The following is a 57671-nucleotide window of genomic DNA, read 5'->3' on the forward strand; positions in this document are numbered from 1 at the left end:
AGGCCATCAGCCGGTCGGCGATATCACGCGCGCCCGCGAGGTTGTGATCGTCCTTCTCCGGCAGCACCGTGCCCAGTGCCGAGACGCCCGTGCGCATCACGTCCATCGGGTGCGCGGCGGCGGGAATCCATTCGAGCACCGCTTTCACGTTCGCGGGCAGGCCGCGCAACGCCTTGAGCTTCGTCTTGTATGCAGCGAGTTCGGCGACGTTCGGCAGCTTGCCGTGCACGAGCAGATACGCAACCTCTTCGAATTCGCAGGCGCCCGCGATGTCGAGGATATCGTAGCCGCGATAGTGCAGGTCGTTGCCCGTCTTGCCGACCGTGCACAGCGCGGTGTTGCCCGCCGTCACGCCCGACAGCGCGACGGATTTCTTCGGCTTGAAGCCGCTTGTCGTTTCGGGTGCAGCCGCTTGCGTCGTATCGCTCATGCCAGGGGTCTCCTTGATGTGCCGCTTGCGTTAGTTGTCTTGCCCGCTTTTCTGCGTGTTCTGGCTGAACAGCGCGTCGAGCTTCTGCTCGTACGCGTGATAGCCGATGCGGTCGTACAGTTCGGCCCGCGTCTGCATCGTCTCGACAACGGCCTTTTGCGTGCCGTCGCGGCGGATTGCCGTGTAAACGTTTTCGGCCGCCTTGTTCATCGCACGGAACGCCGACAGCGGGTACAGCACCAGCGAAACATCCGCGCCGCGCAGCTCGTCGACGGTAAAGAGCGGCGTCGCCCCGAACTCGGTGATGTTAGCGAGAATGGGCACCTTCACGGCCTGTGCGAACTGCTTGTACATGCCGAGTTCCGTCATCGCTTCGGGGAAGATCATGTCGGCGCCCGCTTCGACGCATGCCGCCGCGCGGTCGATGGCCGACTGCAAGCCTTCGACGGCGAGCGCATCCGTGCGCGCCATGATGACGAAGTCAGGATCAGTGCGCGCGTCGACGGCCGCCTTGATGCGGTCGACCATTTCGGCTTGCGACACGATCGCCTTGCCCGGCCGGTGTCCGCAGCGTTTCGCGCCGACCTGGTCTTCGATGTGCATCGCGCCCGCGCCCGCTTTCGTCAGCGCCTTCACCGTGCGCGCGATGTTGAACGCCGACGGGCCGAAGCCCGTATCCACATCGACGAGCAGCGGCAGATCGCAGACATCGGTGATGCGGCGCACGTCGGTCAACACGTCGTCGAGCGTCGAGATGCCGAGATCGGGCAAGCCCAGCGAGCCGGCCGCGACACCGCCGCCGGATACGTAGATCGCCTTGAAGCCCGCGCGTTGCGCGAGCAGCGCGTGATTCGCGTTGATCGCGCCGACGACCTGCAATGGCTTTTCGGCGGCGACGGCTGCGCGAAACGCGGCGCCCGCGGACGGTTGTGCGGTCGTGCTCATGATGCGGACTCCTTCGTCGCGGGCATGTCGTTCGGCCCGAAAAGCGGCGTGGCTTCGGCGGGTACTGCGCGGCCCGTCGAGCGGGCGCGGCGCAGCACCGACCAGTAATAGCGATAGCTCGCGCGATCGTGCAGCGAGTCACGATGGCGCGTCGGGCCCCATTGCGCCGATTGCGCGGCGAGCAGGATTTCCGTCGCCGTCGCGATTTCTTCGTCGCGCGGCGCGAAGGCGGAGACGATCGCGGGAATCTGCGCCGGATGGATGCTCCACATGCGCGTGTAGCCGAATTCGTTGCGCGCGCGCAGCGCGTCGTTTGCGACCACGTCCATGTCGCGAACTTCCGTCGATACGTTGTGCGACGGCACCTTGCCGTGCGCATGGCAAGCCGCCGCAATCTCGAGCTTCGCGCGCCGCACGAGGGGATGATCGAACTGGCCCGGCGAGCGCATCGCGCTGTCGGGAATCGCGCCGTCGTGCGCGGACACGAAGTCCATCAGCCCGAAGCTCAGCGCCTCGACGCCCGGCAGCGCGGCGAGATCGAACACACGTGCCAACGCGCCGTGCGTTTCGATCAGCAAATGGACGGGGACGGGCTTCGCGATGCCGAGCTCGCGCCGCGTGGCCTCGATGAACGCGCACATTTCGGCGACATCGGGCAGGTTGCGGACTTTGGGCAGCGTGATGTAGGCGGGGGCGCGCTTCGCGGCGCGCAGGATGAGGCGCACGTCGTCGCGCCAATGCGCGTGGTTGAAATCGTGAATGCGCACGCCGACGCGGCCGAACCGATCATGCTCGCCGCCGACGAGCGACGCGACAAGCTCGGCATGCTCCGCCTCGCGGCCCACTTGCGCGCCGTCTTCGCAATCGAGCGTGACGTCGAAGACGGGCCCGAGCTGCTGCTGCAACGCGAGCGATTTGAGCATCAGCTTTTCGCTGCCCGCATAGTGATCGCAGGCAGGCAGCACAGCTGGCGGCGCTTCGCCGTCAAACAGGACTTCGGCGGGGGTCAGTGCGCGCATTTCGGCGTCGGGAGCGTGTTTGAAAAATCCGATTCGGGCGCGTTCTGTCCGGATTCAGCCTGCGTCGAAGCGGGTCACGTCGAAACAGGTCGAACAGGCCGATGAATCAAAGCGCGTTCGGATCAGTTGCGGTCTGCTGCATGCCGTCTGCCGCGCAGAGCGTCATGCAAGAGATCGCACGTAAAAAACCGGAACCCGCCGCATTGCAACGGAGTCCCGGTTCGTGTCTGCATCCGGCGATTAGCCGAGCAGGTGCTGAACGCCGTCGCGCTCTTCGAGCAGCTCGTTCAGCGTGTTGTCCATCTTCTCGCGCGAGAACGCGTCGATCGACAGGCCTTCGACACGCTTGTACTCGCCGTTTTCGCACGTCACGGCCACGCCGTAGACGATGTCTTCGGGGATGCCGTACGAGCCGTCCGACGGAATGCCCATCGTCACCCACTTGCCGTTCGTGCCGAGCACCCAGTCACGCACGTGGTCGATTGCCGCGTTGGCCGCCGAAGCCGCCGACGACAGGCCGCGCGCTTCGATGATCGCCGCGCCGCGCTTGCCGACCGTCGGGATGAACGTGTTGCGGTTCCATTCGTCGTCATTGATCAGCTTCGTCAGGTCCTTGCCCTCGGCTGTTGCGACGCGGAAGTCCGGGTACATCGTCGGCGAGTGGTTGCCCCACACGACGAGTTTTTCGATCGACGAAACGGGCTTGCCCGACTTCGCGGCCAGTTGCGACAGCGCGCGGTTGTGGTCGAGGCGCAGCATGGCCGTGAAGTTCTTCTTCGGCAGATCGGGCGCCGACTTCATTGCGATATACGCGTTCGTGTTCGCCGGGTTGCCGACGACCAGCACCTTCACGTCACGGCTTGCGACTTCGTTCAGCGCCTTGCCCTGCACCGTGAAGATTTCGGCGTTCGCCGACAGCAGGTCTTTGCGCTCCATGCCTTTCGAACGCGGACGCGCGCCGACCAGCAGAGCGACGTCGGCATCCTTGAACGCGACCTTGGGATCGTCAGTCACCACGACACCCGCGAGCAGCGGGAACGCGCAGTCTTCGAGTTCCATCACGACGCCTTTGACGGCGGCTTGCGCTTGCGGCAGGTCCAGCAACTGCAGGATGACCGGCTGGTCCTTGCCGAGCATGTCGCCATTGGCGATGCGGAACAGCAGGGAGTAACCGATTTGACCTGCGGCGCCAGTGACGGCAACGCGCTTTGCGGGCTTAGCCATTGAGAAATCTCCAGGACGATGCGTTGAACGCTAGGGAAAACGCCATTCTATATGCGCGTTACGCGAAGCGTGGTTTAAGCACGGCAAATTCGCTGCGCGAGCCTTGCGGGCGCTCACGAGAAGGCCAGAAGGCGCGCCGCCGGCGAAACCGCCATGCCGGATAATCGGTGCTGCCGAGCATGGGGAACGGGAGATGCTGACGAGGCTCGCCCCGCGGCGATGCCGGACGTGGCCGCTGCATGGCGCGGGCTCCTGCAAACAGCGCGTTTCGGCGGGCATTGACGGCGCATGCCGGGCAATGCAGGGCGAAGCGAAACCTGGATGCAGGGCGGCCTTCGGTGCATCACGCTGCTGACACAAAGCGCTGTCAAAAATGCGTGGCACTACCCGCAAACCCTTGCTCGACAAGGAGTGTAGGATTCGGGACGCACAAAGTCAACAGTATCTTATGTCTTATATAAGACATGATTATTGCGGCAAAAAATCTGGACGGCATGACGCGCTTTGTGTTGAAATGCGCGCATGAATTCGAACCAGGCCAGCACAGCAAACCCTCCCGGCGCGTCCGGCGCAGGTGACGCCGCGCCTGTCTCCACGCCGGCTCCATCGCCGACCTTCAGTCCTCTTTATCAGCAGATCAAGGCGCTCATCACGCAGAGTCTCGAATCGGGTGAATGGAAGCCCGGCGAGATCATTCCAAGTGAAGTCGAGCTGGCTGCGCGTTACAAGGTCAGCCAGGGCACCGTGCGCAAGGCGATCGACGAACTCGCCGCGGACAACCTGCTGGTGCGCCGCCAGGGCAAGGGCACCTTTGTTGCTACGCACAACGAAGACCGCGCCCAGTTCCGCTTTCTGCGCCTTCTCGCCGACGACGGCGCCGAGCATCCGCATATCAGCCGGCTGCTCGAATGCCGGCGTCTGCGCGCGTCGGCGGAAATCGCGCGGCAACTGGATCTGAAGCCGGCCGATCCCGTCGTGCTGATCAAGCGCCTCCTGACCTTCGACGGCGAAGACACCGTGCTCGACGAGATCTGGCTGCCGGGCGGCGTGTTCCGCGGGCTGACGCTCGAGCGCCTGTCGGAGTACAAGGGGCCGCTCTATGCGATGTTCGAAACGGAGTTCGGCACGCGGATGATCCGCGCATCGGAGAAGATTCGCGCCGTTGCCGCGGACCCGGCCGTTGCAGATCTGCTGCATGTGCCGACGGGATTTCCGCTGTTATCCGTGGAGCGCGTGTCCTATACCTATGGGGATCGTCCCGTCGAAGTTCGACGAGGATGGTATGTCACAACCGGGTATTACTATCAGAACGACTTGAGTTGAGCGAAGCAGCTTTGCCGTGGGCTTGCGGCGAGGCTTGCCTGTGCCTTTATGTGCGCGTGGCGTAACGCTGTCTTGTGCGGGGTTTCGCTGCAGCGCGAAATAAAAAGGCGCTAAAATTGCGGATTAGTGTGACTACATAGTAGGGGTCTAGCATGGCTGAAGCCGTAAAAAAACCGAGGCCGGAATTCCGGAACATCGGTATCGGGCAGATATTGACGGCATATCGTCTCCCTCTCGCGGGACGCGTGTCGATTCTCCATCGCGTAAGCGGTGGACTGCTCTTCATCTTCCTTCCGTTCCTGCTGTACCTCTTCGATCAGAGTCTCACATCTGAACTCAGTTTCGAAGTTTTCAAGGGCTTCCTGTCCAACATCATCGTCAAGCTCATCACGCTCGTTCTCGCGTGGGCCTTCCTGTTCCACTTCTGCGCCGGCGTCCGTCACCTGTTGATGGACATGAACCATGACGCAGTGTCGAAGGAACGCGGCAAGAACACGTCGATCGTCGTGATCGTCGTGTCGTCGCTATTGACGATTGCATTCGCGCTCAAACTGTTCGGAGCATTCTAAAAAAATGTCAGCTAATAACCGTGTTGGCTCGAAGCGCCTCGTCGTCGGCGCTCACTACGGTCTGCGCGACTGGCTCGCACAGCGCATCACGGCCGTCATCATGGCCGTCTACACCATCATTCTGCTGTGCTGGTTCTTCGGCGCGCAGGCATTCTCTTACGACGGCTGGGCCGGCATCTTCGCCACGCAGTGGATGAAGCTGGCCACCTTCGTCACGCTGCTGTCGCTGTTCTATCACGCCTGGGTCGGCATCCGCGATATCTGGATGGACTACATCAAGCCCGTTGGCACGCGCCTTCTGCTTCAAGCGTTGACGATCGTCTGGCTGCTCGCTTGCGCGGGCTACGCTGCGCAGATTCTCTGGAGAGTGTAAAAGAATGGCTGCAATCAAGAATTCTCTGCCGCGTCGCCGCTTCGACGTGGTCATCGTCGGCGCGGGCGGCTCCGGGATGCGCGCCTCGCTGCAACTCGCGCGCGCGGGCCTGTCGGTCTGCGTGCTGTCGAAGGTCTTCCCGACGCGCTCGCACACGGTCGCTGCTCAAGGCGGCATCGGCGCGTCGCTCGGCAACATGAGCGAAGACAACTGGCACTATCACTTCTACGACACGATCAAGGGCTCCGACTGGCTCGGCGACCAGGACGCGATCGAGTTCATGTGCCGCGAAGCGCCGAACGCCGTGTACGAGCTGGAACACTTCGGCATGCCGTTCGACCGCAACGCGGACGGCACGATCTATCAGCGCCCGTTCGGCGGCCACACCGCGAACTACGGCGAAAAGCCCGTGCAGCGCGCTTGTGCAGCGGCTGACCGTACCGGCCACGCGCTGTTGCACACGCTGTATCAGCAGAACGTCGAGGCCAAGACGACGTTCTTCGTCGAATGGATGGCGCTGGACCTGATCCGCGACGCCGACGGCGACGTGCTGGGCGTGACCGCGCTCGAAATGGAAACGGGCGACGTCTACATCCTCGAAGGCAAGACCACGCTGTTCGCCACGGGCGGCGCGGGCCGCATCTTTGCGGCATCGACGAACGCGTTCATCAACACGGGCGACGGCCTCGGCATGGCGGCCCGCTCGGGCATCGCGCTGCAGGACATGGAGTTCTGGCAGTTCCACCCGACGGGCGTCGCGGGCGCGGGCGTGTTGATTACGGAAGGCGTGCGTGGCGAAGGCGGCATTCTGCGCAACTCGAACGGCGAGCGCTTCATGGAGCGCTACGCGCCGACGCTGAAAGACCTGGCGCCGCGCGACTTCGTTTCGCGCTCGATGGACCAGGAAATCAAGGAAGGTCGCGGCGTCGGTCCGAACAAGGACCACGTGCTGCTCGATCTCTCGCACATCGGCGCTGAGACGATCATGAAGCGTCTGCCGTCGATCCGCGAAATCGCACTGAAGTTCGCGAACGTCGACTGCATCAAGGAGCCGATCCCCGTCGTGCCGACCATCCACTATCAGATGGGTGGCATTCCGACGAACATCCACGGCCAGGTCGTGGGTACGTCGACGGGTCACGAAGAGCCCGTCAACGGTTTCTATGCCGTCGGCGAATGCTCGTGCGTGTCGGTCCACGGCGCGAACCGCCTGGGCACGAACTCGCTGCTCGACCTCGTGGTGTTCGGCCGCGCCGCCGGCAACCATATCGTCAAGCACGTGAAGGAAATCAAGGAACACAAGCCGCTGCCCGCCGACGCTGCCGACTTCGCGCTGTCGCGTCTCGCAAAGCTCGAGAACTCCAGCTCGGGCGAATACGCGCAGACCGTCGGCAACGACATCCGCGCGACGATGCAGGCGCACGCAGGCGTGTTCCGCACGTCGAAGCTGCTGGCTGAAGGCGTGGAAAAGATGAAGGAACTGAAGGAACGCGCGGCTCGCGTCCATCTGAAGGACAAGTCGAAGGTGTTCAACACCGCGCGCATCGAAGCGCTCGAAGTGGAGAACATGATCGAAGTGGCGCGCGCGACGATGGTGTCGGCGGAGGCTCGCAAGGAAAGCCGCGGCGCGCACGCGCAGAGCGACTTCGAACATCGCGACGACGAAAACTGGCTGCGCCATACGCTGTGGTTCAGCGAAGGCAATCGCCTCGACTACAAGCCGGTTCACATGCAGCCGCTGACCGTCGAATCGGTGCCGCCGAAGGCACGTACCTTCTAAGCGCGTACCTTCCAAGGCACATCAAAGGATCTGAGAAATGGCCAAGCGTACTTTTGAAATCTATCGCTACGACCCGGACAAGGACGCCGCGCCGCGCATGCAGACGTACGAGATCGAAATCGACTCGCACGAGCGCATGCTGCTGGACGCGCTCGTCAAGCTGAAGGCACTGGACGAAACGCTGTCGTTCCGCCGTTCGTGCCGCGAAGGCGTGTGCGGTTCGGACGCGATGAACATCAACGGCAAGAACGGTCTTGCCTGCCTGACGAACCTGAACGACCTGCCGCAGAAGATCGTGCTGCGTCCGCTGCCGGGCCTGCCCGTCGTGCGCGACCTGATCTGCGACTTCACGCAGTTCTTCAACCAGTATCACTCGATCAAGCCGTACCTGATCAACGATACGCCGCCGCCGGAAAAGGAACGTCTGCAGTCGCCGGAAGAGCGCGACGAGCTCGACGGCCTGTACGAGTGCATCCTGTGCGCCAGCTGCTCGACGTCGTGCCCGAGCTTCTGGTGGAACCCGGACAAGTTCGTCGGCCCGGCGGGTCTGCTGCAAGCCTATCGCTTCATCGCGGACAGCCGCGATCAGGCGACGGGCGAGCGTCTCGACAACCTGGAAGATCCGTACCGTCTGTTCCGTTGCCATACGATCATGAACTGCGTCGACGTGTGCCCGAAGGGCCTCAATCCGACGAAGGCGATCGGCAAGATCAAGGAATTGATGGTTCGCCGCGCTGTCTGAGATGGACGGATCATCGCATCAGTCCGACCCTCTACGCCGCGCGCGTCTCCGCTGGCGCGCGCGGCGCGGCCTGCTGGAAAACGATCTGATCTTCGAACGTTTTTTCAGCCGATATGAGCATGACCTCAGTGATGCGGACGTAGGCGCGCTCACGCGCCTGCTCGAACTGAGCGATAACGACCTGATGGACTTGCTTCTCGCACGCAAGGAACCGGAAGGCGACCTCGCCGACGCCGACGTCGCGCGGGTGCTGGAGATGCTGCGCACTGTGTGAGCGTCACAGGTGCGCAGGTAAGTTTGATCCAGGCGTGCAATTATCGAAACCCTGTTTCCATACTTTCGATTGAGGATGTGCTATGACCCCGTCAGATGTTAAAGCCACGCTATCGTTCAGCGACAACTCGCCGAGCGTTGAAATGCCGATTTACAAGGGTTCGATGGGCCCGGACGTGATCGACATCCGAAAGCTGTACGGTCAAACCGGCAAGTTCACGTATGACCCGGGCTTCATGTCGACGGCGTCGTGCAACTCGGCGATCACCTACATTGACGGCGACAAGGGTGAGCTGCTGTACCGCGGCTTCCCGATCGACAACCTCGCGCAAAACGCCGACTTCCTCGAAACGTGCTACCTGCTGCTGAAGGACGATCTGCCGAACCAGGCGCAGAAGGACGAGTTCGTGAAGACGGTCACGAACCACACGATGGTTCACGAGCAGATGCAGTTCTTCTTCCGCGGTTTCCGCCGCGACGCGCATCCGATGGCGATTCTCGTCGCCGCAGTCGGCGCGCTGTCGGCGTTCTATCACGACTCGCTCGACATCAATAACCCGCGTCACCGTGAAGTCTCCGCGATCCGCATGATCGCGAAGCTGCCGACGCTGGTCGCGATGGCGTACAAGTACTCGATCGGCCAGCCGTTCGTGTATCCGCAGAACAATCTGTCGTACAGCGCGAACTTCATGCGCATGATGTTCTCGAACCCGTGCGAAGAGTACAAGGTCAACGAAGTACTGGTCCGCGCGCTGGACCGCATCCTGATCCTGCACGCAGACCACGAGCAGAACGCGTCGACGTCGACGGTGCGTCTGGCCGGTTCGTCGGGCGCGAATCCGTTCGCGTGTATCGCAGCGGGTATCGCCTGTCTGTGGGGCCCGGCGCACGGCGGCGCGAACGAAGCCGCGCTGAACATGCTGGAAGAGATCGGCTCGGTCGACAACATTCCTGAGTTCATCAAGCAGGTGAAGGACAAGAACTCAGGCGTGAAGCTGATGGGCTTCGGCCACCGCGTGTACAAGAACTACGATCCGCGCGCGAAGCTGATGCGCGAGACGTGCCACGAAGTGCTGAACGAACTGGGCCTGCACGACGACCCGTTGTTCAAGCTCGCGATGGCGCTCGAAAAGATCGCGCTGGAAGACGAGTACTTCGTGTCGCGCAAGCTGTACCCGAACGTCGATTTCTACTCGGGCATCGTGCAGCGCGCGCTGGGCATCCCGACGTCGATGTTCACGTGCATCTTCGCGATGGCGCGTACCGTCGGCTGGATCGCGCAGTGGAACGAAATGATCGCCGATCCCGAGCAGAAGATCGGCCGTCCGCGTCAGCTGTTCATCGGCGAAACGCCGCGTGAAGCAAAGCCGATCGCCAAGCGCTAAGCGACGGGCGCGCTAGCGCCTCGAGCACGCATCGAGCGCATCGAACGCATCGACAGAAACACCCCGACGGTCCGCCGTCGGGGTGTTTTATTTTGTGCGCGCCGTTCGCTTGCGCGTGGCCGTCTGCTCCAGCGACGGCGGGCGCACGTCGAGCGGGGGCTGCGGCGTGCCGGCGGGCGCATGTCCGTGTGTTTCGAAGAACTGGCGCCACGCGCTCGGCGTCATGCCGCGCGTCGCGAGGAACTGCCGGTTGAAATTGGCGAGATTCGGAATGCCTGCTTTCGTCGCGATCACGGAAACGGGCCACGTCGTCGCGGTCAGTTGACGCGACGCGTAGCCGATGCGCACTCGGCTCAGATAGCGCCCCACGCTTTCGCCGACGTGCCGCATGAAATGGCGATGCAGCGAGCGCTCGGAGAGATGCGCGACGGCACACAGATCGGCGATGCGCAGCGGCTCGTCGAAGCGCCTGTCGATGAGATCGAGCACGCGGTTCAGGCGCTCGGCCTCGGAGGCCATCTCATCGGGCTTGCCCGTGTGCGCCGACGGCGACGCAAGCGGCTGCGCACAGGCATCGGCGAGCCGGGCGAGGATGTCGAGCGCGGCGGAAAGACGCGTGCGCGGTTCGGCATCCAGCAGCGCATCGACTTGCCCGCGCATCATGGCCGTCGCGGCCGGGTCGAAATGCAGGCCCGGCGCGGCGCGCCGCAAAAGCTTCGAAAGCGGCGCAAACTCGGGGCAGCAGTCGGCCACGCGCCGCGCCCAGTCGCCGCTGAACCACACGACGATCGCCACCTGCGGACGCGCCGCATCGACGGGCGCTGTCGAGGCCCACGTGTGCGGCATATCGGGCGGCACGAGCACGAGATCGTCGGTGGCGTAGTCGTCGACGTGATCGCCGATAAAGCGGCGGCCCCGGCTGTTCAGCGTCAGCGTCAGCTCGTATTCCGGATGGTGATGCCATTCGAACGGAATCTGCGCGAGCCGCCGGTGATAGACGCGCACCGAGCAGCCGTCGGGAATCGTCACGCGTTCGTATTGCGGCTTCATCGGCGGCTCCTGGCTGTCTTCGCTCACGCGGTATGGCGGCGTTGGCTGCGTGTCCGGATTGTATCGATAAATGGCTGGATTGCATCGCCGATGCCAGTTGAAGATGCCTAATCTGGCGGTACACGATCAGTCCAACGGAGACACACCATGCCACTCATCATCGACAACATACCCGAGGCGATTCGCAGCACGAAACGCGTGCTGCGCGACGCGCTGCCGGACTATGCGAAGGTGTTCCGCGAAGTCGAAGGCGCGATCGCCCGGCAGGTCGAAGCGATCCGCCGCGAGCGTGAGCGCGGCGAGGAGGCGATACCCGTATTCGACTACGCGTCGATTGCGTCGGGCGACGTCGATCCGCGCGTCGTCGCGCGCATCAAGGAACGTGGCGCGTGCGTCGTGCGCCGCGTGTTCGATCCGCAGCAGGCGAGCGAATGGAACGACGAAATCGCGCAATACGTCGCGAGCAACCATCTCGACGACCGGCTCGCGCATCGCGCGGAGGACAAGTACTTCGGCACGCTGGCGTCGAGCAAGCCGCAGATCTATGGCGTGTACTGGTCGAAGCCCCAGACGCTCGCGCGCCAGTCGGAGCAGTTGACGAACACGCGCGTGTTTCTCAACCGGCTGTGGCGCGCGGAAAGCGAAGGCAAGCGCCATTTCGATCCCGATCGCGTGCCCGTCTACGCGGATCGTATCCGCCGGCGGCCGCCGGGCTCGGAATCGCTGGGGTTGTCGCCGCACGTCGACGGCGGCTCCGTCGAACGGTGGCTCGATCCGAATTACCGGAAGGTCTATCGGCACGTGCTGTCGGGCAACTGGCGCGCCTACGATGCCTACGACGCCGCGTTCCGTCCCGATGCCGAAGAGATTCCGTCGCCCGCCGTATGCTCGATGTTCCGCACGTTTCAGGGCTGGACGGCGCTGACGGCGCAAGGCCCGGGCGACGGCACGCTGCAACTGGTCCCGATCGCGAACGCGATGCCGTACGTCCTGCTGCGCGCGCTTCAGGACGACGTCCCCGACGACGAGTTGTGCGGCGCCCAACCGTCGCGCGCGCTGTCGATCAAGCGGGAATGGCACGCGTTGCTGCTCGAAGCCGTCACGCCGATTCCTCACATGCAGCCGGGCGACGCCGTTTTCTGGCACTGCGACGTCGTGCATTCCGTCGAAGACGCGCATCGCGGCAGCGGCTATAGCAACGTGATGTATATCGCGTCGGCGCCGTGGTGCGCGAAGAACGAGGCGTATCTGAAGCGCCAGTTGCCGAGCTTCATGCGTGGCGAGAGCCCGCCCGATTTTCCGTCCGATCACTTCGAAACGGACTTTATCGGACGCGCGACGGAGAGCGACCTGACGCCGCTGGGCCGCGCACAACTCGGGTTCGATCTCTGAGCGCGCCTGCGGCGCGCCGAAACGCGGGATTCGAACGGCGAGGCGCTGGTAGTGCCGATACAGGTATCGGCACTACCAGCCAACTCCATGTTTTTTATCGGTTTTTTCGATGGCTGGTGAGCCCCTGGCGCCAACTGCGTGGCATAATCGACCGGACACGAACTGCCCGTTGTCATTACTACCCCGCATACCATGGCACAGACTCTCTACGACAAATTGTGGAACACGCACGTGATCCACACGGAAGAAGACGGTACGGCAATTCTCTACATCGACCGTCATCTGCTGCATGAAGTGACCAGCCCGCAGGCGTTCGAAGGCCTGAAGATGGCGAAGCGCCCGGTGTGGCGCATCAGCGCTAATCTGGCTGTGTCGGATCACAACGTTCCCACCACGGATCGCAGCCACGGCATCGCCGATCCGGTGTCCAAGCTGCAGGTCGATACGCTCGACGCGAACTGCGATTCCTTCGGCATCACGCAGTTCAAGATGAACGATCTGCGCCAGGGCATCGTGCACATCATCGGGCCGGAGCAGGGCGCGACGCTGCCGGGCATGACGATCGTCTGCGGCGACTCGCACACGTCGACGCACGGCGCGTTCGGCGCGCTGGCGCACGGCATCGGTACGTCGGAAGTCGAGCACGTGCTGGCCACGCAGACGCTTCTGCAGAAGAAGAGCAAGAACATGCTCGTGAAGGTCGAAGGCGCGTTGCCGCGCGGCTGCACCGCGAAGGACATCGTGCTCGCGATCATCGGCAAGATCGGCACGGCAGGCGGCACGGGCTACGCAATCGAATTCGGCGGCTCGACGATTCGCGCGCTGTCGATGGAGGGCCGCATGACCGTCTGCAACATGGCGATCGAAGGGGGCGCGCGCGCCGGCATGGTCGCCGTCGACGATACGACGATCGAATACCTGAAGGGCCGTCCGTTCTCGCCGGAAGGCGTCGAGTGGGATCAGGCCGTCGAGTACTGGAAGCAGTTCAAGTCCGATCCGGACGCGCAATTCGATCGCGTGGTCGAGCTGAACGCCGCCGACATCGTGCCGCAAGTGACGTGGGGCACTTCTCCGGAAATGGTCACGTCCGTCGACGGCCGCGTGCCTGATCCGGAGAAGGAGAAAGACCCGGTGAAGCGCGACGCGATGGAACGCGCTCTGCAGTACATGGCGCTCGAGCCGAATCTGCCCATCGAATCGATCAAGCCGGACAAGATCTTCATCGGTTCGTGCACGAACGCGCGCATCGAAGACCTGCGCGCGGCTGCCTGGGTCGTGAAAAAGCTCGGCCGCCGCGTCGCGTCGAACGTCCGTCTCGCGATGGTCGTGCCCGGCTCGGGTCTCGTGAAGGCGCAAGCCGAGCGCGAAGGACTCGACAAGGTGTTCACCGACGCCGGTTTCGAATGGCGCGAGCCGGGCTGCTCGATGTGTCTCGCGATGAACGCCGACCGGCTCGAGCCGGGCGAGCGTTGCGCGTCCACGTCGAACCGCAACTTCGAAGGCCGTCAGGGCGCGGGCGGACGCACGCACCTCGTGAGCCCCGCGATGGCCGCTGCTGCCGCCATCGAAGGGCATTTCGTCGACATTCGCAAGCTGGGATGACACGCAACATGAACATCGATCGCATCGCACTTCTGCGCCGATTCGCACTCGCGACGCTCGCCGGGCTGCTGCTCGGACTCGCCGGTTGCAACACGGTGCATGGCTTTGGCGAAGACCTGCAGCATCTGGGCGGGTCGATCAGCGACAAGGCGGCAAAGTAAGCGGTTTTTGATTCGCCGGACGCGCCTGCCGCGCACAGCGCGCGCCGTCCGGCTTCGAACAGGCGAAAGCGTCATGGAAAAATTCATCGTACACACCGGCGTCGTGGCGCCGCTCGATCGCGAGAACGTCGACACCGACGCGATCATTCCGAAGCAGTTCCTGAAGTCGATCAAGCGCACGGGCTTCGGTCCGAACGCATTCGACGAATGGCGTTACCTCGATCACGGCGAGCCGGGCCAGGACAACTCGAAGCGTCCGCTGAACCCCGATTTCGTGCTGAACCAGCCGCGCTACCAGGGCGCGTCGATCCTGCTCGCGCGCCAGAACTTCGGCTGCGGCAGCTCGCGTGAGCACGCGCCGTGGGCGCTGCAACAGTACGGCTTCCGCGCGATCATCGCGCCGAGCTTCGCGGACATCTTCTACAACAACTGCTTCAAGAACGGCCTGTTGCCGATCGTTCTGACGGAGCAGCAGGTCGACCATCTGTTCAACGAAACTTTTGCGTTCACCGGCTTCCAGCTGACCGTCGATCTCGACAAGCAGGTCGTGCGCACGACGGACGGCGGCACCGAGTATCCGTTCGAGGTTGCCGCTTTCCGCAAGTACTGTCTGCTGAATGGCTTCGACGACATCGGCCTCACGCTTCGTCACGCGGACAAGATCCGCCAGTTCGAAGCGGAGCGCATCGCGAAGCAGCCGTGGCTGAACCATCGCCTCGTGCGCTGAAGCGCGCGTTTGTGTTCGCGCTCACGCTCACGTGTTGAAGCGCCCGATGAGGGCCTGATAGAAATCAACAAGGAATACGCATGAAGATCGCAGTGTTGCCGGGCGACGGCATCGGCAAGGAAATCGTCAAGGAAGCAGTCAAGGTTCTGAACGTGCTCGGCGAGAAGTTCGAGCTGGAAGAGGCGCCCGTCGGCGGCGCGGGTTACGAAGCGGCGGGCCATCCGCTGCCCGAAGCCACGCTGAAGCTCGCGAAGGAAGCGGACGCGATTCTGTTCGGCGCGGTCGGCGACTGGAAATACGATTCGCTCGAGCGCTCGCTGCGCCCGGAGCAGGCGATTCTCGGCCTGCGCAAGCATCTGCAGCTCTTCGCGAACTTCCGTCCGGCGATCTGCTATCCGCAGCTGACGGGCGCTTCGTCGCTGAAGCCGGAAATCGTCTCGGGCCTCGACATCCTGATCGTGCGCGAACTGAACGGCGACATCTACTTCGGTCAGCCGCGCGGCGTGCGCCAGGCGCCGGACGGTCTGTTCGAAGGCGCGAAGGAAGGCTTCGACACGATGCGCTATGCGGAGCCCGAAATCCGCCGCATCGCGCACGTCGCGTTCCAAGCGGCGCAAAAGCGCGGCAAGAAGCTGACTTCCGTCGACAAGGCGAACGTGCTCGAAACGTCGCAGTTCTGGAAGGACATCATGATCGACGTGTCGAAGGAATACGCGAACGTCGAGCTGTCGCACATGTACGTCGACAACGCGGCGATGCAGCTCGTGAAGGCGCCGAAGTCGTTCGATGTGATCGTCACGGGCAATATGTTCGGCGACATTCTGTCCGATGAGGCCGCGATGCTGACGGGCTCAATCGGCATGCTGCCGTCGGCGTCGCTCGACAAGAACAACAAGGGCCTGTACGAGCCGTCGCACGGTTCGGCGCCGGATATCGCGGGCAAGGGCATCGCGAATCCGCTCGCCACCATCCTCTCGGCCGCGATGATGCTGCGCTATTCGCTGAACAGGGCCGAGCAGGCCGATCGCATCGAAAACGCCGTGAAGAAGGTACTGGAGCAGGGCTATCGCACCGGCGACATCGTCACGCCGGGTTGCCAGCAGGTCGGCACGTCGGCGATGGGCGATGCCGTTGTCGCGGCGCTGTAACGCGCGCTCTTTTACAGGCGAATGCGCGTGAATCGGCCGGTTTCGCGCTGATTCACGCAAAAACGCGGCGTACGCGCCGCAAAAGCGGGTTTTCGTGTAGACTTCAACGATGGCGACGATTCCTCAAATCACCTCGATTTCCACACTGCGCGGCAAAACGGCCCGCGTGGTTGCGCTCGCCATCACCATCAAAACGATTACCCCGAAAACGATCACGAAGCGCTGATCGTCCGTCGTGCCCGCCCATCTTCCCCGCGCGGTCACGCCGGGCAAAGTTGCGGGGAAGTGTCCACTCCAAGGGTAAGTCATGAACGTAGGTCTCGTAGGTTGGCGCGGCATGGTCGGCAGCGTCCTGATGCAGCGTATGCAAGAGGAACGCGATTTCGATCTGATCGAACCGGTGTTTTTCAGCACCAGCAACGCGGGCGGCAATGCGCCGTCGTTCGCCAAGAACGAGACCAAGCTCAAAGATGCGACAAGCATCGACGACCTGAAGAAGTGCGACGCGATCATTTCCTGCCAGGGCGGCGATTACACGAACGAAGTGTTCCCGAAGCTGCGCGCAGCGGGGTGGAACGGCTACTGGATCGACGCGGCGTCGGCGCTGCGCATGAAGGATGACGCCGTCATCATTCTCGATCCCGTCAATCTCGATGTGATCAAGGACGCGCTGGTCAAGGGCCAGAAGAATTTCATCGGCGGCAACTGCACGGTCAGCCTGATGCTGATGGCGCTGGGCGGCCTGTTCCGCGAAAACCTCGTCGACTGGATGACGGCCATGACGTATCAGGCCGCATCGGGCGCGGGCGCGCAGAACATGCGTGAACTGCTGCAACAGATGGGCACGCTGTACGGCGCGGCGAAGGAAGACCTGGCCGATCCGTCGTCGGCGATTCTCGACATCGATCGCCGCGTGCTGTCCGCGATGAACAGCGAACGTATGCCGACCGACCACTTCGGCGTGCCGCTCGCCGGCTCGCTCATTCCGTGGATCGACAAGGATCTCGGCGACGGCATGTCGAAGGAAGAGTGGAAGGGCGGCGCGGAAACCAACAAGATTCTCGGCAAGCCCGCGATGGGCGAGCCGGGCTCGATCCCGGTCGACGGCTTGTGCGTGCGCATCGGCGCAATGCGCTGCCACTCGCAGGCGCTGACCATCAAGCTGAAGAAGGATGTGCCGCTCGACGAAGTGAACGGCATCCTCGCATCGGCGAACGACTGGGTGAAGGTCGTGCCGAACGAGCGCGAAGCGTCGATCCGCGACCTGTCGCCCGCCGTCGTGACGGGCACGCTGACGGTTCCTGTCGGCCGTCTGCGCAAGCTGGCGATGGGCGGCGAATACCTGTCCGCGTTCACGGTCGGCGACCAGTTGCTGTGGGGCGCTGCGGAGCCGCTGCGTCGTATGCTTCGCATTCTGCTCGACAAGTAAAGTAAACTACGCGCGATCAGTTCAACGACGCGTAAAAAACTCCAGAAAGCGTCGCGATTCTCGCGGCGCTTTTTTATTTTGGGCATTACCGAATCTTGTCGCCAACACTCTTCAACATGTGCCGCAAGGCCATGCAAAAAAGGTCCCGATGACGGCCCGATTCCAGACTTTTCCCGCCGCCTTGCGCAGCGGCTCGCATCAGATCGCGGCAGCAGTCGCGATCGTATTCGCTGGCGCGCTTTCGACACCCGGCGCGGCATTTGCGCAGACAGCCGCCGCCACGGGCGCGGCGAGCGCCGTTGCAACGGCCGGCGCGCCGTCCGGTGCGGATGCTGGCGCGACGCAATTCACCGTTCAGCCAGGTCAATCGTTAAACGATGCCGCGATTGCGCTCACGCAGTCGCACGATCGCGCAGTGCTGGCGCGCGCGGCGAAAGCGATCTTCGACGCGAATCCGAACGCATTCATGGGGCACGATCCGAGCCGCTTGCGGCTGGGTGCCGTCCTGAGTCTGCCGCCCGTCGATGCGACGGGCGCGGCAGCCAGCGCGGCTGCGGCGGCGGGGCCGGCGTCCGCGCCGGGCTCGACGGCACAGGCAGCGTCTAACGCTTCCGCGACGACGTCGGCGGCAGGGGCGCAACCATCTGCCGCACCGGCCGATACGGGCGCGAGCGCGTCGGCTGGACCGGCGGCTTCGTCGGCGGCTGCGGCGCCGTCTTTACAGGGCGCCAGTGCGCCGGCAACGACCGAACCGACGTCGGCCGCTGGCTCGCAGGCTCCGGGCGCGGCTGCGCCTTCGGCTGCGCCGGCGAGCGGCACGCATGCGTGGACAGGCTCGATCCAGAGCAGCGCACCGGCCGCCGGCGCGCTGCCCGCGTCGCAGGCGCATCCGCAGGTTTCTAGCTTGCAGCAGTTGCTGGCGCTGAAGAACCGCGTGCTGATGGAATTGCAAAAGCATGGCATCGGCAAGCAGCCGGCGTCGAACGGGAACGCTGCGACCGCGCCTGGTGCGACACAGCCTTCGGGTTCGACGGCTGGCGCCAGCGCGCCCGCCAATGCGACGCCCGCATCGCCGACAGCCGCACCGGCGAAGACGCATCCTGCAAATGGGCCCGCCGGTATTCCGCAGGAGTATCTGGGCGTGGCGGCCGTCGTCGGTGCGGCGCTCGTGGCTTTGCTGGCCGGTCTGACGATGCGCCGCCGCAGCAAGGCCGCGCGCGAAGAGGCAGCGGCAAACGAGGCGTCTGCGTCCACCGATGAAACGCCGCGCGTCGCGCCGGACGCGGCCCGGGTTCTCGATGAAACGCCGCGCATCGTGCCGGACGCGGCCCGCGTCCGCGATGAAACGCCCGCCGCGCCGAAGGCACCGTCGCCGTCGCCCGCCGACACGCATCCGGCAGCGCATGCCGCTCCGACTGCGCCCGTCGCCGAAAGCGAGGCCAGGGCGGGACCTGAAACGTTTGACGCCGCGTCGGCTGAAGCGGGTCTGGCGGCGGCTGCGTCGCTTGGCGCCGACGCATTGCCGCGCGAGTCGCTCGATCCCGCGCGCGAGCAAGCGCGTACCGCCGATGCTGCCGCGCAGGAACAGGTCGCGCGCGAACAGGTTGCGCAGACGATAGATCACGCCGCTGAAACCACGCGCGTCGAGCCGTCGCTCGACGAAGCGCCGATTCACGCGCCCATTGAGCCGGCGGCGCATCAAGCACTCGAAGCATCGGAAGAAGCGCCGGAAACTACGTCCGCGCCGCTCAAGCTGGATCTCGGCGCGGCGCCGGATACGGCGTTTCACGAGCCGATCTTCGAGCCGCCCGCCTCGCCCGCCACGCCGCCGATTCAACTGGGCCACGTCGAACCCGCCGCTCAGCACGAACAACTGATCGAGCCGCTGCCCGACGACGACTCGCTCGCGCTGCCCGACCAGCCGTCGACGCCCGAGCGTTTCCCGTTGGGTGAACCGCCGCCGCTGGGACCCGCCATCGCAGACGAGTTTCCGCGCGACGCGATCCGCGCGCTCGACAGCCTCGACGATTTCGCGTTGCCGCCGCGCGCCGAGCACGCTGAGCCCACGGCTGACTTCGACTTGCCGGACACGCTCGGCGCACACCCTGCGACGCCGCCTGCGTCGCTCACCACGCAGCCCGTCGTGACGCCGGATATCACGGCGCGACAGGCGATGCCGGAGCACGCGCCTGAGCCGCCCGCCGCCGCCGATGAAATCGTCGCGGGCACGGCGGGCGCGGCTGCCGTCGCGGGCTTGGGCGCCGCGCCGTTCGGCGCGCTGAACCTCGATTTCGACCTCGAATTGCCGCCCGGCCCATCCCAGGCCGTGCCCGCATTCACGCCGGAAGAACTCGCGCGGATCGCCCGCAACAAGCTCGACCTGGCCGTCGAATATATCGATCTCGGCGACGTCGTCGGCGCGCGCACGCTGATCAACGAAGTCATCGAATCGAACGATGCCGCGACGCGCGCCGATGCCCGCGCATTGCTGTCGACGCTCGCGCCGCTTTCGTGATGTCTGTCGTGAAGCGTATTGCGCTAGGCATCCAGTACGACGGCGCGGCGTTTTGCGGCTGGCAGTCGCAGCCGCACGGCAAGACGGTGCAGGACGAACTCGAGCGCGCGCTGCGAGAGTTCGCGCTGACGCCACTGCAGACGGTCGTCGCGGGGCGCACGGATACGGGCGTTCACGGGCTCGGGCAGGTCGTGCATTTCGACACGGGGCTGGATCGCGCGGAATTTTCGTGGGTGCGCGGCACGAACGCGTTCTTGCCGAAGACGGTTGCCGTGCAATGGGCGAAGCCGATGTCCGACGCGTTTCACGCGCGCTTTTCCGCTTTCGAGCGCACGTACTACTACGCGCTTTACGTGCATCCCGTGCGCTCGCCGATGCTCGTGGGCCGCGCGGGCTGGATCCACACGCCGCTCGACATCGACGCGATGCGCGAAGCGGCCGCCTGCCTGATCGGCGAGCATGATTTTTCGGCGTTCCGCTCGTCGGAGTGCCAGGCGAAGACGCCCGTCAAGCATCTGTATCAGATCGATATCCGGCCGCAGGGCGACTTCATCCATTTCCGCTTTCGAGCGAACGCGTTTTTGCATCACATGGTGCGTAATCTGATGGGATGTCTCGTGGCCGTGGGCCGCGGACGCTATCCCGCAACGTGGCTCGCCGAAGTGCTCGAAAGCCTCGACCGGAATCAGGCCGCGCCTACGTTCATGCCCGACGGGCTGTATCTTGCGCAAGTGGGCTATCCTGAGGCGTTCGCTGTGCCTGCGCCGCAGGCGGGCAGCGTCCCGTGGAGCACTGTTTGGACCGACTCATGACTTCCGCCAAATCCCCCGATTCGTCCGCTTCCGCCGCTGTTTCCGCTGATAACCCCGCCGAAAGCGTCTCGCCCGCCGACGAAACCGTCCCGCACCGCACGCGCATCAAGCTGTGCGGGCTGGCCAATGCCGCCGACGTCGCGCATGCCGTCGCCCTTGGCGCCGACGCGATCGGCCTCGTGTTCTATCCGCCTAGCCCGCGCGCGCTGAGCGTGGCACAGGCGGTCGAGATGACGCGCGTCGTGCCGCCGTTCGTGTCGGTGGTCGGGCTGTTCGTGAATCCGACGCCGGAGTGGTTCAACGAAGTCACCTGCAACGTGCCGCTGACGATGCTCCAGTTCCACGGCGACGAAACGCCTGAGCAGTGCGAGAAACTGGCGGGCATTGCGGGTTTGCCTTGGTTGCGCGCGCTGCGAATTGCGCCCGATACTCAACCGGCCGATTTGATAAAATCAGCCCTTAACTATTCAGCCGCCAGCGGTCTCATGTTCGACACTCATGTCGAAGGCTATGGCGGCGGCGGGAAGGTCTTCGATTGGTCACTTATTCCAGCAGAGCTCGCGCGTCGGGCCGTTTTGAGTGGTGGGTTGAACACGCAAAACGTCAGTGAAGCGATTCATCGCGTGCGCCCGTACGCGGTCGATGTCTCAAGCGGCATCGAGGTGCCGGGCGCAAAGGGCGTGAAAGATCACGCCCGGATGGCGGCGTTCGTGCGCGCGGTGCGCGAAGCGGACGCCGGATGATTCCCAGGCCGCGCATCGCGCACGCAGCGGCACACTGAGAAGAGTGACGGAATATGTACAACTTACCTGATGAACGTGGCCATTTCGGCCAATATGGCGGCGTGTTCGTCGCCGAGACGCTGATTCACGCGCTCGACGAGCTACGCAAAGCATACGAAAAATACTCGAAAGATCCGGACTTCATCGCTGAATACGAACGCGAACTGAAGTATTTCGTCGGGCGTCCTTCCCCTGTCTATCATGCGCAACGCTGGAGCGAACTGCTCGGCGGCGCACAGGTTTATCTGAAGCGCGAAGACCTGAACCACACGGGCGCGCACAAGGTGAACAACGTGATCGGCCAGGCGCTGCTTGCGAAACGGATGGGCAAGCCGCGCGTGATCGCGGAGACGGGCGCGGGACAGCACGGCGTCGCCACGGCGACGATCGCGGCGCGCTTCGGCATGGAATGCATCGTGTACATGGGCGCCGAGGACGTGCGCCGCCAGGCCGCCAACGTCTACCGGATGAAACTGCTCGGCGCGACCGTCGTGCCCGTCGAATCGGGCTCGCGCACGCTGAAGGACGCGCTCAACGAAGCGATGCGCGACTGGGTCACCAATGTCGAAAACACGTTCTACATCATCGGCACGGTAGCGGGCCCGCATCCGTATCCGATGATGGTGCGCGACTTCCAGCGCGTGATCGGCGACGAATGCAAGGTGCAGATGCCCGAACTGACGGGACGGCAGCCGGATGCCGTGATCGCGTGCGTTGGCGGCGGTTCGAATGCGATGGGGATTTTTTACCCGTACGTTGAAGACACCTCCGTGAAGCTGATCGGCGTGGAAGCGGCCGGCGACGGCATCGATACGGGACGTCACGCGGCGTCGCTGATCGGCGGCAGCCCGGGCGTGCTGCACGGCAACCGCACGTATCTGCTGCAGGACGAGAACGGCCAGATCATCGAGACGCATTCGGTGTCGGCGGGCCTCGACTATCCGGGCGTCGGTCCCGAGCACGCGTGGCTCAAGGACAGCGGCCGCGCGGAGTACGTCGGCATCACCGACGAAGAGGCGCTGAAGGCGTTCCACGACTGCTGCCGCATCGAAGGCATCATTCCCGCGCTGGAGTCGAGCCACGCGCTCGCGTACGCGGCGAAGCTCGCGCCGACGTTGCCGAAGGACAAAATCCTTCTGGTGAACCTGTCGGGCCGGGGCGACAAGGACATGCACACGGTCGCCGAGCGATCGGGCATCCAGTTCTGAGCGCCTCGACGATGCGCGACGAGTTCGAGGAGCCGCAGCCGCCCGCGCTGAACGGCGACGCCGAAGCAGGCGTCGCCGAGGTGCCGCATCAGGCGGACGCTGCAACGTTGCTGCCGCTACCGGCGGGCATCGAGCTTCTGAACCGCGATTTTCTGACCGAGGCAGCGAAGCTACCGGATGGCTCGATCGACCTGATCGTCGCCGATCCGCCGTACGGTCTGGGCAAGGACTATGGCAACGATTCGGACATGCGCACGGGCGAGGATTTTCTCGCCTGGACGTGTGGCTGGCTCGATCTGGCCGTTCCGAAGCTCAAGCCGTCGGGTTCGCTGTACATCTTCTGCACGTGGCAGTACGCGCCGGAAATCTTCGTGTTTCTGAAGAGTCGGCTCACGATGATCAACGAGATCATCTGGGACCGGCGCGTGCCGAGCATGGGCGGTACCACACGCCGCTTTACGTCCGTGCACGACAACATCGGTTATTTCGCGATGTCGAAAGACTATTATTTCGACCTCGATCCCGTCCGCATCCCGTACGATGCCGCCACGAAGAAGGCGCGTTCGCGCAAGTTGTTCGAAGGCAGCAAGTGGCTGGAACTCGGCTACAACCCAAAGGACGTCTGGTCGGTCTCGCGCCTGCATCGGCAGCACGCCGAGCGGGTCGCGCACCCGACGCAGAAGCCGCTCGAAATCGTCGAGCGGATGGTGCTTGCGAGTTGTCCGCCGGGTGGCCGCGTGCTCGACCCGTTTATGGGAAGCGGCACGACGGCCGTCGCTTGCGCACGCCAGAAGCGCGAATTCGTCGGCTATGAGATCAATGAAAGTTACTGCGCGATAGCGCGAGAACGTGTCGGTTTGGCGGCGAATCCGCCCAAACCCGTTTCTCGCGGCAAGGCAATCGTCGCCGATCCGGCGGCCTGAGCCAGATCGCGCAGTCATCGACTTCGAGAAAATTCCATGTCCCGTATCCAATCGACGTTTGCGGCGCTGGCCGCGCAAGGCAAGAAAGGCCTCATCCCGTTCATCACCGCCGGCGACCCGAACCCGGCGCGCACCGTCGAGTTCATGCACGCGCTTGCCAAGGGCGGCGCCGATGTCATCGAGCTCGGCGTGCCGTTCTCCGATCCGATGGCCGACGGTCCCGTGATCCAGCAGTCGTCGGAGCGCGCGTTGGCGAAGGGCGTGTCGCTGAAGCACGTGCTCGCCGATGTAAAGCGCTTTCGCGAAAGCGACGACAAAACGCCTGTCGTGCTGATGGGCTACGCGAACCCGATCGAGCGCATGGGCGCCGACGCGTTCGCAGCGGCTGCGAAGGAAGCGGGCGTCGACGGCGTGCTGGTCGTCGACTATCCGCCGGAAGAATCGGCTAACTTCGCCGAAAAGATGAAAGCGGCCGGAATCGATCCGATTTTCCTGCTCGCACCCACCTCGACGGACGAGCGCATCGCCGAGGTTGGTAAAATCGCGAGCGGTTACGTCTACTATGTGTCGCTCAAGGGCGTGACGGGCGCTGCAAATCTGGACGTTTTGAGCATCGCGGGTAAAATCCCGGCCATCAAGTCGCGCGTGCCGCTGCCCGTAGGCGTCGGTTTCGGCATTCGCGACGCGCAGTCGGCGCGCGCAGTCGCCGAGGTTTCCGATGCCGTCGTGATCGGCAGCCGTATCGTGCAATTGCTCGAAGAAGCGGCACCCGAGTCCGCTGCCAGCAAGCTGACGAATTTCATCGCCGAGATTCGCCAGGCCATCGACAGCATCGGCGCGACTGCCCGATAAACAATAATTTGTCGCCGTTACGCTGGCGGCGCGGATTGGACCGCGCCGCTTTGCGTATCGCGAACCCTGGAAGGAATGACCATGAGCTGGCTCGACAAACTGTTGCCGCCGAAAATCAAGCAAACCGATCCGAAGAGCCGCAAGGGCATTCCGGAAGGGCTGTGGATCAAATGCCCGTCGTGCGAAGCGGTGTTGTACCGTAACGACGTCGAGGCGAATCTGCACGTTTGCCCGAAGTGCGATCACCACATGCGGATCGGTGCGCGCGAACGGCTCGACGGCTTGCTCGATCCGGAAGGCCGTTATGAGATCGGCCAGGAAATCCTTCCCGTCGACGCGCTCAAGTTCAAGGACAGCCGCAAGTATCCGGATCGCCTGAAAGAGGCGATGGACGAAACGGACGAAACCGATGCGATGGTTGTGATGGGCGGCGCGATTCACACGCTGCCCGTCGTCGTCGCGTGCTTCGAGTTCGCGTTCATGGGCGGCTCGATGGGCTCCGTGGTCGGCGAGCGCTTCGCGCGCGGCGTGCAGAACGCGATCGAGCAGCACGTGCCGTTCGTCTGCTTCACCGCGTCGGGCGGCGCGCGGATGCAGGAAAGCCTGTTGTCGCTGATGCAGATGGCCAAGACCACGGCCATGCTGACCAAGCTTGCCGAAGCGAAGCTGCCGTTTATTTCCGTGCTGACCGATCCGACGATGGGCGGCGTGTCGGCTAGCTTTGCGTTCCTCGGCGACGTCGTGATCGCCGAGCCGAAGGCGTTGATTGGCTTCGCCGGTCCGCGCGTGATTGAGCAGACGGTCCGCGAAAAGCTGCCGGAAGGCTTCCAGCGTGCCGAATTCCTGCTGCAAAAAGGCGCGATCGACATGATCGTCGACCGCCGCAAGCTGCGTGAAGAACTGGCGAAACTGATGGCGCTGCTGACGCGCCAGCCGGCCGACGCCGTCGCCTGAACGCTTGTCCACGCTAACGGCCGCGCAATTGAACCGCGCAGCCGGTAAGAAAAACCGACGCGCCGCGAGAGGTAATTAAGCGGCGCGTTGTCATTTCCAGGATAATTCCGGTCCGCACTACAGTTTCATCCGATGACCACTTTCCCCACTCTCGACGCGTGGCTCTCGCATCTGGAATCCGCGCATCCCGTCGGCATCGACATGGGCCTCGCCCGCATCAGTCAGGTGCGCGACGCGCTGCAACTGTCGTTCGCGTGCCCGGTCATCACGGTCGGAGGAACGAACGGCAAGGGGTCGACGTGTGCGATTCTCGAGTCGATTCTGCTGCGCGCCGGCTATTCCGTCGGCTGCCATACATCGCCGCATCTGCTGGCGTTCAACGAGCGCGCGCGGATCAACGGCCAGATGGCGACGGATGCCGAGCTGCTGCCGCATTTCGAGGCCGTCGAGCAGGCTCGCCGGTCGCTGCCCGCGCCCGTCTCGCTGACGTATTTCGAATTCACGACGCTCGCGATCATGCATCTGTTCGCGGAGCGCGGCCTTGACGTGGTGATCTTCGAAGTGGGGCTCGGCGGGCGCCTCGACGCCGTGAATATCCTCGATACCGATTGCGCGGTCATCACCAGTATCGACATCGATCACACCGACTTTCTCGGCGATACGCGCGAAAAAATCGCCTTCGAGAAGGCGGGCATTTTCCGTCCGGGCAAGCCGGCCATCTGTGCCGATCCGATTCCGCCGCAGACGCTCATCGAACATGCCGAAAAGATCGGCGCCGATCTTTGGCTCTTCGGGCGCGATTTCCGCTACGAAGGGCAGGCGGGCAGCGAGCGGCAGCAGTGGAGCTACATCGGCCCGTCGATGCGCCGTTCCGCACTCGCCTATCCCGCGCTGCGCGGCGCGAATCAGTTGATCAATACGTCGGCGGCACTGGCGGGGCTCGAAGCGTTGCGCGACCGTCTGCCTGTATCGGCGCAGGATATCCGCCTGGGCCTCGCCAATGTCGAATTGCCGGGACGCTTCCAGGTGCTGCCCGGCAAGCCGGCGATCGTGCTCGACGTCGGGCATAATCCGCATGCCGCTGCCGTGTTGGGCCAAAATCTCGGCAATATGGGCTATTTTCCATACACTTACGCCGTATTTGGCTCCATGCGAGACAAGGACATCGCCGGCGTGGTCGCGCACCTGAAGGGCGAGATCGACCACTGGTGCGTGACCGATCTGCCGACACCGCGCGCGGCGAGCGCCGAAGAACTTGAAACGGCGCTGCGCGACGCGGGCGTCGCCGATGGCCCTGACTCCACGGTCACGCGTTTTGCAACACCGGCAGAAGCTTTCCAGGATGCGCTAAAACGGGCATCCGACAATGATAGAATCGTGGTTTTCGGCAGTTTCTATACGGTTGCGGGCGTAATGGCCTACCGTAAATCGCAGCAACACTGAACGCGCGGGCCTCGAACCAAGCCATTCATGGGTATTTTCTCGTTCGGCAAGAAAGACGACGCACCTACGCGGCGCGGCGCAAATTCCAGTTCCAGTCGCGGCAGTCGTGCCGAGCGCGCTGAGCGGGTCGAACGGCGCAGCCGCCGCACGGACCGTTCCGGCGACGCCGATGCGATGATGCTCGACCCCACGCTTCCCGAGAAGCAGCGCGCGCGCCGCCGCCTGGTTGGCGCGATCGCGCTGGTGATCGCCGCCGTCGTGATTCTGCCGATGGTGCTCGATTCGCATCCGAAGCCCGTCACCGACGACATTTCCATCGATATTCCCAGCCGCCCGATTCCGAAGTCGCGCGCGGCAGACGACGCCGACACGCAAGCCGGCGTCGCGCCCGACAATCCCGCAGCGCCGGATGCCGCATTGGCTGCGTCGGGTCTTGCGCGCGCCGCGTCGGGCACGGCGGCAACGGGTGCCGTCGCGTCGCAGCACGACAGCCAGAGCGCGCCGATCGCCATGACGCCCGCGAAGCCGCAGGCGCCCGCTGTCGTCGCGAACAACACGCCGGCTCAGGCCGCGAAGCCCGCTGCCAAACCGCAAGCCGAAGCGAAGCCGGCGGTGAAGCCAGAGCAGAAGGCGGAACAGAAGCCCGCCGCCACCGACACCGCGCAAATTGCCGCGTCCGGCACCGAATCGGGCACGCCCGCAGCGCCTCCCGGCAACCGTTTCGCGGTCCAGTTGGGCGCGTTCCAGGACGACGCCAGCGCGCATACCTGGGCAAGCAAGTTGAAAGCGGCGGGCGTGCCCGCATATACCGAGCGTCGCAAGCAGGCTGATGGCTCGACCCGTACCTTGCTGCGTGCTGGTCCGTTCGCGGACCGTGCGGCGGCGTCGGCGGCTATCGCGAAGGTGCGCGAGGCGGGTCTGACGTCGGGTGCGAACAACGGCGTTGCGCAGTAAGCCGGCGATGTTCACCGCATTCGACTACGCTGTAATGGCGGTGATCGGCCTGTCCGCGCTGCGCGGAACGTGGCGCGGCTTTCTGTCCGAGGTGTTCGGGCTGATCGGCTGGGTCGTCGCGTTTCTGGTGGCGGCGCGCTTCGTCGGCCTGCTGGTGCCGTTCGTGCCGGCGAACTGGCCGGGCGGCGCGTTGACGCAGTGGCTGATCGCGTTCGCGGCCATCGTCATCGGCGTGATACTGGTGGCGAGCGTGGCGAATGCGCTGCTGAGCCGGCTGGTACAGGTTTCCGGCCTGGGCGGAATTGACCGCTCGCTTGGACTGATGTTCGGCCTCGTACGCGGGGTCATACTGGTGCTGATTCTGGTCGCCCTCGCTGGCTTGACCGAACTGCCCAAACAGGAATTCTGGCGCAACGCGCTGCTGCGGCCCTACGCCGAGCAGGGCGTTCGAGAGTTGAAGCCTCTGCTTCCCGAGACGCTCGCCGCCTACGTCCACGTGTAACGAAGCGTTGCGCGCAAGGGACGAAAGCGGCAGACAAGGCGGGCCGATGGGTGAGGCAGTCAGAACCACGGCGCGCGCGGCTGCCTCCCCGGCACCGCCACTGATCGAATTTCGGACCCTTTGAAGGACATGCCATGTGCGGCATCGTAGGCGTAGTTTCCCAGTCTCCCGTCAACCAGCTGATCTATGACAGCCTGCTGCTCCTGCAGCACCGCGGTCAGGACGCAGCCGGCATCGCTACGGCGGACGGCAGCACTTTCCACATGCACAAGGCCAACGGCATGGTGCGCGACGTGTTCCGCACGCGCAACATGCGCAGCCTGCCCGGCACGAGCGGCATCGGTCAGGTGCGCTACCCGACGGCGGGTTCCGCGTCGAGCGAAGAAGAAGCGCAGCCGTTCTACGTGAATGCGCCGTTCGGCATCATCCTCGCGCACAACGGCAATCTCACGAACTGGCCTCAGCTGAAAGAAGAGATGTTCCGCGTCGATCGCCGGCACATCAACACGAACTCCGACACGGAAGTGCTGCTCAACGTGTTCGCGCACGAGCTGCAAACGGCGAGCTCGGGTCTGCAGCTCGATCCGGCGGCGCTCTTCAAGGCCGTGTCGGGCGTCCATCGACGCGTGCGCGGCTCGTACGCGATCGTGTCGCTGATTTCGGGCTACGGTCTGCTCGGCTTCCGCGACCCGTTCGGCATCCGTCCGCTGTGCATCGGCAAGCTGGAAACGGCGTCGGGCACGGAATGGATGCTGGCGTCGGAATCGGTGGCGATCGAAGGCATCGGCTTCGAATTCGTCCGCGACGTCGCGCCGGGTGAAGCCGTTTTCATCGACTTCGAAGGCAATTTCCACGCGCAGCAATGCGCGACGAATCCGAGCCTGAATCCCTGCATCTTCGAACTCGTGTATCTCGCGCGTCCGGACTCGGTACTCGACGGCGTGCCCGTCTACAACGCGCGTCTGCGCATGGGCGACTATCTGGCCGAGAAGATCGTGCGCGAGCTGCCAAAGGACGTGAAGATCGACGTCGTGATGCCGATTCCCGACTCGTCGCGGCCGGCGGCGATGCAGGTCGCGGCGAAGCTCGGCGTCGAATACCGCGAAGGCTTCTTCAAGAACCGTTACGTGGGCCGTACCTTCATCATGCCGGGCCAGGCGGTGCGCAAGAAGTCGGTGCGCCAGAAGCTGAACGCGATGGGCATCGAGTTCAAGGGCAAGAACGTGCTGATCGTCGACGATTCGATCGTGCGCGGCACCACCTCGCACGAGATCGTGCAGATGGCGCGCGATGCGGGCGCGAACAAGGTGATCTTCGCGTCGGCGGCGCCGCCCGTGAAGTATCCGAACGTCTATGGCATCGACATGCCGACGCGCAGCGAACTCGTCGCGCACGGCCGCTCGGATGAGGAAGTGGCGCGCCTGATCGGCGCCGATTTCCTCGTCTATCAGGACGTCGACGCGCTGAAGAGCGCGGTGCGCGACATCAACCCGGCGCTGAAGGAATTCGAGGCGTCGTGCTTCGACGGCAACTACATCACGGGCGACGTGACGACGGAATATCTCGACCGCATCGAATCCGCGCGCCTCGCGCCGTCCGCGCAATCGGACCGCGACGCGGCGAGCGAAGCGCTCGAAGGCGGCACCGCGCGTTCGCAATTGCATCTGCAACTGTCGGTGGAGTAAATCGCGGCAGCGCGCGGGATCGTCGTCATCATCTCATCGAGTCTCGCGCGCCGTGTTTCGGTCCCGAACGGCGCATGCAGTGTTACTATCGGGGCTTGCGTCGATTTGATCTCAGCTTGCGGACGCGGGGAAACCCAAAACAGCTAAAGCGAACGGTGGGGCCAGCAGCACAGCCATCGACGCTCACAGCATCCCCGCACACGAAGCCCGCTTATGCCGACGCAAAGCGGGCTTTTTTGTTGCTCTCGCATGCGCGAACCTGGCGGAACCGGGGAGCCGTATGCGGCCTGGAAAAAACGGAACAGAACGAACATGGACGACACCCTCAACTTCGACACTCTCGCAGTCCGCTCGGGCACGTTGCGCAGCGATTTCGGCGAGCATTCCGAGGCAATCTTTCTGACGTCGAGCTTTGTCTTTGCGAGCGCCGCGGAAGCCGCCGAGCGCTTCAAGAAATCCGAAGACTATTACACGTACTCGCGCTTCACGAACCCGACGGTCACGATGTTCCAGGATCGTCTCGCGGCGCTCGAAGGCGGCGAGGCGTGCATGGCGACGGCGTCGGGGATGGCCGCGATCATGTCGGTGGTGATGTCGGCGATGCAGGCGGGCGATCATCTCGTCAGCTCGCAGAGCCTGTTCGGCTCGACGCTCGGCATGTTCTCGCAGATCTTCAGCAAGTTCGGCATCACGACGACGTTCGTCGATCCGACCGATCTCGATGCGTGGAAAAACGCCGTGCGTCCCGAGACGAAGATGTTCTTCCTCGAAACGCCGTCGAATCCGCTGACCGAAATCGCCGACATCGAAGCGATCGGCAAGATCGCCAAGTCCGCGAATGCGCTGTTCGTCGTCGACAACTGTTTTTGCAGCCCCGCGCTGCAACAGCCGCTCAAGCTCGGCGCTGATGTCGTGATGCACTCGGCGACCAAGTTCCTCGACGGCCAGGGCCGCGTGCTCGGCGGCGCGCTGGTCGGCTCGAAGCAGTTCATCATGGAAAAGGTGTTTCCGTTTGTGCGCAGCGCGGGCCCGACGCTGTCGGCGTTCAACGCGTGGGTGCTGCTGAAGGGCATGGAAACGCTGTCGCTGCGCGTCGAGCGTCAGTCGGCGAATGCGCTCGAAATCGCGCGCTGGCTGGACACGCATCCCGCCGTGAGCCGCGTGTTCTATCCGGGCCTCGAATCGCATCCGCAGTACGAGATCGCGAAGCGTCAGCAGAAGGCGGGCGGCGCGATCGTCTCGTTCGAAGTGAAGGGCGACACGCCCGAGCAGATGCGCGAGAACGCATGGCGCGTGATCGACAGCACGAAGATCTGCTCGATCACGGGCAACCTCGGCGATACGCGCACGACGATCACGCATCCCGCCACCACGACGCACGGCCGCATCACGCCCGAGGCGCGCGCGGCGGCGGGCATCACGGAAGGGCTGATCCGCCTCGCCGTGGGTCTGGAGAATGCCGACGATATCCGCGGCGATCTTGCGCGCGGCCTGACAGGCTGATTGTTTGATCATTTGGAGAGAGCCGGACGCGTGCACGCGTCCGGTTCGTCGCCATCGTCATCAAGGGAAGATTCAGTGCAACAGCGCCCGCCACTGGCCGGGCGCCATCCCATAGCGCCGCGTGAACGCGTGCGTGTACGCGCTCTGATCGCCGAAGCCCACTTCGAGCGCGACGTCCGTCAGCGAACGGCACGGATCGGCAAGCAGCGTGACGGACGTATCCAGTCTCAGACGCTGCAAATAGCGATGTGGCGTTTCGCCGAACGCCTCGATGAAGAGCTGATGAAAACGCCGCATGCCGAAGCCGCAATGCGCGGCGAGATCGGCGATACGCAGCGGTTCCGATAGATGCGCGCGCAGCCAGCCGTCGATGCGCGCGAAGTCGAGGCCCGCGCCCGGCACAGCATCCGCCATGCCCGTCTCTTCGACGATCGCCGCGCACAGACGCGCCGCCGCATCCCAGTTGAAGCGCCGCCACGCGGCATCGCCGTCGATGTGGCCCGTCGCGCGGCCCGCGATGTGCGAAACCAGTTGCGTGAGCGATGGATCGATCGCCACAGCGCGCGCCTTGTCGAAGAGGCGCTGCGGCACCGCAACCGACGACCAGGGCAGATCGAGCACGAGCTGCCGGTTCTCGCCGACGCCCGCGTAATCGTGCCGCGAGCCTGCCGGAATGAGCCACGCGGACGTGCTGTCGATTTCGCGCGCGACGCCGTCGACGGCCATCACCATCGAGCCGTCGAGACCGAGCACGATCTGATGAAAGTCGTGCACGTCCGACGCTTCCACCGCGCCGTAACGGCGCAGGGAAACGCTGGGCGCGTCGTTGACGGCGTGGCTCATCTCAGGACGTCAAAATCAAAACAAAAGCGCAGAAACGCTCAGATGTCGAGCAATTCGACTTCGAACACGAGCGTTGCATTCGGCGGAATCACGCCGCCGGCACCGCGCACGCCGTAGCCGAGTTGCGGCGGGATGGTCAGCTTGCGCACGCCGCCGACCTTCATGCCCTGCACGCCTTCGTCCCAGCCCTTGATGACCATGCCGCCGCCGAGCACGAACGCGAACGGGTCATTGCGGTCCTTGCTCGAATCGAACTTCTGGCCGTCCGTGAGCCAGCCGGTGTAGTGCACGCTGACGGTCTGGCCAGCCTTCGCTTCGGCGCCCGTGCCTTCCTTCAGGTCTTCGTACTTGAGGCCCGAGGCGGTGGTGACAGTGGTCATGCGATGCTCCTTTGATAATCGTTCGAAACCGTTATTGTAGGCGTGTCGGCGTGCTGTCGCGAGGATCGTCCGAACGGCCTGAGCCTATAATGACCAGACTGCAACCGATGGCGAACCGCCAACGAGGATGTCGATCGTGACCACGTCTACACCGTCTTCTTCCGGCAGCAACGAGGGGATGCATGCCACCGCCGATCGCACCGCGCGACGCTGCGCCGAAACAGCGCTCTTCATGCGCGATCATGTGCTCTCCCTCGTCTCTCATGATCTGCGCAGCCCGTTGAACGCGATTCATAGCTGGGCGTACGTGCTGGACCGCAAGATCGACACGAACGACGCCACCGCGCAACGCGCGCTCGAAGGAATCCGCAACGGCGTCGATCAGCAGGTGAAGCTGCTCGAATCGATCGTCGATACGACGCGCGCCGAAACGCGAACGCTCGCGTTGAATCGCGCGCCGTTCGCGTTGCGGCCGCTGATGGACGAAACGATCGGCGACGTGCGCGGCGCGCTCGCTGCGCAACGCAACGTCGCGCTCGAACTCGATACGTCGATCGATGCGCAGCAACTGGATGGCGATCGCGAGCGGCTCGCTGCCGCGCTGTGGCTGCTCGTCACGTTTGCCGTCGAAGCGAGCGCGAGGGGCGCGACGGTCGCGCTCGCTGCGCGCGTCGATGCGTCGACATTCGAGGCCACCGTCACATGGCCGCACGCGCCCGCCGCGTTGACGGATGCCGGGCTGCCGCACGTGCTCGAAAAATTCGCGCGCGAGCAAGCGGCGCACCCGCGCGAAGCCGGCCGCATCTCGTGGGTATTGAGCTTGTGCAAGCGCGTCGCCGAAGCGCACGACGGCGCATTCGACCAGGGTGAATGGGTCGACGGCCAGCCGTCGACGCTCAGACTGCGCGTGCCGCTCGCGGGCGCATGACGGCACACGCGACGCACCGATGACCTGGCCGGATGGCCAATCGGTGCGCGACACGCTCTTTCACACGCCTTTCGCGCTCTATACTGACGGCTTTTGTTGCCGGAGTTCTCCGCTTTGATCCAGGTCGTCGCGCTTATTGGCGCGTTGTTGCTCGTTGCCCTCAACGGTTTCTTTGTCGCCGCCGAATTCGGTCTCGTGAAGCTGCGGCAGACGCGCGTCCAAACACTCGCGGAGAAGCACGGCTTGCGCGGCAAGCTGCTCGCGAAAGTGCACGGGCGGCTGGATGCGTATCTGTCGGCGTGCCAGCTGGGCATCACGCTTGCGTCGCTGGGCCTCGGCTGGATCGGCGAGCCTGCTTTCGCGGAACTGCTCAACCCGCTGTTCCACTTGCTCGGCATCGAGTCCGAGCAGCTGATACACGGCATCTCGCTGTTCTTCGCGTTCTCGTGCATTTCGTTTCTGCACATCGTCGTCGGCGAGCTGGCGCCGAAGTCGCTCGCGATCCGCCAGTCCGAGCAAATTGCGCTGTGGGTCGCGATACCGCTGTACGGTTTCTACTGGGCGATGTATCCCGCGATCTGGCTGCTCAACACGAGCGCGAATACCGTGCTGCGCGTCGCGGGACTGTCTGACGATCACGGCGGCGACACGCACTACTCGACGGAAGAACTCAAGCTGATCCTGCGTGGCCGCCGCGCGAGCGTCGCGAACGGACTCGACGCGCCGAAGGACGCCTATTCGCAGGACGAATGGAACACGATCGCGCACTCGCTCGACTTCTCGCGCATGACGGTATCCGACCTGATGCGGCCCGCGCATGAGCTCGTGAGCCTGCGCCGCGATCTGCCGTGGAGGGAGAACATGCAGATCGTCGCGCGCCATCGTTTCAGCCGCTATCCGTTGCTCGAAGATGCAACGGGCGAGCGCGTCGCGGGCACGATACATCTGAAGGACCTGCTGCTCGCGCGTCACGCGGGCAGCACGTTCGACGACCTGTCGCACTACGTGCGTCCCGTGCAGTACGTGAAGCCCAACATGCCCGCGCTCGAACTGTTCCGGCGCTTTCGCAAGGGCGCGCCGCATCTCGCGCTCGTCGGGCAGAAGAACGCGAAGCCGATCGGCTTTCTCACACTCGACAATCTGCTGGGCGCGCTGGTCGGCCAGATTCACGACGAGTTCCGTCAAGGCGACGCCGACTGGACGCGCATGGACGACGGCACGCTGATGGGCAAGGGCAGCTTGCCCGTGGTGTCGCTGGAGCGCGCGCTGGGCATCGACATCGACGAAGGCCGCGCCGAATCCGTCGGCGGCCTCGTGATCAATGCGCTCAGCGATTTGCCGGAAGAAGGGCAGCGGATCGAATTCGACCGCTTCGATGTCGTCGTGAAGAAGATGAAGGGCCCGCGGATAGTGCTGGTGCGCGTCTATCCGAAGACGTTCGATGATGAAGGCGGGTAGCTTCGGGAGCTTGCCACGAGCCGCATTTCATGCGAAGAGCACAAATGCTCGCCGCCTGATCGGGTCACCTTACAGAACCTTGAAGAAAGCGGACATGGTCCGTAAGAACTGCCCCTTCGTCGTGGTGGCTAACAAGCTGCCCGAGCCGACTTCTATCGGTTAGGGCAGCACCCGTTGGTCTTACTGGCACGATGACGCGGGCGAATACGGTTAAGGTTCGCCGCGAAGATAAGGCCGGATAGAACTGACCACAACCTCTTTGCAAGTCAAGCGTATGTCCAGGCCAATATTAGGCATGAGATCAAGCTTGATTAAGCCATTCGGCTCTTTGGACAAGGAAATATCCATTATCGATGCTTCTTCGAGCATGGCGTTTACGTCGATTTCGGAGCTCCTAATATCCAGAAATTCCAGCACAACCAAGTAGTCGGGACTCCCGTCGCTGCGAAGCGGTCCATATCGGTTATGCAGCACTTCAAGCTCAAGATCAAGCAGATCGCGCGAGCGACCATTCGGTAAAGGCTTGCCTTCCACACTTTCAAACGATCGTCTCTTTCGCTGCATGCAAAATGTTCTAACGGCTGAATCATGAAATGACGGGTACTCCCCGAATATTTTAATCAGCAAACTATTGTTTTTTTTGCATGCTGCCAACCCCATGTTTTATTCTGGCTGTTCATCATGCTGAATTTTGCGGCCCGTTCCATCCCCTTCGATCCGCCGACGAGTCATTCTGCGGGTCGTTTCACAGGCGACCAGTTCATCGGTTCCTTCGTTGTGGTTTGAAGGCGTGAGCGCAATTCGGGATTACCGGCCGCGAATTGGAGAAAGGCCATCGCTCCAAGGAGACGGGCGTGTTCGTCTGTAATAGGCTCGTTCTGCGATTCTGGCTCTACGGTATGGACGACTGCGCGATCAATTGCAGTCTGGACACGGCTTCTGAGCGTAACGCATGTCTTGAAGGTTTGTGTTTCCTCGTCGTAAAACGTGATCATCGCGGCAGGGTATTTGGTCATTTCAGTATCCTCGGCATGCCTGGTAGTTGGTGAAAGCGTCTTGGGTGCACTGCATGTAATCTCGATAGTTTTTGCTACCAAGCAGGGCACGTCTCACGCTGCACTGTTCCATCTCGTTCGTAGGCAGCGAAGCATTCTCCCTCCTGCTCTTCGCTGACTCCGCGCGCTGCCATCGTCAACACATTATCGCTGTCCGCTGAGTCGCCAGGTTCGAACGGCTGCGCATCTCCCAGCGGCGTCGACGTGTTGCCGCTGCTATCGACCATGTTTTCGACGAGCGCGTCGTCACTGCATTCATCCTCAGCCGAATCACCACGGAGTGTAGCTACAGCCATTGCTTCTGCTACATCCAGCAGGTTGAACCCGCCGTCACTACAGCCAGCACTGGCAGCCATCGCGGCGCGCGCGGCCTTCAACTGTGCCTCCTGTGTAGAAGGATCGTATGGCCCCCTCAGGACCGGCTCGCCTTCCCATATCAAAGGCCCCGGCCCTGCATTCCTGAAGGCGGCCCACACCGTGCCACCACTGCTGCCGAATCCGCCACCGCCTGACGCCGACGGCCACCGTAGCGGCGCGGGCGTAGGCCGAAACGTCATCGGAAGCGAGCGCCATTCGCGGTTGATGACGGGCACAAGCAGTCCGTCGCGGACAGCCTGTTTGAGCGCGCGCTCGATGCCGGCGTTGTCGGCCGGTAGGTTCCAGCGGACGACGTTCAGGTGATCGCGCAGAAACGAGCGGATCGCGTCGATGTCAGTGCGCATCAGCGATCTGAAGTCGTAGTTGGGCCGAACATACCTTTCGAAGGCGCGTCTGTCGTCCTCGATCTGGCGCTCTCGCTCCCGGAGCTTGTCCCAGTCGTCAAAGGCGTCCCAGTATCCACCGGAAAGACTGTAGAACTCCCTGGCGAGCACGAGCGTGCATTGCCACGTTCCGATATCCAGCGGGACGTGAAGGCTGTTGTAGCTTATACGCACGACTCCCTCCATCGCAGTGATTGTTCCCGTCAATCCTGGCGATGGCATTCAGGGCAGTTGTCATATTGCGTGAAGGCGCGCGTAACCCTCGTCAGTTCATGTGCTATTTGCACGCGCAACCGCGAGACGCGAAGACCCACAAAATGAAAGCCCTCGGAAGGGCTTTCATCGTCACCACAGATTCCAGACTTTAGACATTGCCGTCCATACACGTCGTTCGCCGCGTCCGCGCTCACACACGCGGCACCCCATCCTCGACGAGCACGGCAACGGGCATCGTCGTCAGCGCATCGCGCAGATAGAGCAGCCCCGTGTCCTCCACCTTCGGCGCGGCCGGGCTCACCCAGTCGAACAGCGCGCGCGCAAAGAGTTCTTCGGGCATCTGCGCTGCCGTGTCCTCCCAACTGATCGGATCGACGAGCGGCACGTCGTTGTCTGCGTCGAGCAGCGCGGTCGACAGACGCGTAGCGATCACCACTGCCCAGCAGTTGCCGTGACGCCGCGCGAACGCGATCACGCGGTCCGCATGCCGACCTTGCACCGTCAGCGGCAGATAGGTGCCCTTGCTGAGCAGCTCCGGTATCTGCATGCGCAACGCGAGCATGCGCTGGATGATGGCGAGCTTCACGCGGCCATCGCGCCAGTTCGCGAGATAGGCGGAGGGCGGCGCATCCGCCAGCATCGCTTGCCGTTGCGCGAAATCGACGGGCCGGCGGTTGTCGGGATCGACGAGACTGAAGTCCCATAGCTCCGTGCCCTGATAGAGATCGGGCACGCCCGGCGACGCAAGACGCAGCACCGTCTGCTGCAAGCTGTTCACGACACCCGCGCGGCCGATACGCGCAACGAACGCACACAGCTCGCGCAGAAAGCCATCGCGGCGCTGCGGCGCGAGGATGTCGAACAGGAACTCGCGGCAGCCGTTCTCGAACGCTTCATCGGGCGCGAGCCATGTCGTGCGCAACTTCGCTTCGCGCAGCGCCTTCAGTTGCCATTGCGCGACGCGTTCGGCGAGCGCCTTGATGCCCTTGTCGTCGTCGGGTGACAAGCCAGGCGGCCAGCAGCCGACCAGCGTCTGATACAGCATCGCCTCGGCGGCGGGACCGGGCGCCCAGTCGTCGTCATTGCCGTTCAGCGCGCGACGATGCGGCGTGTTCAGCGTCGTCCACGCGCGCAGCGTCGCGATCCACTCGTCCGCGATTTCGCTCACCACGGCGAGCCGCGCGCGCATGTCCTCACCGCGCTTGTGATCGTGCGTGGCCGTCGCGAGCATCGCATGAGGAAAGCGCCGCGCGCGCTCCTGATTGCCCGCATGAAACTGCTCGATCGACAGCGCGAACTCGCCCGGATCGGCGCCCACCTCGCAGCGCGACAGCAGACGACCATAGCGATAGCAGGCGGTATCTTCGATCGCCTTCGCGGCGACGGGCGCCGTCAGTTGCGAGAACAGCGTCTGCACCGTGCGGCGCGCCGACGCCGTGTGATTGAACGCACCAGGATTGCTCTGCTGCGCTTGCTGCGCTTGCTGCGCTTGCTGCGCTTGCGAGGACTGCTGCGACTGTGCAGACTGCGACTGCTGCAGCGAAGTCGAACGTCCGTTGCCGCTCTCGTCCGTGCCGCTGCCGAGCCACGCATCGACCTGCGCCAGCACGCCATGATCGGCGCGCGACAGCGTTTGCTTCGCGGCGTCGAGCGCGATGTCGAAGTATGCGTTGTCGGCGCTGCTGCGCAAGCCGTTTTGCGGATAGATGCGATACACGGGGAAGTGCGCCGCGAGTTCGTTCGTCACGCGGCGAATCGCGGTGTACGTGAAGTCGCGTGTGGCGAGGTTGTCGCGTGCAATCCGATGCAGCGCGCGCGCCGCGCGGTCCAGTTCGGCGGGCAGATTTTCGGCGAGTATCTGGCGGCGCGCGGGCAGCGCTTCGTCGGCGAAGTTCGCGGGGCGGCCGCTCAGTTCGGCCCACGCGTTCGCGAGCGGCGCGGCGCCCGCCGGATCGTGCAGCAGCGCGCCGACGTCGTTCATGAAGTCATAGCCCGTCGTGCCGTCGACGGGCCAGTCGTCGCGCAGCGTCTCGCCGCGTCCGAGAATCTTTTCGACGACGATATACGGCGTCGTGCCCTCGCGCAGCTCCGAGAGCCGCTGGCGCAGACGCTGCGTGTATTCGCGCGGCTCGGCGAGCCCATCGACATGGTCGACGCGCACGCCGTCGATCACGCCTTCCGCATACAGCCGGAAGATCAGCGCGTGCACGGCGTCGAATACTTCGGGGCGCTCGACGCGCACGGCCGCGAGCGAGCTGATATCGAAGAAGCGCCGCCAGTTCACTTCGTCCGATGCCGTGCGCCACCATGCGAGCCGGAAATGCTGCCGCTCGATCAGCCGGTGCAGTCGGTCGCGCGTGACGGGCTCGTGCGGCGAATATGTTTCGAGCACGAACTCGATCGCCGACGCGCCGTTCTGCCGCACGAACTCGACGAGCGCTTCGCGGCCTTCGATGGCGCGAGGCTGATCGGCGGGCTGCGTCGTCACGGGAGCGAAGCGCTCGGCGAGCGCGCTCAGATCGGCGCGATCCGCGGACTGCAAAATCGCCGCGTAATCGACGGGACACACGGGGCACGCGTGCTCGCCGTACGCGATATCGAAGCGGCCGCTATCAGCATCGAAGCGCAGTGCGATGCGCCCTGCCGTCAGCTCTTCGCCGTAAGCCGAGCCGAGCACGGGCATCAGCACCTTGCCGCGCAGCGCGGGATCGGGCGAGTGCCAGTCGACGTCGAAGTAGCGCGCATGGGCGCTGTGCCGGCCCCATTCGAGGATGTCCTGCCACCACGCGTTGTGCCGGCTCACGCCCATGTGGTTCGGCACGATGTCGACGATCAGGCCCATGCCGCGTTCGTGCAGCTTGTCGGCAAGGCGCCGCAGGCCGTTTTCGCCGCCGCATTCGGCGCTGACCTGGCCGTAGTCGACGGTGTCGTAGCCGTGCATCGAGCCGGGCGTCGCCGTCGTGACGGGCGATGCGTACAAGTGGCTCACGCCGAGCGTGGCGAAGTAGTCGACGCGCGCGAGCGCATCGTCGAATGTGAAGCCGCGATGGAACTGAAGTCGAAGCGTGGCGCGCGGGACAGTCATGGCGTATCGGACAACGAAGATGCTGAGGTTGGATCGGTGCGTGCCCGCTCGATCGCGAGCAGGCGGTCGCAAAACGTTTCGTCGGCGAAGAGCGCTTCGACGGGCTGCATTACGCGGCGGCGCCAGTTCGGATGCTCGTCGATCGAGCCGGGCAGATTCGGCTGATCCGCAAGACCGAGCAGGTCTTCGAGCGGATACGTGACGAGCGGCGACGGCGTCACGGCGACGAACGCGAGCGCTTCGTCGACGGGCGCATCGTCGGGCGGCGGCGCAGCGACATCATGCGGCGCGATGCCCGCCTGCTGGAACGCCTGCCACAACGCGGCGCGGTCGTCGGCGCGTTCCGCCTGCGCGAGCGCGACCGGGTCGCGGCCATCGGCGCGCGGCGCCGTCTGCCCGACGCGATGGCGCCACACGATGTCTTCGCCGCGCCACCAGCCGGTAATAGTCGGCAGATCGTGCGTGGTCGTCGTCGCGACGGCATCGCGGTCCCACTCGGCGGGCGACTTGAAGCCGCTGCCATCCTTCGTGCGCTCGAACCACAGCACGCGGATGCCCGCGAGCCCGTGCTCCGTCAGACGCTCGCGCAATCCGGGCGGCACGGTGCCCAGGTCCTCGCCGATCACGATCGCGCGATGCCGCCACGATTCGAGTGCGATCAGCCGCAGCATGTCTTCGAGCGGATAGCGCAGATACGCGCCGTTCTTCGCGGACTCGCCTTCGGGCACGAGCCACAGCCGCCGCAAGCCGAGGATGTGATCGATGCGGATGCCGCCCGCGTAAGCGAGCGCGGTGCGCAGCATGTCGATGAACGCCGAGAAGCCCTGGTTGCGCATCGCGCGCGGCGAGAACGTAGTGAGTCCCCACGCCTGGCCCGCCTGGTTGAACAGATCGGGCGGCGCGCCGACGGAGACGCCTTGCAACATGTCGTCGCGATACGACCATGCGTGAGAGCCCGCGCTGTCGCAGCCGACGGCGAGATCAGCGATCAGTCCGACGGACATGCCCGCGTCGCGCGCCGCGTGTTGCGCGTGCGACAGGCCCTTCGCAGCGAGCCATTGCAGGAACAGATGGAACTCGACTTCATGCCGATGCTCGTTCGCGAACGCCTCGACTTCGGGGCTGCGCGGGTCCTGCAGCGGCTCGGCCCATTTGCGCCAGTAGCCAACGCCTGTGTGCTGCAACTGAAACGCATGCAACGCTTCGAAGCGCGCGTGGTCTTCGAGCGCGCGGCCGCCGCGCTCGCAGAAGCCGTGAAATTCAAGCGCGCGCGGCAGGTCCTGCGCGCGGTCATTTGCGCAGAAGCGCTCGAACAGCACGCGCAACACCTTGAGCTTCAACGGGATCGCCGTCTTCCAGTCGATTAGCGGCAGCGGTTCGAGTTGCGTCCAGGCGTCGGCGGCACCTGCTGCATCGAGCGCGGCTTGCGCGGCCTGCGCGCCGAACACGGCGGCGGGATCGATATGCGTGACGTTCAGCCACAGACGCGACGACGGCGAATACGGACTGAAGCTTTGCGGCAGCGCGCTGAACATCGCGTGTGTCGGGCTGATCGCGAGCGCATGCGCGCCGCGTTTCGCGCTTTCGATCGCCAGCGTCGCGAGGGCCGTGTAGTCGCCGATGCCGCCGTCGCCGATCCGGCGCAAGCCGTAGATCTGCGCGGCGATGCCCCACAGCGGCGGCGGGTTGGCGTCGTCGCCGTGCATTGCGTGCCACGCATCGGCGACGGTGTAGCAGCGCGCGGGCGCGACCGCGAGCGTCATCCGGTGATCGTTGAGCACGAGCGTGTGATAGCCGGGCTCGTCGATTGGCGAGAGCAGCGCCGATTCGCCCTTGGGCGCCGTGAAGCGGCCGTCGATCAGCGAGCCGCTTTCCAGTTCGATCCGGTAGTGGCTGCCCGACTTGATCGCGGCGGCGGGCAACGCGATGCCGCGTCCGCATTCGACCGTCATCAGCGGCGGCAGCTTGCGGCCGGACAGTTCGGCTTCGAGCGCGGCCGTGCTCTGGCGGACCTGGGTAGCGGTTGCGCACGGCAGGCCCATCCGCTCGAGCAGCGCGGCGAGCGTGCTGTCGGGCACGCGCTGTTTCCTGCGATGCGCGTCTTCCCATTCGACCTCGAAGCCTGCACGCGCGGCGAGGCTGTCGACGGGCATACCGGGGCGTCGGGTAGTGGTCAAGCGTGTCACTCCTGTGTCGACCAGAGTTGGCGCTTTAGCGCCTCACTCTGGTCCCATGCCGCGTAGCTGGCGTCGGCGTTCTTGCGCGCGTCGTGACCGACCGCGTACTCGCTGACGTTTCCCGTCAGCCACGCAACGAACGCATTCGACGGCAGCTCGCCCGCATCGACGCGATCGCGCACGCGCGGCGGCGTCTCGAAGATCACCATGCCCTCGGGCTGTGTTTCGAGCCGCACCGCTTCGTTGGCGAGATTCAATGCGACCGACAGCGTCTCGCCGTCATCGAGCGTCCAGCGCGCAACGAGCGCGTTCGCATCGTGTCCGTCGTTCGCCTTCAGCACGGCCGCGCCGAGCGGCTTCGCGCGCTGCAGGCGCGGCGCGATCAGCTTCGCGCGCACGGCCAGCGCCGACTTGTAGAAGTGCATCCATTCGAACGCTTCCTTGTCGTCGGGCGTCTCGTTGCGGCGCGTGGCGGGCGGCGACGACTTCGCGAACGTCTGCGGATCGTTCGGATCGGGGATCAGCGCGCGGCGCTTTTCGTCGGCGAACGCCGTGAAGCGCGCGAATTCCTTACGGCGTCCTTCGCGCACCGCGTTCGCGAGATCGCCCGTGTAGTCGGTGAAGAACAGGAACGGCTGCTTCGAGCCGTACTCTTCGTCCATGAACAGCAGCGGAATTTGCGGCGACAGCAGCAGCAGACCCGTCGCGGCGAGCAGCACGTCGTCGGCGCACAGCGCGCGCAGACGCTCGCCCATCGCGCGATTGCCGATCTGATCGTGGTTCTGCAGGAACATCACGAACGACGTGGGCGGCAGATGGCCGCTCGGCTGGCCGCGCGCCTTGCCGTGATGAATCGGCGAAGGATCGCCCTGATAGCCGAAGCCGCTGCCGAGTATCCGCGCGAGCTTGTGGATCGGCTGATCGGCGTAAGCGGCGTAATAGCCTTCGTGTTCGCCCGTCAGCAGCACGTGCAGCGTGTTGTGCGCGTCGTCGTTCCATTGCGCGGTGAAGTGCGTGTCGAGCAGGTTCGCCGTATTGCGCTCGTTTTCGAGCACGAGATGCACGTGACGCCCGTGCTGCATATGCGCGCGCACGTGATCGGCGAAACCGCGCAGCCACGCGTCGTTGTCGATCGCATGCACGGCGTCGAGGCGCAGGCCGTCGATCCGATATTCGTTGAGCCAGTAGAGCGCGTTATCGCTGAAGAACTCGCTCACTTCGCTGCGCTCGAAGTCGATCGCGGGGCCCCACGGCGTGTGCGTGCCTTCGCGGAAGAAGGGCTTCGCATACTGCTGCAAATAATTGCCGTCCGGCCCGAAGTGGTTGTAGACCACGTCGAGGAAGACGGCGAGGCCGAGTCCGTGCGCGGCGTCGATCAGCGCCTTCAGATCGTCGGGGCGGCCATACGCGGAATCGGGCGCATACGGCAGCACGCCGTCGTAGCCCCAGTTGCGCTGGCCCGGAAAGTCGTTGAGCGGCATCAGCTCGATTGCGGTGACGCCGAGCGCGGCAATCTCGGGCAGCCGCTTCATCACGCCCGCGTAGCCGCCCAGCGTGCCGACGTGCAACTCATACAGCACCGTTTCTTCCCACGGGCGCCCGCTCCAGTGCGTGTGCTGCCAGTGGTAGGCGCGCGGGTCGATCACTTCGCTCGGGCCGTGCACGTCCTGCGGCTGGAAGCGCGACGCGGGGTCGGGCACCAGCAGCGCGCCGTCGAGCTTGTAGCGATAGAGCGTGCCCGCGCCGCATTCTGCTTCCGTCTCGAACCAGCCGTTGCCTGTCGCGTTCATGTCGAGCGGGCCCTTCGCGGGGCCGCTTTCGATCATCACCTGCACGTTCGCGCACGACGGCGCCCACAGCCTGAAGCGCGTGCGCGGTTTCGCGCTCGCCGCACCGAGCAGCTGCGCGCCGAACGGCAGGCAGTGCGCGTGATGATGCGCGTGAGGGTCGATCGGACGTTCATGCATGATTGTCACCATTCATCGGCGTGCTCATCGATGAGCGCATTCGTGTGCTCATTGACGGGCCCGTTCGCGTGTTCATTCGTGCGTTCGTGCATTCGTGCGTGCGTTCATTCGTGCCTTCATTCGGATGGCTCGGGGTCCGGCATCGACGTGCCGGGGTCCGGCGGCAACGCGGTCAACAGACGCGGACCGTATTGCGCGCCCGCGCGCCAGCTCGCCTGCCAGTCCGCGTCGCCCGTTGGCTGCGCCGCGAGCACGACCATGCTGTGCGCCGCGACTTCCAGATCGGGCGCCGCGAGGGGAGCGGGCGGCGCTTGCGGGTCAGATGTATCGATGAGCACGTGCCATTCCAGGTGCGGCGGAGGCGGCGTGAAGCGCACGGCCGCCGCCGACGCGTTCAACATCATCAACAATACTTCCGTTTCTTCGTTCAGGCCCGGGCCCGCGCGCCGCAGCGTAAACGCGCGGCCTTCGGGGTCCTGCCATGCTTCGATCGTGAGCGCTTCGCCCTGTTCGTCGAACCAGCCGACGTCGTAAAGGCCGGGCAGCACTTCGCGATCGCCGAACAGAAAGCGGTTTTCGCGCAACAGCGGGTGCTGCTTGCGCAACGCGATCATGCGCGCAAAGAACGCGGTCATTTTGCGCCCGTGCGGAAGCGCTGCGCGTTCCCAGTCCATCCACGAAATTTCGTTGTCCTGGCAGTACGCGTTGTTGTTGCCGCGCTGGGTGCGGCCCATTTCGTCGCCGGCGAGCATCATCGGCGTGCCGAGCGCGATGAAGAGCGTCGCGATCAGCGAGCGCGCGACGCGTTCGCGCGTTTCGGCGATGGCGGGATCGTCGGTCGGGCCCTCGATGCCCCAGTTCGAGCTGCAGTTTTCGTTGTGGCCGTCGTTGTTGTGCTCGCCGTTCATCTCGTTGTGCTTTTGCGTGTACGAGACGAGATCGGCGAGCGTGTAGCCGTCGTGCGATGCGACGAAGTTGATCGATGCCGTCGGCTTGCGAAAGCGCCGGTTGAAGAGATCCGCGGAGCCCGTCAGACGTGCGGCGAGATCCGGCCGCATGCCGGCGTCGCCGCGCCAGAAGCGGCGCACGGAATCGCGGAAACGGTCGTTCCATTCGGCGAAGCCGGGCGGATGATTGCCGAGCTGATAGCCGCCGGGGCCGATGTCCCATGGCTCGGAAATCAGCTTGCGCTGCGACAGGATGGGGTCCTGGCGCAACGCGTCGAAGAAGCCCGAGCCGGGATCGAAACCCGAGTGCTCGCGTCCGAGCGTGACGCCGAGATCGAAACGGAAGCCGTCGATATTGAAGGCTGTCGACCAGTAGCGCAGCGAGTCCATCACCATTTGCAGCACGCGCGGATGAGGCAGGTTGAGCGTGTTGCCGCAGCCCGTGTCGTTGATGTGATGCCGTTCGTCGCCGGGTATGAGGCGATAGTAGCTGGCATTGTCGAGTCCGCGCCACGACACCGTGGGGCCCATTTCATTGCCTTCGCACGTGTGGTTGTAGACGACGTCGAGTATCACCTCGATTCCTGCCGCGTGCAGTTGACGGACGGCGATGCGCATTTCGTCGAGCCGGTGCGCGGACAGATACGACGGCTCCGGCGCGAAGAATGCAGCTGTGTTGTAGCCCCAGTAATTGCGCAGTCCGCGTTCGACGAGAAAGCGGTCGTTGAGAAACGCGTGGACGGGCAGCAGTTCGACGGCGGTGACGCCGAGCTTGAGCAAGTGCTCGATGAATTCCGGCGACGCGAGCGCGGCGAAGCTGCCGCGCTCGGGCGCGCGCAGGTCCTTGCGCAGCATCGATGCGCCGCGCACGTGCGTTTCGTAGATGACGGTTTCGTTCCACGGCACGTTGGGGCGTTTGTCGTGGGACCAGTCGAACGCTTCGTCGACGACGACGCACTTCGGCATGGCGGGCGCCGAGTCTCGCCGGTCGATCGACAGGTCCATTCTGTTCGAGTGAACGCGATAGCTGAAGAGTGCATCCGACCATCTGAACTGACCGATGAGCTTTCTCGCGTACGGGTCGAGCAGCAGTTTGTGCGGATTGAAGCGATGGCCGTTTTGCGGCTGATAGGCGCCGTGGGCCCGGAACGCGTAGACGGTGCCTGGGTGCGCGTGGGGCAGATAGCCGTGCCATATCTCGTCGGTGCATTCGGGTAGTGCGTAGCGTTTGAGTTCCTTTCGGCCTGTCGGCTCGAACAGGCACAGCTCGATTCGTTGCGCGTTCGCGGAGAAGACCGCGAAGTTCACGCCCAAGCCGTCCCAGCTCGAACCCAGGGGGTATGGGTTGCCCGGCAACAGTCGGTCTGGTAGTACATGGGACATGGTTTTCCTTTTTTTATCTGCGACTGCTGTGCTGTTTTGCCCTTATCGCGGGCATCCGCGATGCGGTTTGTGTCTGCGACTGCTTTGTTTGGTATTTATGGCTTGCTGCCGGCATCCGCGTATGCGTTCGTTTGGCTTGCCCTTATCGCGGGCATCCGCGATGCGCCTCGCGGCGCAGGCGTTGCCCCTGTGCGGGGCGGCACCTACTTTTCTTTGCAGCGGCAAAGAAAAGTAGGCAAAAGAAAGCCGCTCACACCGCCAGTGCTTGACCTCTACCCACGGGCCCTCAACGTCCCCGTATTTCGCTCGGCAACGTACTGGGTCCATGTGCGTTGCCAACGCACTATCAAGCGCCTCACCTGCATCTGCACCCGAATTACGGCCCGCGACTTCGAATATCCCCGGCCCCTTTGCGGCAAACTGTGTGTAGGCACTCGCACCACATTGGAAACCCTCGCTACGCGATGCGGCTCAAGTGCGGGCGTTGCCCTGCACGGCACAGCAACCTCATTCACTACCGACATGCGGCGCTGAAGCATTCGATATCCTTAGCCGTGCCACAGGTGCGTGAAGCGGGTGAGGCGTTTAGCTGGAGTGTTGGCAACGAACATCAGCGAGCACACTGTCGTATGAAGGATGGGGCCGTTGAAAGCCCGTGGGTAAACGTCAAGCACTGGCGGTGTGAGCCCGCTTTCTTTGCTTACTTTCTTTGCGGCGGCAAAGAAAGTGAGTGCCGCCCCGCACAGGGGCAACGCCCGCGCCGCGAGGCGCATCGCGGATGCCCGCGAAGGGCAAAGCAAACGAACGCATCGCGGATGCCCGCGAAGGGCAAAGCGCACCAAAGCGAAACAGCGGTCGCAGACAAACGAACCTCAAAACCAAACCAACAGCCTCGCAGAGAAAAATCAATCTGCTCTCAGTACTACAGTCCCCAACGGCGGCAAGACCAACGAAGCCGACTGCGGCCGCCCATGCGCCGCCACCTCTTCCGTATAGATCACACCGGCATTCCCCACATTCGACCCGCCATAAACACCCGCATCCGTATTCACGACTTCGACCCAACGCCCCGGACGCGGCATGCCGACCCGGTATCCCTGCCGCGGCACCGGCGTGAAGTTGCAAACAGTGATGAGCTCGCGCCCCGCGCCGTCCACGCGCCGCCACGCAAACACGGAGTTCCCGGTGTCGTCGCCGACGATCCACTCGAACCCGCCAGGCTCCGAATCGAGCCGATGCAACGCAGGCTCCTCTCGATACAGCCGGTTCAGATCGCGCACCAGCCGCTGCACGCCGTGATGCAAGTCGTCATCGAGCAGATGCCAATGCGGCGAGCCGTCGTGATCGAACTCGGCCATCTGACCGAACTCGCCGCCCATGAACATCAGCTTCTTGCCCGGATGCGTCCACATGAATGCGAAGTACGCTCGCAGATTCGCAAACTTCTGCCAGCGGTCGCCGGGCATCTTGCCGAGCAGCGATCCCTTGCCGTGCACGACCTCGTCATGCGAGAGCGGCAGCACGAACTTCTCGGAGTACGCATACACCATCGCGAACGTCATGTTGTGGTGATGCCATCGGCGATGGATCGGGTCCTCGTGCATGTAGTGCAGCGTGTCGTGCATCCACCCCATGTTCCATTTGAACTGGAAGCCGAGTCCGCCGTCCTCCGTGCGCGCCGTCACGCCGGGCCAGGCCGTCGACTCCTCCGCAATCGTGATCGCGCCATGCACGTCCGGCATATGCTGCACTTCATGATTCAGCCGCTTCAGGAACGCAATCGATTCGAGGTTCTCGCGGCCGCCATAGATATTCGGCACCCATTCGTCCGCCGCACGCGAGTAGTCGCGATACAGCATCGACGCCACGGCATCGACGCGCAATCCGTCGACGTGATAACGCTTGAGCCACGCAAGCGCCGATGCAATCAGGAACGCGCTCACCTCGTTGCGTCCGAGGTTGTAGATCATCGTGTTCCAGTCCTGGTGATAGCCCTCGCGCGGATCGGCATGCTCGTAGAGCGGGGTGCCGTCGAACTGCACGAGCCCGTGTGAATCGTTCGGAAAGTGCGCGGGCACCCAGTCGAGTATCACGCCGAGCCCCGCTTCGTGCGCACGGTTCACGAAGCCCGCGAACTGCTCCGGCGTGCCGAAGCGCGCCGACGGCGCGAATTGCGACAACGGCTGATAACCCCACGATCCGCCGAACGGATGCTCGGCGATCGGCATGAACTCGATATGCGTGAAGCCCATCTCCTTCGCGTATGGAATCAGACGGTCCGCGAGCTCGGACCAGTCGAGCCCGCGATGCCCTTCCTCTGCGATACGCAGCCACGACTCGGCATGCACCTCGTAGATCGAGATAGCGGATTGCACCGTCTGCCTCGCCGCGCGCGTCTGCATCCAGTCGCCGTCCGTCCACGCAAAGCGCTCGACGTCATCGACATGCGCAACCACGGAAGCCGTCGCGGGCGGCTTCTCCGTCTGCATCGCGCAAGGGTCGGCCTTCAGCGGCAACGGGTGGCCGTCGCGCGTCAGCATCTCGTACTTGTAGCGCGTGCCCGCGCCGATGCGCGGCACGAACAGCTCCCACACGCCTGCCTGATGCCGCAGCCGCATCGGATGCCGGCGGCCGTCCCACGCATTGAAGTCGCCCACGACGGAGACGCGCCGCGCATTCGGCGCCCACACGGCGAAGCGCACGCCCGGCACGCCGTCCATCGTGTAAGGCCGCGAGCCGAGGCATTCGAGCACCGCATACGGATCGCCCCACGCGACGCGCTGCAACGGCTCGTCGCCGAGCACGGGGCCGAACGAATACGTGTCCTCGATTTCCTGAACGGGACCATGCCAGTCGATCCGCAAGCGATACGGCACTGCCTCGCTGACAGGACCTGCGAACAGGCCGCCCGGATGCAGTTGCTCCAGTTCGCCGAGCAGTCTGCCGTCGTCGCGCGCGATCACCGACACGTGCGCCGCGTTCGGCTGCATCGCGCGCACGACGTGGCCGGCGCTCGTGTGATGCATGCCGAGCTGCGAGAACGGATCGTGATGCCGCGCGTCGACGAGCGCATCCAGGTCCACGCGATGCAGACCGGCCGCTTCAAGCTGAACGTCGTGTTGCTCACTCATAGTCACCCTCCGATGCGGCGGGAGGCGTGGACGGGTCGTCGGGCGGCTGCGGCGGCGCGCCCGTGTCGCCGAGCAGACGGCTCGTCAGCGCCGCGAGCCCACGCACCGGCAAGCTGAGCCACGCAGGCCGGTTGGCTGCTTCATAGCGGATTTCGTAGGCTGCTTTCTCGATCAGGAACAGGTCGAGCAGCGCCTGTTCGTGCTCCGGCGCGACGAGCGGCTGCGACGCGGCTTGCGTCGCGGCACGATACTCGTCGAGGAATGTTTCGGCGGCGGCCTGGCGGAAACGGTCGAAGAGGGCGCGCTTGCGGTCGGCCGTGATTTGCGGCGCGGCTTCCGTCGACGACTGCGCAGCGGCGCTCGCATACGACAGCGAACGCAACAGGCCCGCCACGTCGCGCAACGGACTCGACTTCGCGCGGCGTTCTTCGAGTTCACGCGCGGGCTCGCCTTCGAAGTCGATCAGGAACGCGTCGCCTTGCGACACGAGCACCTGCCCCAGATGGAAGTCGCCGTGAATGCGCGTGCGCAGCGCGTGCGCGTCCGGCGTCACGAGGTTCGCGACGGCTTCGACCAGCTTGTCCTTGCGATCGAGAATGCTGCGTCCGAGCAGCGCGCCGTCTTCCGTCAGATGCTCGACGTTTTTTTCGAGCAGTTCGAGCGCGGCCGCGAGCATCGTCTGCGTGCCGTCGATCCACGCCTGCACGTGTTCCGCGTCGGCGGGCTCGGGCGCGAACGCGGCGTTGTCGGAGGGCGTCGCGAGCGCAACGTGCAGTTCGCCCAGCCGCTTGCCGATGATGCCCATATACGACGCGTAGCCTTTGATCGCCTCTTCCTCGTTCACGCGGTCCTGGCTCGCCTGATTCGGATCGCCGCTTTCGACGGCGAGCGCAAGCTCGTCGACGGAACGGCGCAGCGTGTCGAGCGCCCAGTTCCATGCATCGCCCTGATTGTCGACGAAGCCTTGCAGGATGCACAGCGTATGCGGCACGTCCTCGGGATCGATGCGCATGACTTCGCCGTAGAGCGGCGCGGTGTTCGCATAGCCGAGCTGCGTCAGATAGCGGCTCATCTCGGCTTCGGGATGCGTGCCCTTCAATAGACGCCGCACGAGCTTGAGCACGATCTTGTCGGCGATCACGAGCGAACTGTTGCTCTGCTCGGCCGCGAGCCAGCGGATTTCGGGCTGGTCGCCAAGATCGAGCTCCGCGAAACGGTCGGTCGGTACGAAGTGGATCGTGCTCTTCTGCACGGTCGGCACGGCGGCGCGCTCGCGCAGCTTGCGCAGCACGCCGTACGCGAATTGCGGCAGCGAGAACGCATCCGTCAGATGGCCGACCGTGCGGCCGCGCCGCACGCGCGCGAGCGCGAGCTGCATGAAGAGCGGCGTCGTCGTGTCGGCGCCCCAGGTGATCGCGATCGGCAGCACGTAACGCTCGGTGTGCTTGCCGACATCCGCTTCGATTTCGGTGAACGCAAAGCCCGCTTCCGGAATCGTCGTGAGCGCGGCGAGCCGCACGGCATGCATCTTCTGATCCTTCGATGCAAACCAGCGCCGCCGTCCGAGCCACGACGGCAGCACTTCCGATTCGAGCAGCCGCACGTTCTCGGGCGTCGGGCCCGTTTGCCCTTCGCGGATCACGATGGTCACGAAATCGGGCAGCGGTTCGGAGGGCGGCTGGCTCCATGTCGGGCGGCCTCCGCCTTCGCAAAGAAGGAACCACAGGAAGCCGTATGGCGGGAACGTCAGCAGATAGGTCAGCTGGCCGATCGCGGGGAACACGGAATCCGCCGTCATTTCGATCGGTACTGCGCCGTTGAATTCGGACAGATCCAGCTCGACTGCCTGCGGCGCGCGCGACAGATTCGCGACGCACAGAATGGGCGGCTCGCCGGGCAGTTCGCGCAAATACGCGAGGATCTTGCGGTTGCTCGGCTTCAGGAAGCGGATCGTGCCACGCCCGAACGTGTGCTTCGAGCGGCGCGTCGAGAGCATGCGGCGCGTCCAGTTGAGCAGCGAATGCGGATCGCGGCTCTGCGCCTCGACATTGACGGCATCGAACCCATACAACGCGCCCATCACGGGCGGCAGCACGAGCTGTTCGGGATCGGCGCGCGAGAAGCCGCCGTTTCTGTCGGACGACCATTGCATCGGCGTGCGCACGCCGTCGCGGTCGCCGAGGTGGATGTTGTCGCCCATGCCGAGCTCGTCGCCGTAATAGATGACGGGCGTGCCCGGCATCGACAGCAGCAGCGAGTTGATCAGTTCGATGCGGCGGCGGTCGCGCTCCATCAGCGGCGCGAGCCGGCGGCGAATGCCGAGGTTCAGCCGCGCGCGCCGGTCGCTCGCGTACGTGTTCCACAAGTAGTCGCGCTCGGAGTCCGTGACCATTTCGAGCGTGAGTTCATCGTGGTTGCGCAGGAAGATCGCCCACTGGTTCGTTTCGGCGAGATCCGGCGTCTGCTTCATGATGTCGGTGATCGGGAAGCGGTCCTCGCTCGCAATCGACATGTAGATGCGCGGCATCAGCGGGAAGTGGAACGCCATATGGCATTCGTCCTCGTTGCCGAAGTATTCCTGCACGTCCTCCGGCCACTGGTTCGCTTCGGCGAGCAGCATACGGTTCGGGTACTCGGCGTCGATGGTCGCGCGAATCTTCTTCAGGATCGCGTGTGTCTCCGGCAGATTCTCGTTGTTCGTGCCTTCGCGTTCGACGAGATACGGCACGGCGTCCAGCCTCAGACCGTCGATGCCCATGTCGAGCCAGAAGCGCATCACCTGCAGCACTTCGCGCATGACGGCGGGATTGTCGAAGTTCAGATCGGGCTGATGCGAATAGAAGCGATGCCAGTAGTACTGACCCGCGACGGGATCGTGCGTCCAGTTCGACGGCTCGGTGTCGATGAAGATGATGCGCGTCTCTTCGTACTTCTTGTCCGTGTCGGACCACACGTAGTAGTTGCGATGATTCGAGCCGGGCTTCGCTCGCCGCGCGCGCTGGAACCACGGGTGCTGATCCGACGTGTGGTTGATGACAAGCTCGGTGATCACGCGCAGCCCGCGCGCGTGCGCTTCCTGAATGAAGCGCTTGACGTCGCCGATCGAGCCGTAATCGGGATGCACGCTCCTGTAGTCGGCGATGTCGTAGCCGTCGTCGCGGCGCGGCGACGGATAGAACGGCAGCAGCCAGATCGCGCTCACGCCCAGTTCCGCGATGTAGTCGAGCTTCGCGATCAGGCCGGGGAAATCGCCGACGCCGTCGTTGTTCGCATCGAAGAACGACTTGATGTGCACCTGGTAAATGATCGCGTCCTTGTACCAGAGCGGATCGTCGGCGAGCATCGAGACCTTGCCGCGGCGCGCCTTGCGAGGCTTCTCGGGCACGGCGGCCGTCGTATCGGTGATATGCGCTTGCGACGTGCTTTCCGCGGGATCGTCACGTTTCATATCGCACCTGCAATTCGTTGATCAGGGTGTCGTTGGCGGTCGGTTCCGTTTCTTCGGGGACCGCCTCGCGCGGCAGGCCGCCCGCCGGCGCAATGCGCCAGATCGAGAAAGGCCGCAAGCCGGGATTGAGCCGCACGTGTTGCCATCTGCCATGCCATTGAAACCGCTCGCCCGTCATCTGGTCGATCACGTCGATGGCTGCGTGATCGTGCAGGCCCCAGCGGTTGAACGTCGCCCACGACAGTTCGATATCGGCGCCCTGTTCGTTGTACGGATCGAGATTGATCGCGACGACGATCACGTTGTCGCGCGCCTCGGTGGCCTTCTCGAAGAACAGGATGTGATCGTTGTGCGCGGGCAGGAACGTGAGATTCAGATGCGTATGCAGCGCCGGATTCGTGCGGCGGATACGGTTCAGTTCCGTGATCTCGCCGACGATATTGCCGGGCCGATTCCAGTCCCACACGCGGATCTGATACTTCTCCGAATCCAGATACTCTTCGCTGTTCGGCAGCGCTGCCGCTTCGCACAGTTCGAAGCCGCTATAGACGCCCCAGAGTCCCGAGAGCATCGTCGCGAGCGCGGCGCGGATCAAAAAGCCCGGACGTCCCTGCGCCTGCAAGTGGCGCGGGTTGATGTCCGGCGTGTTGACGAAGAAGTTCGGCCGGAAGAATTCGCGCAGATTGGTCTGCGTGAGCTCCGTCAGATACTCGGTGAAGTCGCGCTTCGACTCGCGCCACGTGAAGTACGTGTACGACTGCGAGAAGCCGAGCTTTGCAAGCCGCGCCATCACGCGCGGACGCGTGAACGCTTCCGACAGAAAGATCACATCGGGATGACGCGAGCGCACGTCGTTGATCATCCATTCCCAGAACGGGAACGGCTTCGTGTGCGGATTGTCGACGCGGAAAATGCGCACGCCCGCATCGATCCAGAAGAGGATCACGTCGCGCAGCGCGATCCACAAATCGGGCTTCGCGTCGCGCGCGTAGAAGTCCGGGTTCACGATGTCCTGATACTTCTTCGGCGGATTTTCCGCGTAACGCAGCGTGCCGTCGGGACGCCACGCGAACCATGTCGGATGCCGCTTCAGCCACGGGTGATCGGGCGAGCATTGAATCGCGAAATCGAGCGCGATTTCGAGGCCCTCGTCGTGTGCGGCGGCGAGCATCCGCTTGAAGTCGTCGAGCGTGCCGAGCTCCGGATGCACGGCATCGTGGCCGCCCGCTTCGCCGCCGATCGCATACGGGCTGCCGACGTCGTCGGCGTTCGCCGTCAGCGTGTTGTTGCGCCCCTTGCGATTGGCGAGGCCGATCGGATGGATCGGCGGAAAGTAGAGCACGTCGAAGCCCATGTCGCGGATGCGCGGCAGCTTCGCGATCACGTCGTCGAACGTGCCGTGACGATGCGCGTCGTCGCTCATCGAGCGCGGGAAGATCTCGTACCAGCTGCCAAAGCGCGCCTGGGCGCGTTCCGCGTCGATCCGATAGACGATGGGATCGCGCGACAGTCCCGGCCGGTGACGCGCGGCCGCGAACGCCTGCGTCGTCGTGGGCGCGAGCACGATCGCGAGCCGTTCGCCCGTGTCGGCCTTCATGAACTCTTTAGTGATCGCTTCGAGCTGCTGCGGCTGCGAGCCCTCGGCCGTTTCCGCTTCGGCCAATGCAAGCGCGAACAGATGTTTCGCCTCTTCGAGTTCGAGGTCGACGGGTTGATCGGCCTTCAGTTTCTTCTGCATGTGATCGACGAGCGACGCGAAGTCGTCGCGCCACGCGATCACCGTGAACTCGTGCCGCCCGATGCGTTCGAGCGGAATGCGCGCTTCCCAGATGTCGTTGCCGGCGGGCTGCGCGGGCGTCATCGGTACTTCGTGCCATGCCGTTTCGTCGGCGGCGCGCCAGATGACGGCGGCCGCGATCTTGTCGTGGCCTTCCGCGAACACGGCCGCCGTGACGGGCACGCGCTCGCCGACGATCCGCTTCGCCGGAAAGCGCCCATGATCGACGGCAGGCGACACGCTTTCGATCGCCACGCGCGACGTCGCGATCGCGTCCAGCACGCTCTTGTGCCCCGAGGTCTTGGTGTTCTCCTTGTCGATGGGCGGCGCGAGCAGAATGGGCTGTTCCGCGACTGCGCGAAAGAGGCGGCAGGCGCCCGGCGCGAGCGTGAACGAACCGAGCGGCTGCGGCGCGCTGCGCATCTCCGTGCCGAGCGACACGAAGCGCGTGAAGCTGCCCGGCACGCCATCGAGAAAGCGCGCGGGATCGACATGCACGGGCATGCCGAGCTCGGGATTGATCGCGATCAGCACGGCTTCGCCCGCGTCGCGCAGATCGCGCTGATCGCCGCGCAGCAGGATCGTCGCGTGCGTGTCGGGGCCCGACAGCGCGCGCAGCTCGCCGTTTGTCTGCAGCGCCCACGTGTCGCGGGAAACGGCGTTCGCGTGGCGCACGCGCTCGGAGAGATCGAAGCGCGCCGCGCCGCGCTTGCTCGCGTACTCGTTGGGGTTGCCGAGCGTGTGCGAGATCGGCTCGGCGATGCCGTACTCGAAGCCCATCGGCATCAGCCAGCCGGTGCCCGTCGATGCCGCCGTCAGCAGCGCGCGCCGGTACGCGCGCTCGACGATGGCCGAATCGTGCACGTGCGAGAGATCGGCGGCGAGCCGCGTGCCGTACGGCGCTTCGGGAAAGGCGACGGGCGAGCCGACGCGCATCAGCACCGCGTGCTCGTCGAAGAGCCACGGCGCGCGAAAGTCCCACCAGCGCGACGACGTGAACACGGCATCGAAGCCCACGCCTTCGAGCGCCGCGATGTCCGCGCGTGCGAGCCCGGGCGTGGCGGCGAGAAAGCGCGTCGACGGATGTTGCGACGAGCGCACGGCATGTTCGAGACGCCGCCACGCGAATGCGGGCACGCGATGCGGCGAATCGAAACGGAAGCCGCCGATGCCCGTTTCCGCGATCGCATCGAGCGTATGCGCCCACCAGTCGATCAGCGGCGCGGCGGCCTGCTCGTTGCTGAAGTTCGCATACGCGACGTTGTCTTCGTGGCGCGCATGACGCGGATCGAGCCGCGCTTCTTCCGGCTCGAACGGATGAAACCAGTCGCGATGCTGGTGGTAGAGCTGGCCGTCGGCGGCCGCGCGATCGATCACGAGATCGACGAGCAATGTCAGCCCATGCTGGCTCGCGGACTCGGCGAGACGGTGCAGCACGTCGGGCGCGGATTGAGCGGTGGCGAAAGCGGGATGCAGCCGCGCGTGATCGCTGACGATCTGTGCGTGCCCCGCCTGTCCCGGCTGAAACAGCCCGCCGATCAGCACATGATCGAAACCTAGCGCGGCGGCATGTTCGAACTGCGCGGGCCACGCATCCAGCCGTCCGACGAGGGGGGAATGAACAAAGTAGATCCGCGGCGCATAAGCGTGAGGAGCTTCCATCGGTCGTTTCCAGATTCGTCCTGCTTTGCGGCGTGGATGCACATTCGTACGATCACGACCGCCTATTAGGCTTCAGAGCCGGATGCCGCGCGATGCGTCCTGCGACGGCGCGTATTGCTCAATGTAGTGCATTGATCGAAATGCCGCGCGCCAGTTCAAAGCGTCTGATTCGGACTGGCCGATCTGTACAGGATACGCGCCATGTCGTCGGTCCGGCACCCGTCGGCAGGCGGTAAAGGAGCAAGCGCTATGCCAGAAGGCGGCGCAGTGCGGGCAAGACAGGCCCTGCGACGTATGCGCTGGCGAAGGCTGGCGCGGGCGCATGCGGCGCGTTGAAACCGCGCGCTCGCATCGGCGTTCATATGAATGGCGATGCGAGGCTCGACGGAAGCCGTGTAAATCGGACGTCTCGTGCGCCGGCTGTTACATGGCGAACTGTTCCGGCATCGTCGTTCGGATGCACAGCAGGCGGGCGCGGCATACGAAGCGCGAAGCGTCGCTGCCGCGATCGTGCGAGCTACGAGCCGATCAGCCCCGCCGCCATGTTGATGCACAGCCCGAGCACGGCCACGTTGAAGTAGAACGACAGAACGGATTGCGCGAGCGTCGCGCGGCGTATGTCTCGCGAGCGCAGCACGACGTCCGATGTCTGCGACGCGACGGCGATCGTGAACGAGTAGTACAGGAAGTCCCAGTAGTTCGGATCGAGCTTGTGATCGGGAAACTTCAGCGCCGTTTCCTGCTTGTC

Annotated in this window: 45 protein-coding genes (1 of these 45 running past the window's edge); 27 read left to right on the forward strand and 18 right to left on the reverse strand. The window is 64.3% G+C overall.

Going from position 1 to position 57671, the window contains the following annotated elements; translation table 11 throughout:
* The 4 genes from BMW76_RS27770 to BMW76_RS27785 form a co-directional block, all read right to left on the reverse strand.
* On the reverse strand, positions 1-430 hold a 430-nt coding region (locus tag BMW76_RS27770), incomplete at its 3' end, for a citrate/2-methylcitrate synthase (protein WP_281248557.1).
* 30 nt (positions 431-460) lie between these two features.
* Positions 461-1375, reverse strand: coding sequence for a methylisocitrate lyase (gene prpB, locus BMW76_RS27775; RefSeq protein ID WP_090871089.1), 915 nt, complete (start codon positions 1373-1375; stop codon positions 461-463).
* Positions 1372-2394, reverse strand: coding sequence for an HpcH/HpaI aldolase/citrate lyase family protein (locus tag BMW76_RS27780; protein WP_090871090.1), 1023 nt, complete (start codon positions 2392-2394; stop codon positions 1372-1374). Before BMW76_RS27780 ends, prpB begins: the two co-directional genes overlap by 4 nt.
* Positions 2395-2634: 240 nt before the next feature.
* The gene (locus tag BMW76_RS27785; protein ID WP_087735665.1) at positions 2635-3618 is read right to left on the reverse strand and encodes a malate dehydrogenase; all 984 of its coding nucleotides are present in this window, start codon (positions 3616-3618) and stop codon (positions 2635-2637) included.
* Positions 3619-4140: 522 nt separating this feature from the next.
* Between BMW76_RS27785 and BMW76_RS27790 the strand changes: the two genes are divergently transcribed.
* The 7 genes from BMW76_RS27790 (at position 4141) to gltA (ending at position 10063) form a co-directional block, all read left to right on the forward strand.
* Complete coding sequence (locus BMW76_RS27790) at positions 4141-4941, forward strand: GntR family transcriptional regulator (RefSeq protein WP_087735664.1); 801 nt, start codon at positions 4141-4143, stop codon at positions 4939-4941.
* Positions 4942-5093: 152 nt separating this feature from the next.
* Positions 5094-5510 carry a succinate dehydrogenase, cytochrome b556 subunit gene (sdhC, locus tag BMW76_RS27795; protein ID WP_090871092.1) on the forward strand — a complete coding sequence of 139 codons (417 nt, stop codon included), beginning with the start codon at positions 5094-5096 and terminating at the stop codon, positions 5508-5510.
* Between the two features lie 4 nt (positions 5511-5514).
* The gene (gene sdhD, locus BMW76_RS27800; RefSeq protein WP_090871094.1) at positions 5515-5883 is read left to right on the forward strand and encodes a succinate dehydrogenase, hydrophobic membrane anchor protein; all 369 of its coding nucleotides are present in this window, start codon (positions 5515-5517) and stop codon (positions 5881-5883) included.
* Positions 5884-5887: 4 nt separating this feature from the next.
* Positions 5888-7663, forward strand: a complete 1776-nt coding sequence (sdhA, locus tag BMW76_RS27805; RefSeq protein ID WP_090871096.1) for a succinate dehydrogenase flavoprotein subunit — start codon at positions 5888-5890, stop codon at positions 7661-7663.
* 37 nt (positions 7664-7700) lie between these two features.
* Positions 7701-8405 (forward strand): succinate dehydrogenase iron-sulfur subunit, encoded by a 705-nt coding sequence (locus BMW76_RS27810; protein ID WP_008924387.1) that lies wholly within the window; start codon positions 7701-7703, stop codon positions 8403-8405.
* A 1-nt stretch (position 8406) separates the two neighbouring features.
* On the forward strand, positions 8407-8679 hold the full coding sequence (locus tag BMW76_RS27815) for an FAD assembly factor SdhE (RefSeq protein WP_090871098.1): 273 nt from the start codon (positions 8407-8409) through the stop codon (positions 8677-8679).
* Positions 8680-8761: 82 nt separating this feature from the next.
* Positions 8762-10063: a citrate synthase gene (gene gltA / locus BMW76_RS27820; protein WP_090871100.1), complete on the forward strand. Its 1302-nt coding sequence runs from the start codon at positions 8762-8764 to the stop codon at positions 10061-10063.
* A gap of 87 nt (positions 10064-10150) precedes the next feature.
* On the opposite strand, the gene BMW76_RS27825 is transcribed toward gltA, so the two are convergent.
* Positions 10151-11113 carry a helix-turn-helix domain-containing protein gene (locus BMW76_RS27825; protein WP_090871102.1) on the reverse strand — a complete coding sequence of 321 codons (963 nt, stop codon included), beginning with the start codon at positions 11111-11113 and terminating at the stop codon, positions 10151-10153.
* Positions 11114-11260: 147 nt separating this feature from the next.
* On the opposite strand from BMW76_RS27825, the gene BMW76_RS27830 reads away from it, so the two are divergent.
* The 18 genes from BMW76_RS27830 (at position 11261) to BMW76_RS27915 (ending at position 31705) form a co-directional block, all read left to right on the forward strand.
* A complete protein-coding gene (locus tag BMW76_RS27830; RefSeq protein WP_090871104.1) occupies positions 11261-12505 on the forward strand; it encodes a DUF1479 domain-containing protein in 1245 nt (414 codons plus the stop codon).
* A gap of 192 nt (positions 12506-12697) precedes the next feature.
* Positions 12698-14107 carry a 3-isopropylmalate dehydratase large subunit gene (gene leuC, locus BMW76_RS27835; RefSeq protein ID WP_090871107.1) on the forward strand — a complete coding sequence of 470 codons (1410 nt, stop codon included), beginning with the start codon at positions 12698-12700 and terminating at the stop codon, positions 14105-14107.
* Positions 14104-14268, forward strand: coding sequence for an entericidin A/B family lipoprotein (locus BMW76_RS27840; protein WP_087735655.1), 165 nt, complete (start codon positions 14104-14106; stop codon positions 14266-14268). Before leuC ends, BMW76_RS27840 begins: the two co-directional genes overlap by 4 nt.
* A 73-nt stretch (positions 14269-14341) precedes the next feature.
* Entirely contained in the window at positions 14342-14995 is a 654-nt protein-coding gene (gene leuD, locus BMW76_RS27845; RefSeq protein WP_090871109.1) for a 3-isopropylmalate dehydratase small subunit, read from the forward strand.
* A gap of 80 nt (positions 14996-15075) precedes the next feature.
* Positions 15076-16143 carry a 3-isopropylmalate dehydrogenase gene (gene leuB / locus BMW76_RS27850; protein WP_090871113.1) on the forward strand — a complete coding sequence of 356 codons (1068 nt, stop codon included), beginning with the start codon at positions 15076-15078 and terminating at the stop codon, positions 16141-16143.
* 307 nt (positions 16144-16450) lie between these two features.
* The gene (gene asd, locus BMW76_RS27855) at positions 16451-17572 is read left to right on the forward strand and encodes an aspartate-semialdehyde dehydrogenase (RefSeq protein ID WP_090871114.1); all 1122 of its coding nucleotides are present in this window, start codon (positions 16451-16453) and stop codon (positions 17570-17572) included.
* 148 nt (positions 17573-17720) lie between these two features.
* Positions 17721-20087, forward strand: a complete 2367-nt coding sequence (locus tag BMW76_RS27860; protein ID WP_090871116.1) for a FimV/HubP family polar landmark protein — start codon at positions 17721-17723, stop codon at positions 20085-20087.
* Positions 20087-20899, forward strand: a complete 813-nt coding sequence (gene truA / locus BMW76_RS27865; RefSeq protein WP_177200520.1) for a tRNA pseudouridine(38-40) synthase TruA — start codon at positions 20087-20089, stop codon at positions 20897-20899. The genes BMW76_RS27860 and truA overlap by 1 nt, the downstream gene beginning before the upstream one ends.
* The gene (locus BMW76_RS27870) at positions 20896-21642 is read left to right on the forward strand and encodes a phosphoribosylanthranilate isomerase (protein ID WP_090871118.1); all 747 of its coding nucleotides are present in this window, start codon (positions 20896-20898) and stop codon (positions 21640-21642) included. Before truA ends, BMW76_RS27870 begins: the two co-directional genes overlap by 4 nt.
* Positions 21643-21695: 53 nt before the next feature.
* On the forward strand, positions 21696-22889 hold the full coding sequence (gene trpB, locus BMW76_RS27875) for a tryptophan synthase subunit beta (protein WP_090871120.1): 1194 nt from the start codon (positions 21696-21698) through the stop codon (positions 22887-22889).
* An 11-nt stretch (positions 22890-22900) separates the two neighbouring features.
* Positions 22901-23812, forward strand: coding sequence for a DNA-methyltransferase (locus tag BMW76_RS27880; RefSeq protein ID WP_090871122.1), 912 nt, complete (start codon positions 22901-22903; stop codon positions 23810-23812).
* A gap of 36 nt (positions 23813-23848) precedes the next feature.
* Positions 23849-24664 carry a tryptophan synthase subunit alpha gene (gene trpA, locus BMW76_RS27885; protein ID WP_090871124.1) on the forward strand — a complete coding sequence of 272 codons (816 nt, stop codon included), beginning with the start codon at positions 23849-23851 and terminating at the stop codon, positions 24662-24664.
* Between the two features lie 81 nt (positions 24665-24745).
* Positions 24746-25618: an acetyl-CoA carboxylase, carboxyltransferase subunit beta gene (gene accD / locus BMW76_RS27890; protein WP_090871126.1), complete on the forward strand. Its 873-nt coding sequence runs from the start codon at positions 24746-24748 to the stop codon at positions 25616-25618.
* Between the two features lie 132 nt (positions 25619-25750).
* A complete protein-coding gene (gene folC, locus BMW76_RS27895; protein ID WP_090871128.1) occupies positions 25751-27061 on the forward strand; it encodes a bifunctional tetrahydrofolate synthase/dihydrofolate synthase in 1311 nt (436 codons plus the stop codon).
* A gap of 27 nt (positions 27062-27088) precedes the next feature.
* Positions 27089-28015 carry an SPOR domain-containing protein gene (locus BMW76_RS27900; RefSeq protein ID WP_090871130.1) on the forward strand — a complete coding sequence of 309 codons (927 nt, stop codon included), beginning with the start codon at positions 27089-27091 and terminating at the stop codon, positions 28013-28015.
* A gap of 7 nt (positions 28016-28022) precedes the next feature.
* Positions 28023-28517 carry a CvpA family protein gene (locus BMW76_RS27905; RefSeq protein WP_090871131.1) on the forward strand — a complete coding sequence of 165 codons (495 nt, stop codon included), beginning with the start codon at positions 28023-28025 and terminating at the stop codon, positions 28515-28517.
* Between the two features lie 134 nt (positions 28518-28651).
* Positions 28652-30202, forward strand: a complete 1551-nt coding sequence (purF, locus tag BMW76_RS27910; RefSeq protein WP_090871132.1) for an amidophosphoribosyltransferase — start codon at positions 28652-28654, stop codon at positions 30200-30202.
* A 312-nt stretch (positions 30203-30514) separates the two neighbouring features.
* Entirely contained in the window at positions 30515-31705 is a 1191-nt protein-coding gene (locus BMW76_RS27915; RefSeq protein WP_090871134.1) for an O-succinylhomoserine sulfhydrylase, read from the forward strand.
* Positions 31706-31777: 72 nt separating this feature from the next.
* Here BMW76_RS27915 and BMW76_RS27920 read toward each other — a convergent pair whose 3' ends face one another.
* Together BMW76_RS27920 and BMW76_RS27925 are read right to left on the reverse strand one after the other, a co-directional pair.
* Positions 31778-32548 carry an AraC family transcriptional regulator gene (locus BMW76_RS27920; protein WP_090871136.1) on the reverse strand — a complete coding sequence of 257 codons (771 nt, stop codon included), beginning with the start codon at positions 32546-32548 and terminating at the stop codon, positions 31778-31780.
* A gap of 38 nt (positions 32549-32586) precedes the next feature.
* Positions 32587-32928, reverse strand: coding sequence for an FKBP-type peptidyl-prolyl cis-trans isomerase (locus tag BMW76_RS27925; RefSeq protein WP_090871137.1), 342 nt, complete (start codon positions 32926-32928; stop codon positions 32587-32589).
* Between the two features lie 127 nt (positions 32929-33055).
* Between BMW76_RS27925 and BMW76_RS27930 the strand changes: the two genes are divergently transcribed.
* Together BMW76_RS27930 and BMW76_RS27935 are read left to right on the forward strand one after the other, a co-directional pair.
* The gene (locus BMW76_RS27930; RefSeq protein ID WP_090871139.1) at positions 33056-33856 is read left to right on the forward strand and encodes a sensor histidine kinase; all 801 of its coding nucleotides are present in this window, start codon (positions 33056-33058) and stop codon (positions 33854-33856) included.
* Between the two features lie 114 nt (positions 33857-33970).
* Entirely contained in the window at positions 33971-35314 is a 1344-nt protein-coding gene (locus tag BMW76_RS27935) for a hemolysin family protein (RefSeq protein ID WP_090871141.1), read from the forward strand.
* Between the two features lie 210 nt (positions 35315-35524).
* Here BMW76_RS27935 and BMW76_RS27940 read toward each other — a convergent pair whose 3' ends face one another.
* The 11 genes from BMW76_RS27940 to BMW76_RS27990 form a co-directional block, all read right to left on the reverse strand.
* Entirely contained in the window at positions 35525-35974 is a 450-nt protein-coding gene (locus BMW76_RS27940; RefSeq protein WP_090871143.1) for an Imm50 family immunity protein, read from the reverse strand.
* A gap of 68 nt (positions 35975-36042) precedes the next feature.
* A complete protein-coding gene (locus tag BMW76_RS27945) occupies positions 36043-36330 on the reverse strand; it encodes a hypothetical protein (RefSeq protein ID WP_090871145.1) in 288 nt (95 codons plus the stop codon).
* Positions 36331-36404: 74 nt separating this feature from the next.
* Entirely contained in the window at positions 36405-37304 is a 900-nt protein-coding gene (locus tag BMW76_RS27950; RefSeq protein ID WP_143062339.1) for a hypothetical protein, read from the reverse strand.
* A gap of 232 nt (positions 37305-37536) precedes the next feature.
* The gene (gene treY, locus BMW76_RS27955; RefSeq protein ID WP_090871150.1) at positions 37537-40431 is read right to left on the reverse strand and encodes a malto-oligosyltrehalose synthase; all 2895 of its coding nucleotides are present in this window, start codon (positions 40429-40431) and stop codon (positions 37537-37539) included.
* Positions 40428-42584 (reverse strand): 4-alpha-glucanotransferase, encoded by a 2157-nt coding sequence (gene malQ / locus BMW76_RS27960; protein ID WP_177200522.1) that lies wholly within the window; start codon positions 42582-42584, stop codon positions 40428-40430. Before malQ ends, treY begins: the two co-directional genes overlap by 4 nt.
* A gap of 29 nt (positions 42585-42613) precedes the next feature.
* Positions 42614-44575 (reverse strand): malto-oligosyltrehalose trehalohydrolase, encoded by a 1962-nt coding sequence (gene treZ, locus BMW76_RS27965; protein WP_090871228.1) that lies wholly within the window; start codon positions 44573-44575, stop codon positions 42614-42616.
* Between the two features lie 116 nt (positions 44576-44691).
* Positions 44692-46905: a glycogen debranching protein GlgX gene (gene glgX / locus BMW76_RS27970; protein WP_090871154.1), complete on the reverse strand. Its 2214-nt coding sequence runs from the start codon at positions 46903-46905 to the stop codon at positions 44692-44694.
* 905 nt (positions 46906-47810) lie between these two features.
* Positions 47811-50036 (reverse strand): 1,4-alpha-glucan branching protein GlgB, encoded by a 2226-nt coding sequence (gene glgB / locus BMW76_RS27975; RefSeq protein ID WP_090871155.1) that lies wholly within the window; start codon positions 50034-50036, stop codon positions 47811-47813.
* The gene (gene treS / locus BMW76_RS27980; RefSeq protein ID WP_090871157.1) at positions 50029-53484 is read right to left on the reverse strand and encodes a maltose alpha-D-glucosyltransferase; all 3456 of its coding nucleotides are present in this window, start codon (positions 53482-53484) and stop codon (positions 50029-50031) included. The genes glgB and treS overlap by 8 nt, the downstream gene beginning before the upstream one ends.
* Positions 53474-56923: a maltotransferase domain-containing protein gene (locus tag BMW76_RS27985; protein ID WP_090871158.1), complete on the reverse strand. Its 3450-nt coding sequence runs from the start codon at positions 56921-56923 to the stop codon at positions 53474-53476. Before BMW76_RS27985 ends, treS begins: the two co-directional genes overlap by 11 nt.
* A 517-nt stretch (positions 56924-57440) precedes the next feature.
* On the reverse strand, positions 57441-57671 hold the end of the coding sequence (locus BMW76_RS27990; protein ID WP_090871159.1) for a DUF1345 domain-containing protein. The gene runs 435 nt beyond the window's last position; only the last 231 of its 666 coding nucleotides appear in the window; its start codon lies off the right edge, out of view — the gene reads right to left on this strand; the stop codon is at positions 57441-57443.

This window comes from Paraburkholderia diazotrophica, from assembly GCF_900108945.1.
GTDB classification, from domain to species: domain Bacteria; phylum Pseudomonadota; class Gammaproteobacteria; order Burkholderiales; family Burkholderiaceae; genus Paraburkholderia; species Paraburkholderia diazotrophica.

What these genes read in the sequence shown, in the direction of transcription:
- asd (WP_090871114.1), top strand. Translation starts at nt 16,451, where the DNA reads ATGAACGTAGGTCTCGTAGGTTGGCGCGGCATGGTCGGCAGCGTCCTG.
- purF (WP_090871132.1), top strand. Translation starts at nt 28,652, where the DNA reads ATGTGCGGCATCGTAGGCGTAGTTTCCCAGTCTCCCGTCAACCAGCTG.
- BMW76_RS27870 (WP_090871118.1), top strand. Translation starts at nt 20,896, where the DNA reads ATGACTTCCGCCAAATCCCCCGATTCGTCCGCTTCCGCCGCTGTTTCC.
- leuD (WP_090871109.1), top strand. Translation starts at nt 14,342, where the DNA reads ATGGAAAAATTCATCGTACACACCGGCGTCGTGGCGCCGCTCGATCGC.
- prpB (WP_090871089.1), bottom strand. Translation starts at nt 1,375, where the DNA reads ATGAGCACGACCGCACAACCGTCCGCGGGCGCCGCGTTTCGCGCAGCC.
- BMW76_RS27840 (WP_087735655.1), top strand. Translation starts at nt 14,104, where the DNA reads ATGACACGCAACATGAACATCGATCGCATCGCACTTCTGCGCCGATTC.
- BMW76_RS27830 (WP_090871104.1), top strand. Translation starts at nt 11,261, where the DNA reads ATGCCACTCATCATCGACAACATACCCGAGGCGATTCGCAGCACGAAA.
- folC (WP_090871128.1), top strand. Translation starts at nt 25,751, where the DNA reads ATGACCACTTTCCCCACTCTCGACGCGTGGCTCTCGCATCTGGAATCC.
- accD (WP_090871126.1), top strand. Translation starts at nt 24,746, where the DNA reads ATGAGCTGGCTCGACAAACTGTTGCCGCCGAAAATCAAGCAAACCGAT.
- BMW76_RS27905 (WP_090871131.1), top strand. Translation starts at nt 28,023, where the DNA reads ATGTTCACCGCATTCGACTACGCTGTAATGGCGGTGATCGGCCTGTCC.
- leuB (WP_090871113.1), top strand. Translation starts at nt 15,076, where the DNA reads ATGAAGATCGCAGTGTTGCCGGGCGACGGCATCGGCAAGGAAATCGTC.
- truA (WP_177200520.1), top strand. Translation starts at nt 20,087, where the DNA reads ATGTCTGTCGTGAAGCGTATTGCGCTAGGCATCCAGTACGACGGCGCG.
- sdhC (WP_090871092.1), top strand. Translation starts at nt 5,094, where the DNA reads ATGGCTGAAGCCGTAAAAAAACCGAGGCCGGAATTCCGGAACATCGGT.
- leuC (WP_090871107.1), top strand. Translation starts at nt 12,698, where the DNA reads ATGGCACAGACTCTCTACGACAAATTGTGGAACACGCACGTGATCCAC.
- gltA (WP_090871100.1), top strand. Translation starts at nt 8,762, where the DNA reads ATGACCCCGTCAGATGTTAAAGCCACGCTATCGTTCAGCGACAACTCG.
- BMW76_RS27815 (WP_090871098.1), top strand. Translation starts at nt 8,407, where the DNA reads ATGGACGGATCATCGCATCAGTCCGACCCTCTACGCCGCGCGCGTCTC.
- BMW76_RS27900 (WP_090871130.1), top strand. Translation starts at nt 27,089, where the DNA reads ATGGGTATTTTCTCGTTCGGCAAGAAAGACGACGCACCTACGCGGCGC.
- treS (WP_090871157.1), bottom strand. Translation starts at nt 53,484, where the DNA reads ATGAAACGTGACGATCCCGCGGAAAGCACGTCGCAAGCGCATATCACC.
- BMW76_RS27790 (WP_087735664.1), top strand. Translation starts at nt 4,141, where the DNA reads ATGAATTCGAACCAGGCCAGCACAGCAAACCCTCCCGGCGCGTCCGGC.
- BMW76_RS27925 (WP_090871137.1), bottom strand. Translation starts at nt 32,928, where the DNA reads ATGACCACTGTCACCACCGCCTCGGGCCTCAAGTACGAAGACCTGAAG.
- BMW76_RS27860 (WP_090871116.1), top strand. Translation starts at nt 17,721, where the DNA reads ATGACGGCCCGATTCCAGACTTTTCCCGCCGCCTTGCGCAGCGGCTCG.
- treZ (WP_090871228.1), bottom strand. Translation starts at nt 44,575, where the DNA reads ATGCATGAACGTCCGATCGACCCTCACGCGCATCATCACGCGCACTGC.
- sdhA (WP_090871096.1), top strand. Translation starts at nt 5,888, where the DNA reads ATGGCTGCAATCAAGAATTCTCTGCCGCGTCGCCGCTTCGACGTGGTC.
- BMW76_RS27985 (WP_090871158.1), bottom strand. Translation starts at nt 56,923, where the DNA reads ATGGAAGCTCCTCACGCTTATGCGCCGCGGATCTACTTTGTTCATTCC.
- BMW76_RS27940 (WP_090871143.1), bottom strand. Translation starts at nt 35,974, where the DNA reads ATGGGGTTGGCAGCATGCAAAAAAAACAATAGTTTGCTGATTAAAATA.
- glgB (WP_090871155.1), bottom strand. Translation starts at nt 50,036, where the DNA reads ATGAGTGAGCAACACGACGTTCAGCTTGAAGCGGCCGGTCTGCATCGC.
- BMW76_RS27785 (WP_087735665.1), bottom strand. Translation starts at nt 3,618, where the DNA reads ATGGCTAAGCCCGCAAAGCGCGTTGCCGTCACTGGCGCCGCAGGTCAA.
- BMW76_RS27825 (WP_090871102.1), bottom strand. Translation starts at nt 11,113, where the DNA reads ATGAAGCCGCAATACGAACGCGTGACGATTCCCGACGGCTGCTCGGTG.
- trpA (WP_090871124.1), top strand. Translation starts at nt 23,849, where the DNA reads ATGTCCCGTATCCAATCGACGTTTGCGGCGCTGGCCGCGCAAGGCAAG.
- BMW76_RS27780 (WP_090871090.1), bottom strand. Translation starts at nt 2,394, where the DNA reads ATGCGCGCACTGACCCCCGCCGAAGTCCTGTTTGACGGCGAAGCGCCG.
- trpB (WP_090871120.1), top strand. Translation starts at nt 21,696, where the DNA reads ATGTACAACTTACCTGATGAACGTGGCCATTTCGGCCAATATGGCGGC.
- BMW76_RS27920 (WP_090871136.1), bottom strand. Translation starts at nt 32,548, where the DNA reads ATGAGCCACGCCGTCAACGACGCGCCCAGCGTTTCCCTGCGCCGTTAC.
- treY (WP_090871150.1), bottom strand. Translation starts at nt 40,431, where the DNA reads ATGACTGTCCCGCGCGCCACGCTTCGACTTCAGTTCCATCGCGGCTTC.
- BMW76_RS27880 (WP_090871122.1), top strand. Translation starts at nt 22,901, where the DNA reads ATGCGCGACGAGTTCGAGGAGCCGCAGCCGCCCGCGCTGAACGGCGAC.
- BMW76_RS27915 (WP_090871134.1), top strand. Translation starts at nt 30,515, where the DNA reads ATGGACGACACCCTCAACTTCGACACTCTCGCAGTCCGCTCGGGCACG.
- BMW76_RS27945 (WP_090871145.1), bottom strand. Translation starts at nt 36,330, where the DNA reads ATGACCAAATACCCTGCCGCGATGATCACGTTTTACGACGAGGAAACA.
- glgX (WP_090871154.1), bottom strand. Translation starts at nt 46,905, where the DNA reads ATGTCCCATGTACTACCAGACCGACTGTTGCCGGGCAACCCATACCCC.
- BMW76_RS27810 (WP_008924387.1), top strand. Translation starts at nt 7,701, where the DNA reads ATGGCCAAGCGTACTTTTGAAATCTATCGCTACGACCCGGACAAGGAC.
- malQ (WP_177200522.1), bottom strand. Translation starts at nt 42,584, where the DNA reads ATGCCCGTCGACAGCCTCGCCGCGCGTGCAGGCTTCGAGGTCGAATGG.
- BMW76_RS27930 (WP_090871139.1), top strand. Translation starts at nt 33,056, where the DNA reads ATGTCGATCGTGACCACGTCTACACCGTCTTCTTCCGGCAGCAACGAG.
- sdhD (WP_090871094.1), top strand. Translation starts at nt 5,515, where the DNA reads ATGTCAGCTAATAACCGTGTTGGCTCGAAGCGCCTCGTCGTCGGCGCT.